The organism is Clostridium thermobutyricum DSM 4928 (genome assembly GCF_002050515.1).
Classification (GTDB): domain Bacteria; phylum Bacillota; class Clostridia; order Clostridiales; family Clostridiaceae; genus Clostridium; species Clostridium thermobutyricum.
In genome coordinates this window covers 173,015-219,989 of the sequence record NZ_LTAY01000048.1, presented here as the reverse complement: position 1 = coordinate 219,989, position 46,975 = coordinate 173,015, and the positions used below count along the sequence as shown (strand labels likewise).

The following is a 46,975-nucleotide window of genomic DNA, read 5'->3' as shown; positions in this document are numbered from 1 at the left end:
TAACTAACCCTATTACTAATATCCATCTAATTATTAGATTAAACATCTTATACAAATATTTAGTATCAAAATAGACAAAATATGATAATAGAAAACAAACTATCATAATTGAAAGATATATAACTCTCTTATTATTTTTTATAAATCCTAAAATACTAATTGGAAGTATGCTACAAATAAAAATAATATTTAAAATCATTCTATATTTATATGAATAAACTGAACAATCACTTACTAACAATATTACTATTAGAATACTTAAATATATATATTTATTATTTTTGCTTTCAACTAAATTCATCTTTGCTCCTTAGAAAGATTAATCTCTAAAATTTTTGATATTTCATCTTTACATCTATCTATATAATAGTATTCTTCAAATATCATATTTGAAATATTTTTCATTTTAATTTGAGAATAATCTCTAACTATTTCTTTTATTTTATTTATAAATTCTATATTTGTATTAGCCTTATATATACATTTATTTTCACCTTTATTAATAGCTTCATCATATCCAATTAATGATTCTTCTGTAGCTATTACTGGTAATCCCATAGATAAAGCCTCTGCTATTTTAACCTTCATTCCAGCACCTTCCAAAATAGGTGATATAAATACACTATTTTCAGGAATAATTTCTTCAACAGATTTAAAATTTGGATAAACAACTATGTTATCTTTACCATTATATGCTTTAATTGTCTCACTAGGCTTACTACCAGCTATTATCAATTGGAAATTATCATATTCTATGTTTTTCCATACATTTTTAATAAACCATTCAATTCCACTATAATTGGGATAGTACCATAGAGACCCTAGAAAAATAAAATTTAATTTTTTATTAGATTTTTTATTTAATTCTATTTTTTTTTCTAAACATATTGGTATTATATATTCTTTTTTTACCTTATATTCATATAATGTTTTAGCTCTTTTTTTGTCTCTTTCAGTAAGAAATATTATTGAATCACTGTAATCAAAAGCTTTTTTTTCATCTCTATATACAGATTTTCTCTCAATTAATTTTATTAATTTCTTTTTTATTCCTTTAAATTTTTCAACATAATTTTCGCAATAATCTAACTCTATATTGTCTAATTGAGTTATTATCTTAATATTAGGCCATTTATTTTTTAAATATTTTGCTATGAATCCTAATCTACTATTACTCAGTATTACAACATCCGGACTATATTCTATTATTTTATTTTTATTAAATTTCCAATCTATATACATATAATTTGAATGAAATGCTAATCTAGATAAAACATCATTTATTTTATTCTTTTTAGATAAAATATCAGTTTTTAAAGCTTCAGTTGGTGAATATACTTTAAGCTCTATCTCCTCAATACTTTTTAGAGATAAATATAATTTTTTTACATTTATTCCTCCTCCATTTATTGAGTTTATATCATTTGGAGTTATAAATAATACTTTCATTTTCTATCCTTTCATTCTAGTATTTTCTGCATATTTTTTAACGTGTTAGTCCATTGATATTTAGTTTCAATTGTTGTCTTTGCATTATTTGAAATTATTCTATTAAGTTCTTTGTCTTTAATTAAATTTATTGTATTTATAACAAAATCATTTATATCATCACATACAAATATATCTTTTCCACTTGTAACATATATTCCCTCTGCTCCTATACTATTAGTAACTATTGGAACCCCCATAGCCATTGTCTCTAATATCTTAGTTTTTATTCCAGACCCATATATTAAAGGAGCGATAGATACACTACAATCTTGTATATATTTTCTTATATCATCTACTTCCCCAGTTACTATTACATCTTCTTTATCCTTAAATCTTTCAAAATACTCTTCACTACATTTTCCAACAATTCTAAATTTACATTCTGGTATTTCTAATTTTATTTTAGGAAATATATTTTTTATAAAATGCTCAACTGCTGTTTGATTATGTGGAATATTCATATTACCTAAAAAGCATATAGTATTTTCTTTTTTCTCTTTAACTACATTTCTAGAATAATAATCAAAATCTACGCCTATAGTTATACATATACTTTTATTACTATTCGTTATTTTGTTAAATTCATTTGATTCTTTTGGGGAAACAAATATTATATTTTTAAAATTAATAGATATATCTTTCTCATATTTCTTTAATAAATTTCCCTCAAGAGTAAGTATGATTTTCTTCATAATATTTCTATCTACTAAATTCAAAAAAATTTTAGGTAATCTATTCTTATATTGACCAAAGATATTCACATCATCAACATTTTCTAATTGTCTAAAATATCTCTTAGATATTAAATCATCCATATCTAAAATTCTTTTTGCATTGCTTTCTTTTAGCCTTGAAACATATTCTGCAGTCCTTGCCATGTCACAAATTATAATATCTGGCTTAATCTCATCTACGATATTTTGAAAATTTTTTTGACTTTTCTTTGAATAGTAAATAGAAACTTGTAATGGCCACTTTCTTAAAATAAAACTCTGTAATATTATGTTTTTTAATTTTTCTAATTTATTAGGTTGACTAATTCTATACTGTTTTTTTATAAAGCTCATTTTATTATTTATTTTTTCAAAATCAGTAAATATAGCTAAATTAACTTCTGCACCAAATATTTCACATAACCCCTTACAATAATTATAAAGTACAACTTCACGTCCACCAGTTATTGGATATATTGGTCTTGTAACTAAAAATAATATTTTCTTATTATAAAATTTTCCTTCCATTATTTTTTTAAAGTACCTCTCTATAATCTTTTAAATTATCCATATAACTTTTATTTACTATAAATATTGCATTATCAGTTTCTAAAGTCATTGTATCTTCCATTCCTATCATTATAACTTTTTTATTAGCATTATTTATTGCCATATTAGATTTTGATTCAATAACTCGTACATCTCCTGAAACTATATTATCTTGATAATCTTTTTCTCTATATCGTTCTATTGCTCTCCAAGTTCCAATATCATCCCAATCAATATCACTAGGTATTACACATATTTCTTTTGATTTTTCTAATATTCCATAATCTACAGATATTGAATCTGTATTTTTATAATTAATATTTATTTCATTTTGCAGATTGCCTTCTTCTACATCTTTTAAAGTTTTTAAAGCTTCATAAGTTCCAGGAATATATTTTTCAATTTTATTTAAAATGTTTTCTGTAGTCCATAAAAACATTCCACCATTCCAAAGATAATTTCCATTTTTTAAATATTTTTTGGCTATATCTAAATTTGGTTTTTCAACAAACTTATCTACTCCTCTAACTTCACTTTTATGAATATTAATTTTTTTATTATTAAATTTTATATATCCATACCCAGTTTCTGGTCTATTAGGTTTCATACCTAAAGTTATTATTGAATTTTTATTTTCTTCTAGATATTCTTCTGCATCTAATAATATCTCTCTAAACCTATTTTCATTTTTTATTAAATGATCTGAAGGTAAAACAACCATTTTTGAATTTTTATAATATCTTTGTATTATAAAAGCTGATAAAGCAATACATGGTGCAGTATTTCTACCTTCTGGCTCAACTATTATGTTTCTCTCAGGTAAATCTGGTAATTGCTTTTTTACTAAATCTATATACTTTTCTCCAGTACATACAAATATATTTTCAATAGGAATTATTGGCCTTATTCTATCTACAGTCATTTGTATCATAGTTTTGTTACCTATAAGATTTAAAAATTGTTTTGGCTTTTCCTCAGTTGATAATGGCCAAAATCTAGTACCTTTTCCACCAGCCATAATTAATCCACATAACACAGTGTATCCCCTCCTCTAATGTGCATTTTCATCTCCAAATAATACAAAAAAAGTTTTTACTATTAGTAAAACATCAACTTTTATACATCTGTTATGAACATAATCAATATCTAATTTCATCCAATCTTCAAAATCAATATTATTTCTTCCATTAACTTGCCAATAACATGTTAAGCCTGGTTTAACCACTAATCTTTCTAGCATCCAAGGTTTAAATTCTTTAACTTCTTTAGGAAGAGATGGTCTTGGTCCTACTAAACTCATATCTCCTTTTATAATATTTATAAGTTGAGGTAACTCATCTATACTTGTTTTCCTTATAAATTTTCCTACTTTAGTTATTCTTGGATCATTTTTCATTTTAAACATAGGACCTGACATTTCATTTTTTTCTACTAGTTTTTCTTTTATTTCTTCTGCATTTATTACCATACTTCTAAACTTATACATTTTGAAAGTTTTACCATTTAAACCCACTCTATCTTGTGAAAATATTACTGATCCTTCTGATTCTATCTTTATAAGAATAATTACAATTAATATAATTGGACTTAAAATTGTAATTCCTAGTAATGATAAAACTATATCTGTTAATCTTTTGATAAAATTATAAATTGATTTTCCACTGTAATCTTCTTTAAATTTTATTTTTATTTCTTCACTCATTTTCTTCGCTCCTATGTTTATTTATTTTCTCTTTAAGAACGAAAATATCCCTTTTTTCTTTTTATCAAACTCTTTTCCACAAAATATTATTTCTTCATTTAAAAGTAGTTTTTTAGAATTTTTAAATACTTCTTCTTTAAAATTATTATTTATTTTTTTTATATTTCTTATAGAATCACTTATCTCAGTCTTTCTTGTTGTAATATTATGTCCATCTGAACCTATAAAACTATAAATATTATTTTTCAATAATTCTTTTGCAGATTCTTTTGCTTTTTCTCCATGTCTTCCTGTTATACTTCCCGCATTAAGTTGAAAAAGACATCCTTCATTAATAAAGTCATTTATTAACCTAGGATGTCTTTGAATGTAAGAATATCTTTCTGGATGGGCAATTATTGGAACTATTCCTTGTAATTTTAATTCATATAAAGTGTCTAGCACATCTCTTTCAAACTCTTTCATATTAAGTTCTATTAGAAGATATCTTCCTCCATTTATTGTTCCTATAACTCCTTCTTCTAAATCATCTAACAACCTATTGCTAAAATAAACTTCTTGTCCAAAATGTATATTTATATTTATATTTTCTTTTTGTAATTGACTTCTTAATGATAAGACTCTTTCTTTTACTGAATCATAACTTTCTTCTCCGTAACCAATACAATAATGTGGTGTTGCCACTATATCAGTTGTCCCGTCTTTTTCAGCAATTCTTAACATTTCTAAAGTCATGTCCATATCTTTAGAGCCATCATCAATTCCAGGTAAGACATGTGAATGTATATCTATCATTCAATCATCTCCTATCCATAATAGTAATAATATTTTTCTCTAGTTCCTTCTGCTCTATTTAATACTGTCCCTATTATTTTTCCACCTACTTTTTCAATTTCAGATTTAGTTTCTAATACAGCTTCTTTCTTTGAAAAGCCAGATCTTACAACTAAAACTACCCCATCTACAATTCTTGAAAGAATTTGTGCATCAGTTACAGCTTTAATTGGTGGACTATCTATTATTATTACATCATATTCTTTATCTAGTTTATCTAATAAATCTGACATAGCTTTTGAGCTCAACATCTCTGAAGGATTTGGTGGAACTACTCCTGCTGTAAGGATATCTAAATATTTATTATAATTTTGAATATGTTTATTTATATCTTCCTTACTTATAAGTACATTTGTTAAACCTGTCCTATTAGAAATATTAAATTCCTTATGAACATTAGAGCGTCTTAAATCACAATCTATAATAATTACTTTTTTTTCTTCTTGAGCAAACGCCAAAGCTATATTACTAGCTGTTGTGCTTTTCCCTTCTCCAGGAATAGAACTTGTAAAAAGTATTCTTTTCATATCTTTATCAAATGAAGAGTATTTTATATTTGTTCTTAATGTTCTATAGCTTTCAGCTGCTATTGATTTTGGGCTTTTTTCTATAATTAACATTATTTAAACATCCTCCTACTACTTCTATTTCTTCCGCTTCTTGTTGAAAGATTACTAGATTTAACTTCTTCTTCTGAATAATCTATTATTGTCCCAATAACAGGTAATCCAAGAGATTTTTCTAAATCCTCTTTATCTCTAAACGTATTATCCATAAATTCAAGTAATAGAGCTATTCCAATTCCAACTAAAATTCCTAATATAAGTGCTATTACTATATTTAATACTTTATTAGGACTTACTGGACTAGATGGATAATTTGCTCTTTCTATAACTTGTACATTTGAATTTGGTATAAGTTCCTTTGACTTCTTAATAAAAACTTTTGTTATACCTTCTATAATATTTACAGCTCTTTGTGGATCTGTATCTTTATAAGTTATATCTATTATTTGTGTGTTAGCCTTTGGTGTAACACTTAAATTTTTAATTACATTTTTCGCTTTAAGATTTATTCCCGCTTCATTCAATGCTGTTTGCACTAAATCATCTGTCATTATTACATCTGAATAAGTACTTAAAAGATTTTGATACATTTGAATTTCATTGTTATCATAGTTATGATTAATTTTACTTTCTGCTTTACCAACAAAAAGCTTTTCTTCAACTTGATATTTTGGTGTAATCACAAAAAAACTTAAAATTATTGAAACGATAACAAATACTGCTGTTATAATTCCAATTAATTTATACTTTCTTTTAATTACATCAAAAAATTCACTTAAGTTAATGTTTTCTTCCTGCAACTTGGCTCCTCCTCAAATTGTTCTTTTTAATCCGCTTAGAATTATAACACATTTTTCCTTTTTTTAAATATTATTAAACTTTAACCAAAATTATATTTTTTATTTACAAATCCTCTCAATCCCTTGTATAATTCCATTTTTACATATAATGCTATTATTTGGGATATTTATGTTAAATAGTTAATATATTAATATATTTTATAATATTTTATTACTTATTTTATTTTTTTTTATTTTTATATCACTCTATAATATCTTCTACTTAAATTTTGTGAAACTTTTCATACATATATGAAATTATTATTTTTATAACAAATCTAAATATATTTCCTTTATATTCTGCTAATTTTTTTTAAATTTATTAAAAAAACTATTAACGACTTCGTATTTTTTATATTTCTTTTCTATGAATTTATTGACCATTTTATTAATAATATATATACTTATCTAAGTGCTTAACTATTTTATGAGAGGGGAATTTATTATGTTTTGTACAAAATGCGGTAATGAGTTAGACAATGATGCTTTATTTTGCACTTCTTGTGGCAATAAAGTAAAAAAAGAAGAAGCTGAAGAAAGGGGACAAGCTTCTGAAAATACTATTAATGTATCAATATCAAGTGAAAAGGCTAAAGGCTTCTTTAAAACTATTTTTAAAGTTTTAAAAAGCCCAACATCTTATGTTCATGTATTAGAAGAAAATCTAAATAGTAAAAACAATTTAATTCTTGTAATCATATCTTTATTACTTATTCCAATAATAAATATTATTTCTTTAAAAACAGTAATTTCTAATGTATTAATTTCATTTGGACAATTAAGTTCAATTTTAGAAGGTAGAGCTATTAGTCATTTAGATTCTCTTACTTTCAAAAAAGAATTTGAAGTTATGTTTGATGCTATTGCTCCAACTGGGAAAATATTTATGTTTAATATTATTTTCTATATTTTATTATTCGCAATAATTTCAGGTATAGTTTTTATAGGAATTAAAACTTCTGGAAATAATTTAACTTTTGAAAATTTAATTAGAGTTTTAACACTTCCAGTTATTATACTTTTATTATCATCAATTTTATCTCCATTAACTTTATCAGTAACTATTACATTCTCTTTAATAGTATCATTAATTTTAAATGGAATATTTATTGTAACACTTTATAATGGATTTAAATCTTTAGCTCCAAACTTTGAGCTTTTACCTTATATTTATAGTATTGCTTTTGTAGTAGGATTTCTTCTTACTTACTATATATCATTTAAAATGCTATTATCAGATTTAATAACTACATTTACGAAATTTATGTAATAAATAAAAAGCTATCTAAAGTTATTATTCTTTAGATAGCTTTTATTTTATTTAAAATTTATTTTCTCTATTCCATTTTTTATTCCTTCTGCAATTGTACTAATATTTTCTTCTGAAGATAAAAATTTATCTTCTTCTGGATTAGATATAAATCCTAATTCTAATAAAACTACAGGAATTTTAGACCAATTAAATCCCGTTAAATCACTTCTATATTGAAGCCCTCTATTATTTAAGCCTGTCTTTTTTGTATATTCTTCAATTATATTTTTTCCGTATTCTATACTTTTCTCTGAAATTTCTTTAGTTATATAACCTCTTTGCTTTGGTACTAACATAGAAGCACCTTTTGCACTACTATTTGAAAAACTATCACAATGAATTCTTATCATTAAATTAGCATTTTCTTTGTTCCCAACTTCTGCTCTTTCAATGCTACTTAAAAGGGTTTCTGCATTATCTTTTGTTAATACAACAGTATATCCATCTCTTTCTAAAAGCTCTTTTAATTTTAAAGTTACATCCATAGCTATTTCATATTCATTCTTTTTTGAAATTAATCCTACTGAACCTGATGTATCTTTTAATTTCATTTCATCTGAATCTGGAGAAATCTTTTCTTTTTCAGTTCCTGGTTTTTTTGAATGTCCTGGATCTAATACTATTTTTATACCATTTTTATTTTTTGAACTTATCTCTTCATTTATAATATATTTATTTTCTTCTATGCTTTCTTTATTTTCTTCTAAATTATTTTTATCCTCTTCTAATTTATTTAATTTATCTTTTTCATCTTCAGTTTCTTTTGAAGAATTTTCATTTGATTCATTAACTAAATTATCATTTAAACTTTTATTTGTATTATTTGATGCTCCACATCCTACAAATATAAAACTACATAATATCAATGTAAAAACAAAGCTTAACCTTCTCATATTTTTCATTTATCTTTATTCTTTCTCAAGTTTTTGTATTAATTTAACATTTTCTTTTTCAAAATCATTTAACTCTGAATCAGACCCTTTAAAATAGCTATTGGGAGTATACCATTCTTTTTGGTTAAAATAACTTTTAAATGGCTCTTGATTAAATATATATCCATGTCTTGCATAAATTTCATTTCTTATTAAAGCCAACTCTTCCTTATTATATATAGATAATTCTTCTTTATTTAAATATCTTACATCACTATCAGAAATTAAATATAAATCTCCATCATTAAAATTAGTGTTTATGTCGCTATTTTCACTAATCACATCTTCAATATCATCTTCACTTAATCCAAGGGTTCCCTCTATATTGTTATACAATACACTTTCATATAAGTTATATCCATATGCACTAGCTTGTACTAATAATTCTTTTGATTGTTTATAGTTACCTTTTTTATACTCATCCTTTGCAAGATTTTCTAAGACTTCTCTTTTAAGTTCATCCTTTTGAGATTTTGATAAATTATCAATATTATCTATTTGTGAAAAATTAACTCTATCTGATTCAACTAGTTTTAATATGTCATCTTTAACCTTATCATATCTTTCTAAGCCTATTATTTTATCATAATATTTAATTTTTTCTTTTATATCAGAAGTTTTTTCGATTTCTTTAGTATATTTTGAATAGCAAATATCATCATAAAATGCATAAACAAGTCCTCCACTTGCTATTATAATAACTGCTATTATTCCAGCTATTAAGCCTTTTTTACTTTTCTTTTTTTCATCTTTAACTAAATTATTAGTATTATTTGAATTACCGTTAGTATTATTATTTTTAGTCTTCTTATTTTCAACAACTTTTATATCATTTAAAGCTTCTATATTCTCATATTTTTTTGAGTTTTCTACTTTTTTAATTTTTTCATCTTGATTATCCGTTTGTATATCTTTTATATTATTTTTGTTTGGAACTTCTAAATTATTTTTGTTTTTATCTAACTTTTCCGTACTTACTATATTTTTAGTTTCATTTACTGATTGTACTTTCTTAATTTCTAAACCACATTTTGAGCAAAACTTCTCTCCATCTTTTAATTTATTACCACATCTTTTGCAAAATGCCATATTCTCTTCCCCCTAATTATACTCATAAATCCTATCTAAACTTATATATTCTTTTATCATATAATTTTATTCTTAATCTAAATAATTGTTCTATCCATATTTAATGTCTTACAAAAAAACATTTTTAATATAACTTGATTTAAATAATTCTTTTTTAAATAAAATTAGTTATGTCGCATTATTTAAAAAAACTAAATTACTATATTCTTTCTATAATAAATTAAGGCTTTTTATTTTAAAGTAAAAAACTCATCACTTATCTTTCCATTTAAAGTTTCTGATAAATTATTTAACTCTTTTAATATTGCTTTCTTTTCTTCTCCTTTAGATGGAGTTGGTCTATAATCATTTCTATTTTTAACAGAGCTTATTGAAGCTGGAATTATTCTATATTCTGCTCCAACATTCTTATTATCTTCAAACTTAAATTTCATTTGAACCATAAAGGTTCTTTTATCTACTGGATTTGAATTTCCTCCAAAACTAAAGTTTCCTAAAGAATAAACTATCATCTTACCTTTATAATTTTCTATACTTTGCATAACATGTGGATGTGAACCTAATACCATGTCTGCTCCATTATCTATTGAAAACTTTGCAAGATTAACTTGAACATCATAAGGTTTATTCGCTCTTTCTATCCCCCAATGGAAATATGGAATTACTAAAAGTGCTCCTTTATCTCTCATCTCTTCTATATCTGCTTTTATTTTACTTTTTAATTCCTCTGTTTCCATCCATCCTTGATAACCTAAAAAAGCTACCTTTATTCCTTTTATTCCTTTTATTTCTTTTAATATTTTATACCCTTCTCCACAAAAATCTACATTTGCTTCCTTTAAAGTATTAACTGTATCTGTAAAACCTTTTTGTCCATAATCATATATATGATTATTTGAAATTGTAACACCTTCAATATTTCCTTCTTTTAATATATTTACAAATTCTTTTGGTCCCTTAAAATTAAATGTTATTCCTTCACCTTTATTTAACTTTTCATTTGATTCTGTAAAAGTCGTTTCTAAATTAACAATTGTATAATCATCTTTTTCAAAAATTTCTTTAACGTTTTTCATTAAAGTCCCATAATCATTACCTGAATTAGCTACTTCAGCATTTAAACTAGAAGAATAATTAAAATTTGTATCTGTTCCTAATGTACAATCTCCTGCTGCTGTTATTATAATTTCTTCTTTTTTTACCACTTTCTCTTCTTTTAACTTATCTTCTTTTTCTATTTCATTGCCGCTTACAAGAAGACTTTCATCTTTTTTATCTCCTGACACTATGTAAAAAATGCTTCCGCTAATCAAAACAAAAATAGAACTAAATAAAATTAATCTTAATCTTTTTTCTTTCTTTTTCTTTCTTCTTTTATTTTTCCCCATAATCTTCTCTCCCTATATGTATTTATAATACCAATGTTCATTTTACCATATAAAGTAATTAAAGAATATATTTATATATATTTCTTTTATACTTATTTTAAGTAATATATTGTAAAATATTGTTTTATTATAGTAAAATAAATTTGAGGATAAAGGGGGATTTTATGAGAAAAAAAAATAATTCAAAAAAATTGACTACTAAAAAAATTATTTTAAGTATTGTTTGTGTTTTACTAACTCTTATTTTAATTTTTGCTGGAGGGATATTTTATTTTCTTAATAAAGTAAACACTGTAAAAATAGACAAAGATAATTTAGGTGTTAATGCTGAAGTTGCTCAAAAATCTAAAGAAAATAAAATAACTAATATTGCTTTATTTGGAATTGATGCACCTGTTGGTCAAAATGGTCGTTCAGATGCAATAATGATTCTTTCAATTGATGAAAAAAATGGCAAACTTAAGCTTTCATCTATAATGAGAGATTCTTATGTTGATATTCTAGGGCGTGGAAAAGATAAAATAAATCACGCTTATGCTTTCGGTGGACCAGAACTTGCAATTCAAACTATAAATAATAACTTTGATTTAGATATAGATAAGTTTATGACTGTTAACTTTACTACACTTCCTCAAATAATTGATTCAATTGGTGGAGTAACTGTAAATATAACTCAAGCAGAAACTAAATATGTTCCTGGTGTTTCTGCTGGAACTCAAAAACTTAATGGAGCTCAAGCATTAGCTTATTCAAGAATTAGAAAAGATGGAGGAGATCAAATGAGAACTGAACGACAAAGAAATGTTATTAATTCTCTTTTTTCTACTATAGTAAAAACTTCTCCTTCTAAATATCCAACTCTTTTATCAGAGTTATTACCTTTAGTTAAAACTAATATATCATCAACTGAGTTTTTAGGACTTGGAAAAGATATTGTAGATACAGGTGCAACTAAACTTATTGAAAATAGATTTCCTTGTGATTTCCATAGACAAGGAAAAACTATAAAAGGTGTATCTTATCAAGTATTTGATTTATTCGAAGAAAAAGAAGAATTACATAAGTTTATTTTTGAGAACTAATATAAAATATTTTCTCAATATAAATAGTAATTTTCTAAAACTTATTAAAAATAAAATTTCTAACATAATCATTATTATGCTAGAAAATAAAAAATCCAACAAATTTTCTTGTTGGATTTTATTTTTTAAACAAATTATATTTTATGTCTATTAACCTTTAAGCCCATTCGCTTGTCTTTCCATATTCTCTATAACAACATCATGAATTTCTCCTAATGAAGCACAATATTCAAGAACCTTCCATGGAGTATTTGTGTGAAAATGTATTTTTATTAATTCTTCATCTCCAACTGCAAGTAAACAATCTCCTTCAATATTCTTTGTGATATATTCATTAATATCATCTTCTGAAAGATTTTCTCCTGCAATTAATAATTGTGTATCAAATATATATTCAAGCATAATTAATCTCCTTCTATAATTTTAATCTTATATTTTTTTAATTATATCACAAATTAAATGACTTTATTTTTAACTTATCTTTACCTTATTTTAAATTTATTATATTTATTTTCTGTATTATTAAATTAAAAAATAACCTTTTCTATAATGAAAAGGTCATTTTTTATTTAATTGCTAAGTACAAATAGAAGATTTTATTTTTTCAAAGGTAGCATCACCTATTCCACTTACATTTTTTATTTCTTCAATAGACTTAAAGCCACCATTTTCTTCTCTATATTTTATTATAGCTTCTGCTTTAGATTTTCCTATTCCACTTATCTTATTCAATTCATCTGAATCTGCAGTATTTATATTTATTAATTCATTTTCTGAACTATTATCTATATTACTTTTAATACTTGTATTATTAAATGCTTTCGCTTCCTTTAATTCATCTTTGTTCGGAATTAATATTGCTTCATTTTTCTTAAGCTCTTGTGCCCTATTTATAGTATCTAAAGTTCCTTTATCTGTTATTCCACCAGCTAATTTTATTAAATCTTCAACAATACTACCTTTATCCAATTCATAAACTCCTGGCTTTTTAATTTCACCTTTTATATCTACAAGTATTTTTTCTTCTTTTATTTCAATGTTTTCTTTAATTTCTTCATTGTTAGAAGTTTCTTCTTCAAAAATTGTATCATCAAAACTATTTCCTAATGTATCTTTTCCTTTAATCATATATGCACCTGTAAAACATATAAAAATAACTACTATCGAAATTATTCCAACAGTCTTTTTATTTTTTTGCATGAAATCTATTAGATTAAATTTATTATCCAATATTTTTTACCTCAACTTTTTCAAACATTTTTATGAAACTTCTAATACTATTTCTCCTTTATCGTTAAAACTATAATTTGAACCTTTAACAATTTCCATGCAAGTTTTTATTTCAGTTTTATCAGGTATATCCTTTGTTTCTGATAAATCAAAGTATTCTGTATAGTTTTTCCCACTCTCTTCTAAACTAGCTTTAGTTACTTCCGTTCCTAATTTTTTTGTTTCTCTTGAGTTAATTGTTTCCCAAGCAAAAACTACAGTTTTAGCTTGTGCCATAATACTCGCTTTCTTTGCATCATTTATGTATCCAGCTACTTTTGGAACAAAAAAAGTCATAAGCATCAGCATTATACAAACAACTGCTCCAGCTTCAATTAATGTAAATCCCTTTTTCTTTTTTCTCTTATTTATTTTCATAGATTCACCTCTTTATTGAATTATATTTAAAGTATGAACCTTGAAAATTTTAAATATACATTTTTTTCCTTATTTTTTAAATAAATTAATTGTAGTAAAATAAAAGAGTTGTTTCAGTTTTAACAACTCTCTTAAATATTTTTATATAATAACTATCTCATTCTGTCTTTAGAATAAAGCTTTAATAAATTTATTTATAAAATCACTTTTACACTGACATATGAAGAATTTGATAAATGGATTCCCCGTTTCTTTTAGGCATATCTTTATAAAAATAAAATTCTACATACTTCCATTTATCTGGGTTATAAATTATAACTTTACCTAAACATTCTTCATTTGGATATGTTAATTTTGGAGCCACAACTTTTACTTTATTTGAAAATTCATTTTCTATTTCTAATAAGTACTTAGCTTCTATAATATTTTCTTTTACATCTAATAAATAAGGAACACCTATATTTATATTTTGCCATCCAAAAGAATTTATTATATTATCATAAAAACCTTCAAATATGAATTTATTCATTCCTTCATTATTTTTCCATACATATAATGGAGCATATTGTTTTTTATTAGAATAATCAGCAATTAAATATGCTTTAAATAATAATTGGTCAAACCCATCTGTTTTATTTCCATTTTTAGTTACTCTATCCCTAATAATATCCATATCGTAATCATTAGGTAACGTAATTTTATATTGCATTCCTATCATATTAATACCTTCTTTCTCTTATATGAATATTATACGAAAAGCCTTTATTGATGTATAATGGTTAATATTCATATTTGATATTCTCTTTTGGAATATCAGAAGAAAGGAGTTTCAACCTATGGAATTTAATGATATAAAAATTTTCGTTACGGTTGCTAAAATGGAATCTATAACTAAAGCTTCAGAATATTTAGGATATGTACAATCACATATAAGCAAAAGAATTGATAAGCTTGAAAAAGAATTAAATTGCAAACTTTTTAAAAGAACTAATAGAGGCGTTATTTTACTTCCAAAAGGTGAAGAATTTTTATCATATTCCCAGAATATTATTAGTATTATGAATGAAGTAGAAGAACATTTTAAAATAAAACATGATTTTTTTAATATAGGAACAACTCAAACATTATCTCATAATTATTTATCTTCACTCTACTTGAAAAAAGAAAATCATATATTTATTAGAAATATAAAAGAGCTTATCCAAATGTATAATCAATCCTTTATAGATATATTAATACTAAATAGAAATATAGATAATTTAACTTCTAAATACACTCAAACAATTTCCGAAAAAATTTGTTGGATAAAATCTTCTTATAAAAAAGATAATAATTTTGATAAACCAATAATGATAAGTAAAGATATAGATTGTCCTTATCGTAAAAGAACTATTGAATACTTGAATAAATATAATAAAGAAAAAATCAATAATTTAATAGAAGTAGATAATCTAGATATATTAATAAAACTAGTTGAAAAAAATGAAGCAATTGCAATACTTCCTTATAAATCTATAAAGTTAAATAATAATCTCGCTCCTTTAAAATCATATAATTTAAAAGATATAGAAATTTATGTTTATAATAATACTAAATCAAATATGAATATTGATATACTGAATTTATTAGAAAATTAATGCCTTATATATTACATTTAAATTCATAAAAATATTAATAATAACCTATTTTTTTTAATTCTATATAAAATTAGACTGCTGCATTTTAAGAATACTCATGCTTTATAGTATTACACTTTTACATATAAAAACTATTTTTGAGTGTATCTTTTTGCAACAGTCTATTTATATTTAACCTTTTATTTTACTTCTTCTGAATTTGAAACTATTAAGTTTGCTTGTATTGTTGTTATTGGAAGTGAAAGTCTATTTTTATATGCTAAAAATTTTGGTTCCCATGTATGTGCATACTTTCCTTTAAAGTTTCTTAATCCTTCAAAAGAATATATTCCTTTTCCATACATATATAATTGGAATGCTATCTTTTCACTTAAAAATGAATATTTATATGTTCCTACATTTGAAAGTGGAGCTGACCCAAAATCAAAATATTTGTATCCATTTTCTTTTCCCCATTCCATAACTTTTACAAACATATAATCCATAACTCCTCTTGGATTATTTTTAGAAAATCTCATAAGATCTGAGCATAATTTTTTGTTTTCACCATAAGTTGGCATTATAGTTACAAAAGCTTTTAATATTCCTTCGTTATCTCTAACTAATCCTATAGGCCCTCTCTTTATATACTCTTCATTAAAAAATCCCATAGAAAATCCTTTTTCTTTTCTACCATTTAGCCAAATATCTGAAACTTCTTTTACTTCCATTAATACTTCATGGCTTATATTTTCTTCAATAACCTCAAAGGTATAACCAAGTTTATTTATTTTATTGCAACAAGTTCTAACCTTCTGCATCTTTTGACCAGCTATTGTAAAATCATCTAAATTAACTATTGCAGCTTCTCCAAGCTTCATAAATTCATATCCAAATTCATGAAGTATTTCAAACATGGATGCACTAACCTCAAAGAATATTGGGATATATCCATACATATCTGCAAAATCATAAAATTCCTCAATAAATTCTTTTATAGTATTCATATCTCCTAATGGATTTCCTAATACAAAAAGCTTATTTGAACTTACTGCATATTGAATCATTCCATCATATTTTTTAGATAAGTATATATATTTATCATTTAAATATATTAGATGTGTAAGAGATGTTCCATTGTATTTACTTAAAAACTCTTTTACCTCTTCTTCACACTCATCAAGCCTCATATGACGAATTTTATTCATATTTTTACCTAACACATACATTATTACTAAGAATAATATTCCAACTATAAGCCCTATAGTACTATAACTTATTAAATCTCTATACATTAAATTAAGTCTCTTAAATATAAATGGAAGTTTATAAATCTTAAATGGATAATTCATATAAATTCCTATTAAATAAATAACCCAAAATAATAATAACAAACCTGCATTTAATACTATATCTTCTGAACTTATAATAAAGCTTTTTCTATAAAACTCTTTTTTGCTTAATAAAATAATTATAAATACAATTAAAAGATAACCTGCTGCAATATAATTAAATGATTTTAATACTGTAAATATTGTTCCTATTAATAATATTATTAATGTCAAATAATATATGCTCTTTGCTCTAGTTTTTATAAGAGTTGCAAGTACAATTAATATGAACCCAACTACAATAACTAAAAACTTAGAAAAATGCATTTCGGTACTTGCACTTAAAAATCTAATTTCTTTTATTTTAAAAACTATATTAGGCACAGCAGTACTTATTAAAAGAGACACTCCTGATAAAAATACTAAAATCTTTAAACCTAAAAAGCTTAATTTTGAAAAAACTAAAGATATTATATTTTTTACTCTCTTATCTCGGTTAAACCATAATTCATGTAAAAATAATAATGCTGCTATAGCAAGAGGAATAATATAATAAACTAACCTATATAAAAACACACTTAAAAGACATAATTCCTTTGGAAGACCAAGTGAAGTAAGTCCTATAAGCATTGAAAGATCAAAAGCTCCAATAGCTCCTGGAAGCATACTTACCATTCCAAGAATCATAGCTATAACAAATACTGGGAAAAAAGCAGCAAAGCTAACTTTTACTCCTAAAATAACTACAATTGAATAAAATAATCCTATTGAAAATGCCCAATCTAAAAATGAAGCAATTACAATTCCAAATATATGCTTTCCTTCAACTACACTATTTTCTTTTTTACTTTTATAGGCTATATATGCTAATATTCCTGGTATATATAAAGTCAATAATATTGCACAAATATTACCTAAAGAAAATAAATCATTTCCTCTAAAATAAAATATTAAATATACTACTGATAAAATAGATAAACCTGATGGATTTAAAAGAGAAATCTTTGTTATTTCAGTTAACAATAGTTTTTTATTTTCATTTTCATCTTTGTAAAAATATGTTCTAAGGCTTATACCTGCTGCATCTCCAAGTCCTGCAACTATAGTAACAGCATTTACAATCCAACTATATTTTAATATTTTAATAATTGAAAGATTAAAATTCATTTTTCTTTTTATTAAAAAATCATATAAGCACATAGGTGCAAATGCAATTAATCCTAAAATAATTATTGCAACAAAACTTAAATCTGACATATCATGTATGCTTTTTTCTAACAATCTTAAATTAAAGTCTCCCATAAATCCTCTTATTCCAAGAATTAAAAGAATTAAAATAATAACTCCAAAAAGCACTTTAAATATCGATGTTATTTGTTTTTTCTTTAGTAAATTCATAATTCCACCTTTATTCATTATTTTTTGACTTACTTTTATTATACCTTATTATATATAAATTATCTTACAACTAAATTTCAAATTTCATATAAGTATTAATATTTAAATATTTTATGTAAATATAAAAAAATTACTCAAAGGTTAAATTCTTTGAGTAATTTTATAATAAATATTATTCTAATCTTTTTTATCTTCTTTAAAAATTCCTAGCTTCATTATATTATTAAGACCATTACTAGCACTTGCAATCATTATTGGAAGTATACATAGTAAATATCTTGGACAAGCTTCCCATAACATTAAGAATAAGAATATTCCAAATATACATATATTAAATAACATGGCTACATTCCTTTTATCCTTAAACATTCCAAGACTTCCTACTATAATCATTAATAACATAAATCCTTGACCTACTTGAGAGAAAAGTAAAAAGCCTGAATTTTCACTTCCTATTGTATATTTGTATAAAGTGCTTTTACTATGAAGTGAATCATATGAAAGTACATTCGCTGCAAAATATGTTCCGTCTCCCCATGTAAATTCATTTTTAAGAAGTAAATGATTCATTAATCCATCTACACCAAATGCATCTAATCTTTCTTTTATAACCTTTTTATTAAATGCCTCTATTTTTTGTTTATTAGGAACTAAACTTATACTTGCATCAAAATCTTCTTTATTCCAAGCTCCATATCCATTTAACCCCATCATTATCCAATGAGTATATGGAAGTCCTGCTTTATCTAAAGGTCTTGGAATATTTGCTTGACATATTCCTGTTATTAATGAATTTACAATTAAAAAGCTTACTCCTACAAAAGCGTATAATTTTATAATTTTCTTTATGTTTCTAAGTTCAAATATTACAAATATTAATAATGCAATAATACCAATTAAAATATTATTTTTAATTCCAACTCCAATAGCTCCTACTATTCCCATTAAAATTAGATATATCCACTTATTTTCTTTTAAATATTTTCTATATAAAAGATATACTATTGGCAAACATAACATTGTAAAAGTATCAGTATAAAATATTGGTGCATATGCATAAAGAGGTGTTAAAATTAGAAAAAAGAAGCTTGATACTGTTGCTGTTCTTAATCCATATATATTTTTTATTAAAAAATATGTAGCAATTACACTAATTAATATAAGAATTATATTTACTGCTATAGAACCATACAAGAAATTTATATTAAAAATATAAAATACTTTATATATCCAATATAAAACTAAAGCCATAAAAATATTATTTGGATACCAGTCATAATAATATGATGATAAATATTTTCCTCCATGTTGTACTTTATCCATTGCAGTATTATATACAGTACCAAAATCCCATTGTGGCTTTACAATTAATCCAAATCCAAATATAACTAACAATATAAAAAATATAATAATATTGATTATAGATATTATCTTTAAATATCGTTTATCAATTTTTTTAGTTATAAATGCTATTACAAGAAATACAAATAACTCTAATATAATCCCTACTGTAATAGCCCAAGTTGGAAATCCACCATTTGTAAATTGCCCACTTAGTTCTCTGTAATGTGGCTTTAAAACTACAATTGAAGATACAAATATAATTGAAATTATAAATACTATATTAAATATAGTTAATAATAATCCACTTAATTCAAATTTACTATTCTTCATTATTTCTTTTTAAAAATAAAATAAAATTAGCCTAATTAACTATTTTAAATTATTTTTAAAAACACCTCCAAACTTTATATTCAATTTTATTATATATACATCACTTAATTACTAATACTAAATTTTTAAATTAGAAAATTTTACTCTAAGCTTTTTTGGCCTAGAGTAAAACTAACTTAGAATTTATTTTATTACATCAACTTTTTCTTCTTTAAATATACCTAACTTCATCAGATTATTAATACCATTACTAGCACTTGCAAGCATTATTGGAAGTACACATAATAAATATCTTGGACAAGTCTCCCAAATCATTAAAAATACGAATACTCCAAAAATACAAATATTAAACATCATAGCATGATTTTTTCTATCTTTAAATAATCCTATTGACCCTATAATAATAAGTGCTAACATAAATAATTGAGTACCTTGTGAGAATAATAAGAAGTTGTAATTTTTATCTCCAACTACATATTGATACATACGTCCTCTATGTTTTGGTTCCATTTTAAGATAAAATGTCGCGTATTCTGTTCCATCTCCCCAAGTAAATTCATTCTTACGAATTAAGTGATTTACTAAGCCATCAAAACCATATGCATCTAATCTTTCTTTTATAACTTTTTCAGTAAAAATTTTAATATTTTCTTTGTTAGGTCCTGCTTTTAAACATGAAGTTACATCTTCTTGGTTCCATGACCCATCTCCTTTTAGCCCCATCATTATCCAATGAGTATAAGGGAATCCGGCTTGATCTAATTTTATTGGAATATTTGCTTGGCAAATTCCGTTTATTATAGATGTTATTATTAAAAAGCTAACTCCAATTCCAATATAAAATTTTAAAAGTTTCTTTATGTTTCTAAGTTCAAATATTGCAAATATAGCTAATGCAATTATCCCTATACAAATATTGTTTTTAATTCCAACTCCTATAGCACTTAAAACCCCTATTATAATTAGATATTTCCATTTTTCATATTTTAAATACTTTCTATATATTAGATATGCAACAGGTAAGAATATCATAGTTAAAGTATCTGTATAGAATATTGGTGCATATGCATATAATGGAGTTGCTATTAAAAATAAAAAGCTTGAAACTGTAGCTACTCTTAATCCATATATATCTTTTATTAAAAAATATGTTACTACAATACTTGCAAATATTAGAATTATATTTATAGTAATTGATCCATATAAATAGCTTATTGATAACATTCCAAACAGTTTATAAACCCATGACCAAATGGCAGTTACAAAAATATTATTTGGATACATTACATAATAATATTTTGGAAAATACGTAATTTTATTTTGTGCTTTTAAAATTGCGGTATGATATACCTCTCTAAAATCCCAAGTCGGTGTAACAGCTAATACAAATCCAAAAATAATTAGCAATAATAAAAATACACATATATTTATTATAGATAATATCTTTAAAGATTTTTTACTTAATTTTTTAGAAATAAAAATAAATACTAAAAATACTATAAGCTCTACTATTGCCATAATAATAATACTTATTTTATTTAATTCTTTATAATATGGCTTAATTACTCCACATGAAAGAGCAAAAGCTATTGAAACAATAAATATAGCATTAAATATAATAAGTAATATTGAGGCTATATCAATCTTACTTTTCTTGTTCATCTATTCCTCCAAAATTTATCTTATCTTTTATTAAATAAAGAGGTCTTCTCTTGCTCTCATCGTATATTCTTCCAATATATTCTCCTATAATTCCTAATGATATAAGTTGAACTCCTCCAAAGAATACCATAACACACATTAATGATGTCCAACCTAAACTAGTATGGAAGAAAATTTTACTTATTATTGCATATATAAATATTAAGAATGCAATTATTATTGCAAATATTCCAAATCCAGTCATAAGCTTTAATGGTTTTGAAGAGAAAGCTATGATTCCATCACTTGCAAACTTAATCATCTTAGATAAAGGATATTTTGTTTCTCCTGCAAATCTTTCATCACGTGTATATTCTATGTAAGTTTGATTAAATCCTATCCAACTAATCATTCCTCTTATAAATCTGTTATGCTCTGGCATTTGTCTAAATGCTTCTACAACTGATTTATCAATAAGTCTAAAGTCACCTGTGTCTTTTGGAATTTTTACATCAGACATTTTTCCTAAGAAACGATAAAAATATTTAGCTGTTATAAGTTTAAATTTACTTTCACCTTTTCTTTTACCTCTTTTTCCATAAACAACATCAAAGCCTTCCTTCCATTTTTCTAACATTTTAGGAATAAGCTCTGGTGGGTCTTGTAAATCCGCATCAATAATAACTACTGCATCTCCTGAACAATTAAATAATCCAGCAGTTACAGCTGATTGATGTCCAAAATTTCTTGCAAAATTTATAACTTTTACTTTTATATCTTCCCTTGCAATTTCCTTTAGTATATCTAAAGTCTTATCTGTACTTCCATCATTTATAAATATAAGCTCATAATCAATGTTTTCAATATTGTCCATAACACTTTTTAATCTGTTATAGCATTCTTGAGCAACTAATTCTTCAAAATACATAGGAACTACAACGCTAACTAAATCCCTTTTCAAAAGAATTCCTCCTCCAAAATTTTTCTTTTTTACACTTTATTTTAAGTCATAATTATGTATTATATATTAACAAATAAAAATTTACATATATATTTTTTACAAATATATACTTATAAATAAAAAAAACTAAAAATACTTTATTCTACATTTAACTAATATCCAAAATTCATATCTCATATACAGTTATATATTATAAAAGCTTTATCTAGACAAATTCTAGATAAAGCTTTTTTTATTTTTTAAATCTTATATACAAAGACTCTTCATCTTCATATACTTTACATTCAACTTTATAAACTTCCTTTATAAACTCTTTTGTTAATACTTCTTTTGGAGTCCCTTCTTTTATAATCTCTCCATTATTCATAACATAAATATAATCACAGTACATTGCTGCTAAGTTTAAATCATGAAGTGCAACTATAACACTTCCTTTTAATTCTTTTACTATATTTAATATTTGAATTTGATATTGAATATCTAAATGATTTGTTGGCTCATCTAAAATTAAAATATCTACCTCTTGAGCTAAAACTCTAGCTAATAATACTCTTTGCTTTTCTCCACCTGAAAGACTAAAAAAGCTTTTATCTTTTGAATCTAACATTCCTACTTTTTCTAAAGCTTTTAAAGCTATATCTAAATCTTCTTTAGAATCACTTTCAAGAAGCCCTTTATGTGGATTTCTTCCCATTAAAACCATTTGTAATACAGGAATATCAAAAGCTACATTATTAAATTGACCAAGCACTCCAACTCTTTTAGAAAATTCTTTAATGGAAATATCATTTAAATCTTTTCCATTAATTAAAACTTTTCCTGACTTTATTTTATTAGTTCTATATATACCTTTAAGTAATGTAGATTTTCCACTTCCATTTGGCCCAATTATTCCAACAAATTTTCCTTTTTCTAATTTTAGGCTAGCATTAGATACTATAGTTTTTTTATTTAATTCTATCGAAACGTCAATAGCTTCTATTTCCATAATCTATGCACCTCCAAAAGAATAGGATTTTTTAATTAAAATATACATGAAAAATGGTGCTCCTATAATTGAAGTTATAATTCCTATAGGAAGTTCCATAGAAGTTAATAAACTTCTTGCAACAATATCAGAAAGCATTAAGAAAATTCCACCTATAAGCATTGCACAAGGAGTATTTATCTTATGATTTGTTCCAACAAGACTTCTAGTAATGTGAGGTATAACAAGTCCAACAAATCCAATTATTCCACAAGATGCTACCATTATTCCTGTTAAAAAAGCAGTTAATAAAAGATAAATTTTTCTATATTTATTTAAGTCAACTCCAAGAGTTATAGCTGATTCATCTCCTAAAAGCATTATGTTTAATATTCTTGATTGAGTTAAGAAAAATCCTCCAATTAAAATTACACTTATTAAAGGAAGAGTTATATTTTTAAGTGTTGCTCCTGCTAAGCTTCCCATAGTCCAATCTGAAATACTTCTAACTGCCCCATTATCATTAGACATATATATCATAAGACTTGAAAAAGCAGTACAAATAAAATTAACTACAACTCCTGATAAAACAAGTTTTACAGGAGTCATTCTTCCTCCAATAGTTGATATTTTAAATACAACTATTGAAGAAAGTAATGCCCCAATAAAAGCTGCTACAGATATTGAAAGACTTATACTACTTGAAGAAAAATAAACAGAAAAAACTAAAACAGAAAAAGTTGCCCCTAAAGTTCCTCCTGAAGATATTCCTAAAATATAAGGGTCTGCTAGTGGATTTTGTACAGTAGCTTGCATAACAACTCCACAAAGAGCAAGTCCTATTCCAACAACTGCTCCTAAAATAACTCTTGGAAATCTTATTTGCCATATTATATCTACAGTAGACTGCTTGATATGAGGTGATAAACTTAAATTAAATAATTTATTTCCAAGTATTTCATAAATATCACGAAAAGATATTTTTAAAGAACCCATAGACATTGAAAATAAAGAGACTAATATAAGAATACCTATAAGTATAATAAATATTATTTTTCCTTTTAAATCTTTTAATATCATGCTATCACCTTTTATTTATATAAATTAGGATATAATTCTTTAGCAAAACGTTGAATTGTAGGAACTGTTCTTACTCCTCCAGCCCAAGTTTCTGTAAGTCCTGCTAAAATTATATCTTTATTTTTTACAGCAGTTACTGTTTGAAGAGCTTTATTATCTAAAAATACATTTTTAAGTGAATTATCTGAATCAGTTTGACCTTTTCCATAATGAATAAGAATAATTGCATCTGGATTATATTTAATAATATCTTCTGCACTTATACTACAAGGCTTAGTAATTGGATCAACTCCACCAGCTAAAGTTACCATATCTCCAACTAAATCTGTTGTAGCATATGCTCTATACATTCCATTTTCAGGTGCTTCAAGAATTAAAACTTTTTTCTTTTCCTTTAATGTATCAGTTTTATCTTGAATAGCTTTTAAATCTGCTTTTAAATTATCTACATAGTTAGTAGTTTCTTTTTGAATATTAAATATTTTTCCTAAGTTTTCTACATCTATAAAGAAATTATTCACAGTATATGGTCTAGCTACTTTAGCAGTATCTCTTTGAACATAACAATTTACTCCACGTTCATTCCATGATTCTATACTTCCTAAAGCCTTTGGTGCAAAAGCTGTGCTCCATCCAAAAATAAAATCTGGATTTACTCCTAAAGCTTGTTCTTTTGTTGGATATTTGTCAGAAAGAACTTTAAGCTTTGAATATTCATCTTTTAAACTAGGTAATATTGGATTATCAAGATATGCTGTCCCAACAATTTTATCTCCTAATCCAAGTTTTAATAAAAGTTCAGTTGCAGTTTGATTTGTTGTTATAACTCTTGAAGGTGCTTTATCAAAAGTTTCTTTTATAACTTTTCCATCATAACTATAAGTATCAATTGTTACAGGATATCCCTTTTCTTTAGTAACTGTTTCTGTTTGTGTTGTATTTTTTACATCTTTTTTATCTTTACATGCTACAAAAACTCCAATAATACAAGTTAAAATAACAACTAAAGATATAATCTTAATCCATTTGTTTTTCATTATTAAACTCCCTTAAACTCTTTAAAATAAAATTAATAAAAATAAAAAAACTCTTAACTATACACTAGTTAAAGAGTTCACTAAAAATGCCTTAATCTATTAAATTAAAGCTTCTTTAATTACACCTCCCTATACTCCGTAGTGATAATGTGTTTAAAAAATTTAGGCAGGTCTTCTGGCTTAAGAGTCATAGTATTTTCTAAACCTTCCCATCTTTAAGACAGTGGCATAATTATAGAAAAACTCATCTATTACAGCGGCGGGACCGCGTGGGATTTACACCCAAACTTCCCTTTTAATTTATAAGAAAATCTAATAAAAATTCTTATAAAACCTAAATTAGTCTAATTTTCATCCTTTAAAGCCTAACATTTAAAATAAATAGTGTCAACAAACTGGGTATTTATTTTTTTATATCATAATTTTAATTTACTATTTATTTTAAAGGTACTATTAATAAAATTATTTATAGGTATAAAAAGATGAGATTTTTAATTTGATAATCTCACCTTTTTATTAAAGCTATATTATTTTTATATAATTCTTTTAAACTAATACCTCATCTTCTATTAAAGATTTTAGTCCAGTGCATTGCCATCTCCAGAAATCTTCACACATTTTATCTATCTCGTATTTTGCTTCCCATCCTAGCTCTTCTTTTGCCAATTTAGGATCTGCATAACATGTCCCTATATCTCCTGATCTTCTTTCTACAATCTTATAATTTATTTTTTTATTAGCTGCTTTTTCAAATGCTTTTATAACTTGTAAAACTGAATATCCATTTCCTGTTCCAAGATTATAAATTTTTAATCCGCATTTTTCTTCTATTTTATTTAAAGCTTTAACATGTCCACTTGCTAAATCAACTACATGTATATAATCTCTTACTCCGGTTCCATCAATTGTCTTATAATCATCTCCAAAAACACTTATATATTCAAGCTCTCCAGCAGCCACTTTAGAAATATATGGCATAAGATTATTAGGAATTCCATTTGGCATCTCACCAATTAATCCACTTTTATGTGCTCCAACTGGATTAAAATATCTTAAAAGTACAACATTCCATGAGTTATCACTTTTATATACATCAGTTAAAATCTCTTCCATCATACTTTTAGTTTTTCCATAAGGATTCGTTGGTGTCATAAGAGGTGTTTTTTCAGATACAGGCATAACTTTTGCTTCTCCATATACAGTTGCAGAAGAACTAAAGATAATATTTTTAACGTCATATCTCTTCATAGCTCTAAGTAAATTCACAGTACCATTAATATTATTATTATAATATTCTAAAGGCATTTTAACAGAATCACCAACAGATTTATATGCTGCAAAATGAATTACAGTATCTATATTTTCCCCTTCAAAAATTTTATTTAAAATAGAGTTATCTAATATATCTCCTTCATAAAATTTTATTTTTTTCCCACTTAATATTTCAATTCTGTCTTTTATTCTTATATCACTATTAGATAAATTATCTAATATAACAACATTATAATCTTTTTCTAACAATTCAATAGTAGTATGACTTCCAATATAACCAATACCACCAGTAACTAAAATATTTCTCATAAATTTTCCCCCTAAAACTCAATACCCAAAATCATTTTAACATATTTTAGTAATAACTTTAATATTATGTTAAAATAAGACTTTTATTTTAATATAAAGATGTTATTTTTTAATATTAAATTTTAGTTTTATAAAGTCTACTTCTAAGTTGATTAATTATTTTTTAACTATTCTAATTTCTAAGCCTTCCATTCTTAATCCTTTGCCCATAGTTCCTGCCATAGCTCCGTTTTTAACCCAAGGTTGCCATGCATAATCTGCTCCATGTGCTCTATACTCTATATCATATAATTCTGAACCTGGTCCAGTAAGTTCAATCTTTATTGCTTCCATTCTTCTTCCTTCTCCAGTTGTTCCTGAAAGCTCTCCATTCTTTTTCCATTCTCTCCATCCATTATCATATGCAGAATGTGTTGAATATCTAATTCCCATTCCAGCTGGTGCATTTTTTAAATTTATTTTTATTCCTTCTAATCTTCTCCATTGACCAGTTGTTCCTGCTAATTGTCCATCTCTCTTAGATTTTTGCCAAGCATAATCTTGTCCATGTCCAGTATATTCAACTCCAATAGCATTGCTAGATTCAAGTTTTATTTCTATTGCTTCTATTCTTCTAGCTTCTCCCATAGTTCCTGCTGTTTCTCCATTTTTAACCCATGGCATCCATCCATAATCTGCAACATGAACTCTATATTTTATATCATAATTTTTAGCCATTTTTCCTGTTAATTTTATTTGGATAGCTTCCATTCTTCTTTCTTCTCCAGTTGTTCCTGAAAGCTCTCCATCAGATTTCCAGCTTCTCCATCCATTATCATATGCAGAATGAGTTCTATAAGTAATTCCTAAATCTTGTGGAGCATTTTCTAAATTTATTTTTATTCCTTCCATTCTTCTCCACTGACCAGTTGTTCCTGCTAATTGTCCATCATAAACTGGATTTTGCCAAGCATAGTCTTGTCCATGTGCTTGATATTTAACTTTTAAATCACTTTCAACTATTGGTCTAGTATTTGGCTCCTCTACTGGTGGTGTTGGTTGAGGCTCCACTGGTTTTTCTACAGGCTTTAATATTTCATTTTTTATATAATCAAAAGGATAATTTTTTCCTGGGCAATCAGTTGGATTAACATCCTTATGTTTTAAAATCGTATTTATATTATATTTTTCAGTTAAATATTTTCCTAAGTTTATTACACTTTTCTTTTGTGCTTCAGGCATATTTTCTACATCATATTTACCTTCTACTGCAATTCCAATACTCTCTGCATTAACTCCTTTTGCATGAGCTCCTACTGCATTTTCAGGTCTTCCTCTATAAACTTTACCATCTTTAGTTACATAAAAATGATATCCTATGCCTGTCCACCCATTACTTAAATGCCAATTGTGTATATCAGTAACTGGAATAGTACTTCCTGGTCTTGATGCTTCAATATGATGCATTACTAATTTTTTAGGTTTATTAGTTAAATCAAGTTCTCCATTCCAATTAAAATTAGTTTCTATTATATTAAGTGAATCATTTACTTTTACTGTTTTTTGTTCATTTGATGAATATAATTGAGGCCCATTTGAATATTTTTCTTTATTATTTAAAAAATCATCTAAAGATATTTTTAAACTTTCATCATCTAATTCATTTTGTGAAACATTTCCTTCAATCTTTTTAAATTCATTTGATTCTTCAGCCTTAGAATCTTCTTTATTAGAATTTTCATCATTTCTATCATCAACACTTTGTGATAATTCAGTTTTATTTGAAGTAGTATTATTTAAATTTAATCCAGTAGCAAAAACAGAAGTAGCATTAAAACTTAAAACACATCCAATACAAATTAAAATTTTTAATCTTTTCATATTATTTTCTCCAATCTTTTATTTAAAAAGTTAATAATAAATTTTATAAATTTCATTTTTCTCTCATCTTATGTTCATTATTGTAACATATTTTTAATTATTCTGTAAAATTTTTCACATTCTTTTTCTCATAAAATAAATCAAATTAACTATTTTTTCTAAAAATAATCCAAATTTACATATTAAAAAAATAAAAAAGATGTAGTAAAAAACTACATCCTATAAATTTTTTTCAATTATTCCTTATGAAATTTGTTAATTTTATTTTTAATAAATAATTTTTAAAATTTAATTTTTTCTATATTTTTTTATTAATATATTTTACAAATCTAATAGTTTTGCCCAAGTGTTTTTTCCAACTATACCATCTTTATTTAAACCTTTAGATTTTTGAAAATTAATAACTGCATTTTTAGTTCCAGCTCCAAATGAACCATCACTACCAAGTAATCCACATGAAAATCCTAAACTAATTAATCTATTTTGAAGTATTTTAACTATTTTTCCTGTACTTCCTTTTTTTAAAATAATACATTCAGCTAAAGTTTTAGGGCCAGCAATTCCATCAACTTCTAATTTAGCCCCATAATTTATATTTAATTCTTTTTGTAAATCAACTATCCAATTATTCTTTGGCTTTATTGGACTTGAAGGTGCATTTGGAATTGAAGATACATTTTTCCCTGCTAAACCTTCTGCTATCTTTTTACCTATCTCATCATATCCAATCTTTTTATAAAGCTCAACATCTTTAGTTGCTTCTACAAAACAAACTTCAATAATCATAGCTTTCATATTGGTTCTTTTAAGCTCACTAAGTTCACTTCTTTGTTTAACGCCTCTATTTTTAAATCCAAGACTTACTATTTTTTTTAATACAGAATTTGCTTCATAATTTGCCTTAGATGTATCATGAACAAGAACTTCGGTACCTATTTCTCCATCATAAGTAGTATAAGCTTTATTGAAATGTATGCTTATAAACATATCTACATTTGCATTATTAGCTTTATCTATCCCATAAGCTAAATCAGAACTTACAGTATTATGAGTATCTTTAGAAGTTACATCTAAAACTTCATGTCCTAATGCTCTTAAATATTTAATTACAGAATCTTTTACTTTTCTATCCTCTGTAGTTTCATCAATTATTCCTCTTGCCCCTGGAACACTAAAATTGTGTCCTCCTCTTACTGCAAACTTCATTATTATCACCTCGTAAATTTATTCTCTACTATACATATATTCAATACTGATATTTTTTGATAAGAAAATATATAAGTTTAATAATAAATTTCTCTTTTTATCTAAAATCACAAAGTAATAATATTTCTACTTATTAAAAATTTTAATTAATTTATCCTTAAATGATAAATAATTTATATTTAAATAAACTTTATCTATATTTTTTTATATAAAAATAGGGCTTGGAAATCCGGCGAAAGACAAACCAAGCCCTGTAGTAAGCACTTACGTACCAACTGCTCATTTAGAATATCATCATTAACTTTATAAGTCAAACATTTTATTTAATTTCCATATGTGTAACTTGTACAACTTTTCCATCAACTTCTCTTGGAAATTCATTTGTTTTAACAAAACCTAGACTTTCATATAATCTTTTAGCTAATAAATTTTCACTAAATAAATCTAAGCTTATTTTTTCTACATCTTTTATAGTCTTTTTTATTTCATTAATACCAAATGTAAGAAGTTTTTTACCAATTCCCTTTCCTGTAAAATTTCTCTTTATGTATAAAAGCGAAACTTCTGGAGAGTTTAAACATATAAAACCTGCAATTTCTCCATCAACATCTACAACAAAATTTCTTCCATTATTAAATTTTTTAAATTTAATATCATCTTTAGTAAAATCAATTATATTATTAATTCCACAAGTATTAACTTCTCTCATTCTTCCATCCATATATAACTCTTCAATTTCTTTAAAATCCTCATCTTTATAATCTCTTATAATCATAAAAACTCTCTCCTCTCATCTTTTGTTATAAAAATGCTATTAATTTAATTATATCTAAGAGAGGAAAAATATTATTTAAATTCTTATTACAGAAACCTTAAAAATAATTAATATTATTTTATATGAATTTTAATTAATTTATTTATGAATACCATTTAATTTGATATATCTCTTAATTGTTTTATAATATTTATATAATGCAACTATTTAACTTACAGAAAGGAGAGATAGTTTTATGAGCAATATTTATGAAGAAAGTTTTGGAAACATGGTATATAAAGCAAGAGTTTTAATGAGGCTTAAGCTTCAAAAAAAACTTAAAGACTATGATGTTACTGCTGAACAATGGAACGTTCTTAGCCATATTTATTCTAAAGAAGGTTTTAATCAAAAAGAGTTAGCTGAAAGATGCTTAAAAGATAGAGCTGCTCTTACTAGAATATTAGATTTATTAGAAAAAAAAGAACTTATAAAAAGAGAAAGCTCACCTATAGATAGAAGAGAATATCTTGTTTATTTAACTGAAAAAGGCAAGTCTACATATAACGAAATTTTACCAGTAATAAATGAAAATACAAAAGAAAATTTAGCTAATTTTTCAGAAGAAGAAATAGTTGATTTTAAAAATTTACTAAATAAATTACTAAATAATTTATCATAAAAGATAGATTAAATACACTTAAAGACAGCTTATTCCCTAAGTAAAGTATTTATTATTAAATGTTTTACTTAGGGATTTTTTTTATTCTTTTAAAAATATAATTTTTTATTTTAAACCTATATATATAGATTTTATTTTCACTTAAAATTTTATCTTTATATACCAGTTTAAAGATAAATATTCCCTTTATTAGAATTATTTTATTATAAAAAAATATAGAATTATATCAATAATTGATATATCAATTATTGATATATCATTTATAAAGTGGTATACTAATTCTTGTCGATTTTTTCGAAATTTATAAATTAATAGGAGGAATATTTATGACAAATAATTCAAATAAAAAAGCTAGAGCTAAATACATAACAATTTTTGCTACATTTTTAGCTTTTATGGGAATTGGAGTAGTTGATCCTTTATTACCAACTATCGCTAAAAGCATTGGAGCAAATTCATGGCAAATAGAAATGCTTTTTACAGCATACATATTTACAATGGCAATCATGATGATACCATCTGGAATTATATCAACTAAATTAGGTAATAAAAAAATGATGGTAATTGGACTTGCAATAGTAACTATATTCTCATTTTTATGTTCAGTTTCAGGTGGAATAAATGAACTTTCAATTTTCCGTGCTGGATGGGGACTTGGAAACGCATTTTTCTTTGCAACTGCAATGGTATTATTAATTTCTTTTAGTGACGAGCCAAGCAGTGCAATTGGAATGTATGAAGCTGCTATTGGTCTTGGAATGGCTGGAGGTCCTTTACTTGGAGGAATCTTAGGAAACTATTCTTGGAGATTACCATTTATGGCTACATGCTTATTTATACTTATTGCATTTTTACTTGTAACATTTTTAGTTTATGAACCAGAAAATAAAAAAGAAAGAAAAGTAGCTGGAATATCAGATTTAATAAAACTAATAAAATTAAAAAGATTTTTAAAAGTAGCAATTGGCGCTATGTGCTATTATTATGGATTCTTTGTAATACTAGCATATACTCCACTTGTTCTTAAAATCCCAACAATAGTTCTTGGACTTGTATTCTGTGGTTGGGGATTAATGCTTGCTTATGGTTCTGCAATTCTTTCACATACTTTAGAAAAGAAATATGAAGTTTCAAAAATATTACCATATAGCTTAATTATTTTTATAATTCTTATGTTAGGCCTTTTCTTTATAGATAACTTATATATAAGAATTGTAATTGTTATTATAAGTGGACTAGTTTCTGGATTAAACAATGCATTATTCACAACTTATGCAATGGCATCTTCTCCATATGGAAGAGATATAACATCTGGTGCTTATAACTTTGTAAGATGGCTTGGTGCAGCTATTGCTCCAATTTTATCAGGAATTATAAGTGGATTATGTAATAGTAGCACTCCATTTATTATTGCAAGTGTTATTATATTCTTAGGATTAATTTCAATTAAAATAAAAGTAAAAGATGTAGCTTAATTGCTACATCTTTTATTTTTATATACTTCATATTACAAACTATATTTTAATTTAATATCTTTTTTATTATAACCTTTACTAAATTATTTATAAAAAAAGATGCAACTAATGTTGCATCTTCTCATAAAATTTTATTCAAATATCTCTTTTTCATTTTTCTTTAAATTTGGAATTACATTAGTAACTTCAAGTAATATAATATTTAATGTTAACCAAACAGCACCTAAAGAATATCCAGCTAATACTGAGCTTAAATCATTTTTGAAAAATAAATTAGTTAATCCAGTTGCACAGCTTATAACTAAAAATATAATAACTATCGCCTTTTTAACAATATTATTATTTATATGTTTAATTAATATATATCCTGTAAAGCCATATATTATTATTACAGTAAAACATCTTCCATCTAATAGATTTCTCAATATCTCTATATTAGAGCTTAATATATTAACTATATAATTTAATATAAATTTTATAAAAAATCCTCCACATACTGTCAGTATAAGATATTTTATTTCCACACTTTTAAGAGTAGATTTATATAAAATAAACATTATTAAAAGTAATGGAATTAATATATACATAAAGTCAGAGGTTAATATATTTAAAAATTTAAATATAGAACTGAAAATAGGATATCTAATAAATATTTTCTCTATTAGATAATATGTAATTTCATTAAATAGAGCAAAATTATTATTTAAAAGACCTTGCACTATATTTATAAAAGCATCTATACAAACTATGCAAACTATAGTTGTTATTAATACAAATATTCTTAAGCTTTCAAGTGATTTAAATACATTGGCCAAAAATAATATAATTTTTGTTATAAACTCAAAAATCTTTTTCCTATATATTTTTATTATATAAAATAATAAAATTAATACAGTAATTAATATTGCACCTGTAACTAAATATTTTAATAAATATTTGTGAAATTGACTCCAATTACTTCCCAATGCATCTCCTATACATAAAAAAGTAAGTGACCAAAATCCAGCTCCTAAATATCCTCCTATAGCATACTTTTTAAAATTCATTGAAGACATTCCTGAAAAATATCCTATAACATGTTTTAATCCTGGAATAAAACATATAAATACAATTAAAGCCAAACCATATTTATTTAATAGATTTGAAACTTTTTCTATTTTATCTGGTCCAAAGTGAAATTTAGAACCATGTTTATAAAAAAAGGTTGAACCTAATTTGTTTCCTATTAAATATGAAGAAGTAAGACCTGAAATTACTCCAAAGGTTGCAGAGATAAATAAAAGTATAAAATTAAGTTTTCCTTTAAATACCAAAAATCCACAATAAACCATTAGAATTTCTCCAGGCAAAAAAGGTACACCCATTAACTCTACAGTTAATAATGCATATACCAATATATATCCATATTGAGGTATCAAATTTAAAATATAATTCATATTATCTACTTCCCTTATAAAAATTTATCTCTTGTTATATTATAAATCATTTCTTTATGATTATTATTAAATTAATATTATACTTTATTTATTATATATTTTTAATTTAAAAATTAAAACAACTAAAAAAATCGATAACTATTGCTATCGATTTTTTCATAGAATTTACAATTGTTTATGAGATTTGATAAATATATTTCTTTAGTAAATATACTGCTCTATCTCTTGTCATTTGTCCTTGTTCGCCAATATCTTTTCCATTTTTAGAATTTATCCATTCAACTTCTTGTTTTGTTAGATTTTTCATTTGACTTTCAGGTAAATTTGCTTTTAAATCTCCCCATACACTATTTAGAACATCATTCCAATCATTATAATAAGAAGTTTCTAATTTTGTAGTTTCTGGTCCTGGCCCTGGAGTTATTAAACCATATTTATTATGTCCATATTTATCTAGTAAATTTGATTCCATCTCTTGATATTTTCCAGATAAAGCCTTAAGACGTTTCTTATATGCTTCGTCATTATTATTGCTGTTATTATTTGAAGATGTATTATTATTATTTATTGATTTATTTGTTTGATTTGTATTTGTTTGATTATTTGATGATTCACTCTTTTGAGTATTTGATGATTTACTACTTTTATTATTTAATTGTGTAACATTTTTGCTATTTGATGATACATTTTTTTGATTACTATCTTCCTTAGAAGATGTACTATTTTGATTGCTAGTTTCCTTACTTGAATAATTTTTATTATCTTTTTCTGTTGTATTCTTATTTGTATTAACCTCATTAGTGTAATCTTGTGATTTATTTGAAGTATTATTTACTTCACTTTTACCTGCTTCATAAGAATATACACCATATCCTATAATGCAAATAACTATTACAACTATAACTGAAACAATTATTCCTCTCTTTTTTTTCATTTTTTCTATCCCCCTAAAAAAAGATGTAGTTATTCACCACACCTTTTTAATGTTAAAAGTTTAATTCCAGTTGCATTATAGCATATATAAAAAATCAGTATGCTATCTAATAATATGGATATTTTTATATTATATTGTTCATTTTAAATATGTTTTAGTCCAATATGAAATAAATAAAAATAATATTAAATCCAATCCATTATATATAAAAATTAACTATATTTTACACTTTATATATTTAATTATAGAAAATATTATCCCTTTTCAATTGGATTTCTTTCATCACTACTCCATCCAATCCATCCATCACTATATACCCCAATGTTTTCATATCCTAAAACTTTCGCATAAAAATAAACTTCACTTGCTCTCCATCCACTTCCACACATAAATACTAGCTTTTTACTTAAATCTATTTCTCTCCATAAATGTTCTATATCTTCCTTAGCTTTCATAGTTCCATCTATATTTCTATAATAATCTAAGCTATTTGCTCCAAAAAATCCTGCATAACCAAATTTTGCTTTAGGTATTCTTGCCGCTTTATCATGATAAGAATATCCTGATATTTCTCCTGTAAATTCTTCAAAGGTTCTATTATCTACTAATGTAAACTCTTCTTTTTCTAAGTTTTCTTTAACTTCCTCTGTAGTTATAATAATTTCTTTTTTATTAGGAATTTGAACTCCAAAGTCTAAATTATTTTTCTCTTCTTTTAATTCATAGTCTTCTGTTTTTAAATATTCTTCTATTGATATATTTTTTTCTTTACTTAATGGATAACCCATTTTTTCAAAATATTCTAAGCCACCATTTAAAACCATAACATTTTCTATTCCCATATATTCAAATATTAATGCAACCCTAAAAGCTGCCATTTGGTCCCATGCACTAATAACTACTTTATCTTTACAATGAAGTCCATATTTTTTAGAAACTTCCTCTAAAATTTCTTTATTTGCAATTCTCCAAAGTGGAGGTGGTTCAAGCTCATCAGTATCAATATATACACTATTTTTTATGTGTCCTTTTCTTGAAGTAGATTCTTCACTTCCAAAACCTACATGAAATATTTTTAAATCTTTATTTTCTATAATAAATTCTGGAGGTACTAAAAGATTATAATTTTTATAGTATTCAACTAAATCTTTATCATCTAAAGTTAATTCTCTCATATCAAAATAATCAAGTTTTTTTACTTCTTTAAACATTTCAAACCCTTTTATAAGTTCTTCATCTTTAGAATAACAAAGAATAACAGTGTTCTCGTCTTCTATTAATAAACTTTCTTTATCTATCCAATTAGCTGAAATATTTAAGGCTCCTTTTATATGTCCTTCTAATAATTCTCCATTTAATTTCCATCCATTAAAAGAATTGCTATCTCTTAAATCAATAATAGTACATTTTGAATTTTCTAATACTTTTCTTAATTCTTTTCTATCCATTCTTTAATCCTTCTATTTAAATTTGATACTTTTTAATTTTACTACACATAAAAATAAAAACTAATTTCAAAGCTTATTTTTACATTTTAGTACTATTTTTTAACTAAATATACATGTATTTTTATTTAATACAATTTCTTTTTTGTAAAATAAATTGATTTTTTATGTAATTCTAAATTTATTTTATTAAAATGGAGTAGGTATTTTTACACAAGGAGATTTTATAATGAATAAAAATAATAATTTAGCCCTACTTGGTAATGGTGCTGGATTAATTTCTGGTATCACTTGGGCAATGAACACAGTTTTAATAGGAATTGCACTTACTTTAAATCCGCTTGGAAGTCCTTATATGGCATTCTTTGCACCTTTTTTAAGCAATTTCTTAAATGATGTATTTGTTTGTTTTTGGACTTTTATAACATTAGTTATAAGAGGTAAGATAAAACAAATTATACCTAGCTTTTTTAGTAGAAATGGAGCAATATTAGTAATTGCAGGAATACTTGGAGGTCCTCTTGGAATGTTATTTTATATTCTAGGAGTTAAATATTCTGGAGCTGCTTATGCTTCAATAATTTCTTCAACATATCCTGTTTTAGGTGCTATAATTGCTAGAATATTTTTAAAAGAAAAACTTCCTATGAAAACTTATTTAGGACTTATATTAATAATTTTTGCTGTAATTTATATAGGTTATAAACCTGGAAGTCTTTCAATTCATCATCCTAACATGGCTCTTGGACTTGTTTTCTCATTCTTATCAGCTTTAGGATGGGGAATTCAAGGAGTATTTTTATCATGGGGTATGAAAAAAGAAACTATAGCTCAACATATGGCTCTTTTAATAACTGTTACTTCATCTTTAATTATAGATTTAGTAATAATACTTCCAGTTGTGGGAGCAATTAAATATGTTATTCCAGTTATATTCTCACACTCTGGAGCTGTTGCATTTTTAGCAGCTTCTATAGGAGCATTTTCAACTTGGATTTACTATGTATCAGTACACAAAATAGGTCCTTCAAGAGCCATGGGACTTAATATAACTTACGGTGTTTGGGCTGTTTTCTTACAAGTTATATTCATGCATAATCATTTAAATGCTAGATTATTAATAGCTAGTATAATAATTGTAATTGGAGTTTTATTAGGTTCTGCAAGAAAAAAAGAACTTGCTACTTCACTTGCATAAAAAAATTATATATAAAAAGAGCTACAAAGAATAAGTTAGAAAATTCTACTTACATGTAGCTCTTTTTATTTTAATATTATAATTATTTATTTTTATAAATATCTAAAATCATATTTTCAGAAATTCAAGTATTAGCATGCTCTCTTAATTATTCAATTAAATAATTTTTTCTCATTTCTCCCTTCCTATACTCACTTTATATTTAATAATATTCTTCTTTATTCCATGAATATCCTTTTATAAAATATGATAAATCTCTCTTATAATTTTTATCTTCAATTTTTTCTAAAGCTTTACCTCTTCTATATAAAGTTTTATTTGTACCTTTTTTATAATTAACATATTCTAAAAATTCTTTATCAATAAGCTTTTTAATTCTTTTTCTAATAGAATTTTTCAAATTTATTTTTAATATAGGATTATCTTCTATAATTAAATCTGTTCTTATCCAATAAAAATCTTTTCCATTTATAATACGCTTTCTTAAAATGCCTGAATCCATAAAATCAAGCATGTATCTTAATATATGCACATCTTTTATATCTAAACCACTTTTAATCAAAGCCTCTTGATAAAATCCTTCTATTTTCTTATACATATGCACCTCCATAAAATTATGCTATTTTTTGATATTCAGGATAAAAATCTAATTTTATAGTTCCTGTTTTACCATTTCTATTTTTTCCTACTATAAGTTCTAGCTTGTCCTCTTTTAATTTTTTATCATAATATTTTTCTCTATAAGTAAAAATAACAACATCTGCATCTTGTTCTATATTTCCACTATCTCTTAAATCTGATAGCATAGGTCTTTTGTCAATTCTTCCTTCTACTGCTCTTGATAATTGGCAAAGAAGAACAATATTTATATTAAGTTCTTTAGCAAGAAGCTTTAATCCTCTTGTTATTTCTCCAACTGCATTAGTTCTAGTATCTTTTAAATCAATATCCATAAGACCTAAATAATCTATTATAAGAACATCAAGTCCTTTTGTTTGTTTCATAGTTTTTGCTTTTGCACTTATAGATAAAAGAGATTGTTTGCTTCCAAAGTCTATAAAAGCATTTCCTCTTTTTATCAATTTTTGATATTCATCAATAAGAATCATAAATTGTTCTTCAGATAACTTTCCACTTTGAAGAAGTTTATTTTCTATATTTAATCTTGAAGAAAAAAGCCTCATAGAAATAGTTTCTTCTCCCATTTCTAGTTCATGTAAAAGAACTTTATAATTATTATCAGAAAGCCTATCTAAAAGATTTAAAGCAAAAACAGTTTTACCCATGCTAGGTCTTCCTGCTACAATAACAAGCTCGCCCTTTTTAAGTCCATTTAAATTTTCATCAAGAGATTTATATCCAGTTCTCATTCCTTGAATATCTCCACCATTTACATATCTCTTTTCAATTTCTTCTAAACCTTTAAACAAATATTCTTCTGGAGATAAAGTTTTATCATTAGACTTAAAGCTTTTTGAAAGGCCTTTATAAATTCCTTCCTTTATAATATCATTACTAAGTTCACCATTTTCTATAGCATTAACAGCTCTACAAAGTAAATTCTTTAAATATCTTTTTTCACTATATCCTTTTACAAGTCTTAAACAAGATTTTAAATCTACATTATATGATTTTTCAGCTACATTACTAAAGACCTGTAAACTAGAAATATAATTAACTCCTCCAATTTCTAAAACATCTTTTTTTCCAATTGCTTCAGTTAAATTAATTTCATTTATTCTTTTACCTTCTGCATAAATTTCTTTCATTTTACTAAAAAGAACCTTATGCTTCTTATCATAAAAATCAAATTCATTTATAACATCTATACATTTTGGAAAGTTACTATCATCAATTAAAATATTACCTAAAATCTCTTTTTCAGCATCTAAATTAAACATATCTATCATAAAATCACCTCTTAAAACTCATCAAAAGCTTCATAATCAGGAGTTAAAATTTCATGATTTTCTTTTTGATTTAAATATTCCTCAAAATTTTGTTTCTTAAAAAGAGTTGAAGGTCTTAAATATTTTTCATAAGGAGTTTTAGCCCACTCTTTATATTTTTTATCAATAACACACTTAAAGTCATTAATGCTAAAACCTTCATCAATAAGAGTAGTTATATAAGTTATAGTTCCATTACTACTACTTTTATAATTAGCACCAATCTTAAAATTCAAATAATCAACTACCTCTTTAATAGAATTTTCATCAATATTATCTAGTGAAACCTTATTTCTAGGTGGAAACTCTTTCTTATTAAATTTATTTCCTTTTAAATTTTTATTTTTTCTATCTTTAGAATAACCTCCATTAAAAATACAAAGCTCCTTAGTAAGATTTGTAATATTATAAAAAGTATACTTTCCACCACTAAAGTAAAGCTTGTATTTTAAATATCCCTTCTCAACTAAAACTTTAAGTCTTCTCCTTATAGAATCCTTAGTTTTTAAATCAATAACAGGATAAGTTTCCAAAATAGCACTCATCTTAACCCAATAAAAAACTTCCCCATCAATCTCTTTCTTTAAAAGCCATTTATCATTAATTCCATCAACAATAAACCTAAGTAAAACCAAATCTTTAAGCTCAAGATTATCCTCCATAGCCTTCTTTTGATCAAATCCTAAAATAATTTTTCTCATAAAATTCACTCCCCTAAATTATAATTTTTATAAAATAAATCTCTAAAACAATCCCCTAAAGCACATAAAAACAAAATACAAAGCTTACAACATAAGCAACAACTCAAAAAAACAATACAAATAGTTTAAAAATCACTAACCAAAGTGCTTTTAGGAGTGCTTCTAATAAATAAGTATTACGAGAAATGAATTTTGGATAAAAAAATTTAGATTTTTTTTGAAAAAATTTTTTATTATTTTTTTTAATTAATTATTTTTTATTTGATAGGGTAAAATTAGCGGAGAGTTATGATTGATTTAATTTTTTGAGAAAAAATTTTCATATAAATTATGTTTAATATATAAATATTATTCTATATTTTTATTAATTCATTATATTTATAAAAAAACAATTTCTAATTATAATATATTTTTTAATTTTAGATAGTAATATAAAAATAGTCTAAAAAAAACCATTTTCAAGTTACAATTTATTAATATTTTTAACTGATTAGCAATTTTATGGTATAATATCTTTGTTTATAAATTAAACATGGTATAAAAATTTTATGAGGTGATTTTTTGAATAAAAATTTAATTAGTGTTATTGTTCCTATGTATTTTGAGGAACTTGTAGCACAAGAATGTTATAACAGATTAAAATCTGTTATGGAATCTATTGATTCTTATGATTATGAAATTATTTTTATAAATGACGGGAGTACAGATAAAACTCTAGATATTCTAAAGGATATATCGAAAGAAAATGAAAAAGTTAAAGTTATAAACTTTGCTAGAAATTTTGGACATCAAGTAGCTGTTACTGCTGGACTTTTTAATTGTTCTGGTGATGCAGTAGTCATTATTGATGCAGATCTTCAAGATCCACCTGAACTTATTCCACAAATGATTGAAAAATGGAAAGAAGGTTATGAAGTTGTTTATGGAAAAAGAGGGAAAAGAAAAGGAGAAAGTAAATTTAAGCTTATAACTGCTAAATATTTTTATAGATTCCTTGCTAAAATGTCTGATATAAAAATTCCTAAAGATACTGGAGATTTTAGACTTATTGACAAATCAGTTGTAAAAGCATTTAGAGAAATGCCAGAACAAAATAGATTTATAAGAGGAATGATTAGTTGGATTGGATTTAATCAAACATATATAGAATACACTCGTGATGAAAGATTTGCTGGAGAAACAAAATATCCTTTATCTAAAATGCTTAAGTTTGCAAGCGATGGTATAATTTCATTTTCATCAAAACCATTAAAGCTTATGTCCGCATTTGGCTTTTTCTCTATATTTATTTCATTTTTAATTTTTGTATATGCTCTTATAAGTAAGTTTGTATTTAGTGCTAGTATTGGATGGACATCTCTTATTTCTGTTATGACTTTCTTTGGTGGAGTTCAAATACTTTCTTTAGGAATAATAGGAGAATATATAGGAAGAATTTATGATGAAAGCAAAAATAGACCATTATATATTATAAAGGATAAGGTAAATTTCAATGATGAAGAAAAGTAAATTAAAAAATACTTTACTAATAATATTTAATGTAATATTTTTATTAGTAATTAGTTTTTGTTTTCATTTTGCTCTTTTAAATCCTTTCAATCAAAAACTTAATAAAGGATTTGTATTTTTCTTGTTTTTACTTTTATGTTTAGGATTTTTATTTTTATGCTTTATTACTAAAAATTTAAGTAAAAGAAGTCTTTTAATAATATCAATTATTAATTTAATTATATTTATTTTGCTTCAAATATTTTTTGGATACTTTTTTGCAGTAAACCCTGGCTGGGATATGACTCCTATTTTTAATAGTTCTACAAATGTCGCTTCTAATGAATGGGAATTTTTCTCTTCTTATTTTTATGAGCTTTATCCAAATAATATTTTTATAACAGTTTTATGGATGAAATTTTATAAACTATGCTACTATTTTGGTTTTAATTTAATTCTTAGTTCAGTAGTCATAAATATAATAGTTGTTTTAATTAGTGTAATAATAACTTACATATTAATTAAAAAGGTATTTAATATAAGAGTTGCTACTATATCTTCTTTTTTATTTATCGTAATAACACCTTTTTACTCTTATACACCTATTTTTTATACTGATACTTTGACAATGATTTTTCTTCCACTAGCTTTCTTATTATTTTATATTTATATTAAAAGTAAAAATAAGAATATATTCTTACCAATATTTATTGGAATTATATTAGCTCTTGGAATAGGAATTAAAACAAATATAGCAATAGGTTTCATAGCTTTATCTATTTTTTCAATATTCATAATAGATAATTTAAAAGGATTTTTTAGATTTATATCACTTTTTATTATTTCTTTTATAGTTTCATCTATTTTGATAGCTTCTACTTGTCAAAAATATATTCCTGTCCCTTTAAAAGATGCAGGCCTTCCATCAACACATTGGATTATGATGGGACTTAAAGACAACGGTGGCTTTAATGGAGAAGATGTTGATTTAAGTAAAAATGCTGGTAAAACAAAAAAAGAAATTCAAGAATTTAATATAAAAACTATAAAAACCAGACTTGAAAATTATGGAATAGGTGGATATAATAAATTCTTATATAAAAAAATACAATATACTTGGGGAGATGGAACTTATTTCGCTCCTGAAAAATTATCTAGAAAGCCAATTAGGCCAAATTTTCTTCATACATACATTTATGGAGATAAAAATAACCTATTTACTTCTTTTTCAGAAGCTAGTCATTCATTACTATTATTTTTAATTTTAATTGGTTCAATAGGTTTATTTAAATCTAAAAATAAAATTGGCTTTCTTTTTAACATATGTATATTTGGAGTATTTTTATTCTTAATATTATGGGAAGCTCGTTCTAGATATTTAGTTTGTATATTACCTATATTAGTCTCTAGTAGTTCTATTGGAATAAATGAAATTTTAAAATTAAAGCCATTTTCAAATAATAAAAGAAGACTTGAAGCTAAATAATGCTTCAAGTCTTTTATTATTCTTTTCTTATTTTCATTCTATTTGATTTTATTGTTATATCTAAATTATGCTCATTATTAACAAATTGACCAAACTTGCTTGCACACCAAGCTTGCCTATTATAATTCTCTCCATCAACATCTATATTAATTTCAAAATTAAAGAACCCTTTTTGTATTTCTGTAAATGGTAATTTAAATATATAATCATATTTATTTTCATTTTTTTCAGTGCTTTTTACTAATTCTATATCTTTATATACATATTCAGTTTCATCATCTTTTAAAGTGATATTATCAATCTTATATTCTTTATTTAATGGCTCTAAAGAAACAAATCCTTTAAATATTATTTCTTCTTCTGTCATGTCTACATCTGTAAGACTTTGTTTTATCTCTACTAAATCTTTATATTTATGCTTATTTTCTATAATATCATCTATGGAAACTCCATTTAAAAAATGTTTATAAAGATTTGCTACTTCATCTATTTCTCCATAATCTATTAATTTTCCGTGATATAGCCATGCTCCCTTTGTACAGAAATTTCTCATTTGAGGAAGTGAGTGTGAAACAAAAAGAATTGTTTTTCCTTCATCTCTAAACTTATCCATTCTTCTTAAGCACTTTTCTCTAAACATTTCATCTCCAACTGATAATGCTTCATCTACAACTAATATGTCTGGATCTATATTTACTGCAATTGCAAAGCCAAGCCTTGCTTTCATTCCACTTGAATACATTCTTACAGGTTGATCTATGTAATCTCCAAGTTCTGAAAATTCTATTACTGATTCTAATATTTTAGAAACTTCACTTCTTATCATTCCCATAGAATAACCTTTTAAAAAAATATTTTCTCTTCCAGTAAGCTCTCCATCAAAACCAGCTGTTAACTCTAATAAAGCCGAAACTTTTCCATTAACTTCAATCTCACCTTCTGTTGGGTATACAACTCCCGTAACCATTTTTAATATTGTAGATTTACCAGAACCATTTTTCCCGAGTATTCCTATAACCTCTCCTCTTGGCAAATCTAATGTAAGATTATCTATTGCTCTAAAAGGTTTATACCTTTTTCCCCAAAGTAAATCTTTAAATCTATCTTTATCATTTTTATATAATTTATATTCTTTAGTAAGGTTTTTGAACCTAACTGCATAATCTTCCATAATAATCTCCTAACTTATAAAGACTTTTAGCTTTTCTTTATAAAACATCTGTAAATTCTTTATATGTTCTTTTATAAACTCTACTACCAATTAAAGCAAAAATTATTATTACAAATATCATATATATTGTATATGGACTTTCAAAAAACCATCTTTTATATAAGAATATATCTCTATATCCTTGAATAAAATATCCTATTGGATTTAGCTTTAAAATAATCCTTAAAAAGCTTGATTTTACATCATTTATATTCCATAAAATTGGTGATAACCAAAGTATTGCTTGTATAGCTGCTTTAACTAAATTTTCAAAATCTCTACTTATAACTGATAATGAAGCAAGTGTCCATGAAAGTGCTAAAAAGAATAAATACATCATTGGGATATATATTAAAAATTGAAGATAATATATATCTGGGAAATATCCAAATAACAAAAATACAACTGTAATAGCTCCAACTAACATTAATTGAACATATAATTTTGATAGTATTGTAAATGTTGGTATAGTTGAAATTGGAAATTTCATCTTAGTTACAAAATGCCTATAAGTTCTAATTGACATTGCTCCACCAACTATTGCATCACTTATAAAGAACCAAGGACAAAGCCCTGCAATAAGCCATAGAAAATAAGGGAAATTTCCCATTCTAGGATTATTTCTTATAATTGTAAATGCAAATAAATAAACTCCTATAGTAACCATAGGGCGAATAATTGCCCAAGCATAACCAAGGGCAGCCCCTTTATAAAATTTTACTAAATCAAACTTTGATATAAGTATTGTTTGCTTTAAATACTTAGCATTTTCTTTTATTATTTCTTTTAACATTAACCTTCCTCCAGTTTCTATTTGAAAATAGTTTCTACGAATCTTTTACTAGCTTGTCCATCACAATCATCAAAAAATTTATCTCTAAATTCTCTAACTTTCTTTAAATCAAACTCATTTTCATTAATTATTCGTATTATATCTTCATTTTTTTCTGCAATAACTCCTGGAACGAAGCTATCATAATCATAATAGAAGTCCCTTTCAGCTAAATATTCATTTTTATCATAAGCATACATTATTATTTTCTTTTCTAATAAAGAAGCTTCAAAAACAACAGATGAATAATCTGTTATTACAATTTCTGATGCTATAATTAAATCATTAATTTCAGTAGAACTATTCATATTTATAACTCTATTTTCTAATTCTTTTGGAATAACGACATCATTTAGCCCATTTTTTACACTTGGATGAAGTTTTAATATTAATACATAATCTTCATCTATTCCTTTTAAAAGTTGTACAGGATTTAATTCTAATTTAAAGTTTTGTCTTTGCTTAGTATTTCCTCTAAAAGTAGGTGCATATAAAATTATTTTTTTGCCTTTTATATTTGGATAATTTTCTTCTAAATCATTTTTCTTATATAATCTATATGCTTCATCTAAAAGTATATCTGTCCTTGGAACTCCTAAAGGTAATATATTTTTTTCTGATATATTAAACGCTTCTGCATATTTAGGAATTATATTCTTTGAACTAGTTATAACTTTTGTATAAGCTGAATGAGCTCTTTCTTCAAATTCTTTTGGATTTCCATCTCCTTTTCCTATAGAACTAAATCCAAATTTCTTGAAAGCTCCACATGCATGCCAAACTTGTATAACTTCAGCTTTTTTTCTAAATTTTAAACCATAAATTTGTCTATAATAATCATCTAAAATTATATATTTTGCTCTTGAAAAATCTAAGTACATATCTATAA

Annotated in this window: 43 protein-coding genes and 1 riboswitch (1 of these 44 only partly in view); of the genes, 8 read left to right on the top strand and 35 right to left on the bottom strand. The window is 24.8% G+C overall.

The window, feature by feature from the left end:
* From CLTHE_RS10115 to CLTHE_RS10080, 8 genes are all read right to left on the bottom strand, one after another.
* A partial coding sequence (locus CLTHE_RS10115) for a hypothetical protein (protein WP_143324065.1) occupies nt 1–301 on the bottom strand: 301 nt, incomplete at its 3' end.
* A complete protein-coding gene (locus CLTHE_RS10110; protein ID WP_080023226.1) occupies nt 298–1,449 on the bottom strand; it encodes a glycosyltransferase in 1,152 nt (383 codons plus the stop codon). The genes CLTHE_RS10110 and CLTHE_RS10115, both read right to left, overlap by 4 nt.
* A gap of 11 nt (nt 1,450–1,460) precedes the next feature.
* Nucleotides 1,461–2,732, bottom strand: a complete 1,272-nt coding sequence (locus CLTHE_RS10105; RefSeq protein WP_080023225.1) for a glycosyltransferase family 4 protein — start codon at nt 2,730–2,732, stop codon at nt 1,461–1,463.
* Nucleotides 2,733–2,739: 7 nt separating this feature from the next.
* Nucleotides 2,740–3,789, bottom strand: coding sequence for a mannose-1-phosphate guanylyltransferase (locus CLTHE_RS10100; RefSeq protein ID WP_080023224.1), 1,050 nt, complete (start codon nt 3,787–3,789; stop codon nt 2,740–2,742).
* 15 nt (nt 3,790–3,804) lie between these two features.
* Nucleotides 3,805–4,455, bottom strand: a complete 651-nt coding sequence (locus CLTHE_RS10095) for a sugar transferase (protein WP_080023223.1) — start codon at nt 4,453–4,455, stop codon at nt 3,805–3,807.
* Nucleotides 4,456–4,476: 21 nt separating this feature from the next.
* On the bottom strand, nt 4,477–5,250 hold the full coding sequence (locus CLTHE_RS10090) for a tyrosine-protein phosphatase (RefSeq protein ID WP_080023222.1): 774 nt from the start codon (nt 5,248–5,250) through the stop codon (nt 4,477–4,479).
* Between the two features lie 11 nt (nt 5,251–5,261).
* Nucleotides 5,262–5,909: a CpsD/CapB family tyrosine-protein kinase gene (locus CLTHE_RS10085; protein ID WP_080023221.1), complete on the bottom strand. Its 648-nt coding sequence runs from the start codon at nt 5,907–5,909 to the stop codon at nt 5,262–5,264.
* Nucleotides 5,909–6,655 (bottom strand): YveK family protein, encoded by a 747-nt coding sequence (locus CLTHE_RS10080; protein WP_080023220.1) that lies wholly within the window; start codon nt 6,653–6,655, stop codon nt 5,909–5,911. The genes CLTHE_RS10085 and CLTHE_RS10080 overlap by 1 nt, the downstream gene beginning before the upstream one ends.
* 484 nt (nt 6,656–7,139) lie before the next feature.
* Between CLTHE_RS10080 and CLTHE_RS10075 the strand changes: the two genes are divergently transcribed.
* Nucleotides 7,140–7,964: a zinc ribbon domain-containing protein gene (locus CLTHE_RS10075; protein WP_158082713.1), complete on the top strand. Its 825-nt coding sequence runs from the start codon at nt 7,140–7,142 to the stop codon at nt 7,962–7,964.
* A gap of 47 nt (nt 7,965–8,011) precedes the next feature.
* Here CLTHE_RS10075 and CLTHE_RS10070 read toward each other — a convergent pair whose 3' ends face one another.
* From CLTHE_RS10070 to CLTHE_RS10060, 3 genes are all read right to left on the bottom strand, one after another.
* Nucleotides 8,012–8,899: an N-acetylmuramoyl-L-alanine amidase family protein gene (locus CLTHE_RS10070; RefSeq protein WP_158082712.1), complete on the bottom strand. Its 888-nt coding sequence runs from the start codon at nt 8,897–8,899 to the stop codon at nt 8,012–8,014.
* Between the two features lie 15 nt (nt 8,900–8,914).
* Entirely contained in the window at nt 8,915–10,027 is a 1,113-nt protein-coding gene (locus tag CLTHE_RS10065; protein WP_080023233.1) for a YARHG domain-containing protein, read from the bottom strand.
* A 230-nt stretch (nt 10,028–10,257) separates the two neighbouring features.
* Nucleotides 10,258–11,415, bottom strand: coding sequence for a CapA family protein (locus CLTHE_RS10060; protein ID WP_080023217.1), 1,158 nt, complete (start codon nt 11,413–11,415; stop codon nt 10,258–10,260).
* 164 nt (nt 11,416–11,579) lie between these two features.
* Between CLTHE_RS10060 and CLTHE_RS10055 the strand changes: the two genes are divergently transcribed.
* Nucleotides 11,580–12,497, top strand: coding sequence for an LCP family protein (locus CLTHE_RS10055; RefSeq protein WP_080023216.1), 918 nt, complete (start codon nt 11,580–11,582; stop codon nt 12,495–12,497).
* A 150-nt stretch (nt 12,498–12,647) separates the two neighbouring features.
* Here the strand turns inward: CLTHE_RS10055 and CLTHE_RS10050 are convergent, their stop codons facing one another.
* The 4 genes from CLTHE_RS10050 to CLTHE_RS10035 form a co-directional block, all read right to left on the bottom strand.
* On the bottom strand, nt 12,648–12,899 hold the full coding sequence (locus tag CLTHE_RS10050; RefSeq protein ID WP_002596885.1) for a hypothetical protein: 252 nt from the start codon (nt 12,897–12,899) through the stop codon (nt 12,648–12,650).
* Nucleotides 12,900–13,073: 174 nt separating this feature from the next.
* On the bottom strand, nt 13,074–13,727 hold the full coding sequence (locus CLTHE_RS10045; protein WP_242945635.1) for a helix-hairpin-helix domain-containing protein: 654 nt from the start codon (nt 13,725–13,727) through the stop codon (nt 13,074–13,076).
* A 30-nt stretch (nt 13,728–13,757) separates the two neighbouring features.
* Nucleotides 13,758–14,144: a type II secretion system protein gene (locus tag CLTHE_RS10040; RefSeq protein WP_080023215.1), complete on the bottom strand. Its 387-nt coding sequence runs from the start codon at nt 14,142–14,144 to the stop codon at nt 13,758–13,760.
* 208 nt (nt 14,145–14,352) lie between these two features.
* A complete protein-coding gene (locus CLTHE_RS10035) occupies nt 14,353–14,862 on the bottom strand; it encodes a DUF4865 family protein (protein ID WP_080023214.1) in 510 nt (169 codons plus the stop codon).
* A 118-nt stretch (nt 14,863–14,980) separates the two neighbouring features.
* Here CLTHE_RS10035 and CLTHE_RS10030 point away from each other — a divergent pair, with 118 nt between their 5' ends.
* Nucleotides 14,981–15,781 (top strand): LysR family transcriptional regulator, encoded by an 801-nt coding sequence (locus CLTHE_RS10030; protein WP_080023213.1) that lies wholly within the window; start codon nt 14,981–14,983, stop codon nt 15,779–15,781.
* 179 nt (nt 15,782–15,960) lie between these two features.
* Here CLTHE_RS10030 and mprF read toward each other — a convergent pair whose 3' ends face one another.
* The 11 genes from mprF to CLTHE_RS09975 form a co-directional block, all read right to left on the bottom strand.
* Complete coding sequence (gene mprF, locus CLTHE_RS10025; RefSeq protein WP_158082711.1) at nt 15,961–18,489, bottom strand: bifunctional lysylphosphatidylglycerol flippase/synthetase MprF; 2,529 nt, start codon at nt 18,487–18,489, stop codon at nt 15,961–15,963.
* Nucleotides 18,490–18,666: 177 nt separating this feature from the next.
* The gene (locus tag CLTHE_RS10020) at nt 18,667–20,163 is read right to left on the bottom strand and encodes a glycosyltransferase family 39 protein (protein WP_080023211.1); all 1,497 of its coding nucleotides are present in this window, start codon (nt 20,161–20,163) and stop codon (nt 18,667–18,669) included.
* Between the two features lie 183 nt (nt 20,164–20,346).
* Entirely contained in the window at nt 20,347–21,825 is a 1,479-nt protein-coding gene (locus tag CLTHE_RS10015) for a glycosyltransferase family 39 protein (protein ID WP_080023210.1), read from the bottom strand.
* Nucleotides 21,809–22,765: a glycosyltransferase family 2 protein gene (locus CLTHE_RS10010; protein WP_080023209.1), complete on the bottom strand. Its 957-nt coding sequence runs from the start codon at nt 22,763–22,765 to the stop codon at nt 21,809–21,811. The genes CLTHE_RS10015 and CLTHE_RS10010 overlap by 17 nt, the downstream gene beginning before the upstream one ends.
* Before the next feature lie 232 nt (nt 22,766–22,997).
* Entirely contained in the window at nt 22,998–23,753 is a 756-nt protein-coding gene (locus CLTHE_RS10005; RefSeq protein WP_080023208.1) for an ABC transporter ATP-binding protein, read from the bottom strand.
* Nucleotides 23,754–23,756: 3 nt separating this feature from the next.
* Nucleotides 23,757–24,812, bottom strand: coding sequence for a FecCD family ABC transporter permease (locus tag CLTHE_RS10000; protein WP_080023207.1), 1,056 nt, complete (start codon nt 24,810–24,812; stop codon nt 23,757–23,759).
* An 11-nt stretch (nt 24,813–24,823) separates the two neighbouring features.
* Nucleotides 24,824–25,849 carry an ABC transporter substrate-binding protein gene (locus CLTHE_RS09995; protein ID WP_080023206.1) on the bottom strand — a complete coding sequence of 342 codons (1,026 nt, stop codon included), beginning with the start codon at nt 25,847–25,849 and terminating at the stop codon, nt 24,824–24,826.
* Between the two features lie 148 nt (nt 25,850–25,997).
* A riboswitch (cobalamin riboswitch) is annotated at nt 25,998–26,202 on the bottom strand.
* 193 nt (nt 26,203–26,395) lie between these two features.
* Complete coding sequence (gene galE, locus CLTHE_RS09990; RefSeq protein WP_080023205.1) at nt 26,396–27,430, bottom strand: UDP-glucose 4-epimerase GalE; 1,035 nt, start codon at nt 27,428–27,430, stop codon at nt 26,396–26,398.
* A gap of 156 nt (nt 27,431–27,586) precedes the next feature.
* Complete coding sequence (locus tag CLTHE_RS09985) at nt 27,587–29,290, bottom strand: N-acetylmuramoyl-L-alanine amidase (RefSeq protein ID WP_080023204.1); 1,704 nt, start codon at nt 29,288–29,290, stop codon at nt 27,587–27,589.
* 321 nt (nt 29,291–29,611) lie between these two features.
* Nucleotides 29,612–30,496: an N-acetylmuramoyl-L-alanine amidase gene (locus CLTHE_RS16740; RefSeq protein ID WP_158082710.1), complete on the bottom strand. Its 885-nt coding sequence runs from the start codon at nt 30,494–30,496 to the stop codon at nt 29,612–29,614.
* 319 nt (nt 30,497–30,815) lie between these two features.
* Nucleotides 30,816–31,271 (bottom strand): GNAT family N-acetyltransferase, encoded by a 456-nt coding sequence (locus CLTHE_RS09975; protein WP_080023203.1) that lies wholly within the window; start codon nt 31,269–31,271, stop codon nt 30,816–30,818.
* Between the two features lie 235 nt (nt 31,272–31,506).
* Between CLTHE_RS09975 and CLTHE_RS09970 the strand changes: the two genes are divergently transcribed.
* Nucleotides 31,507–31,932 carry a MarR family winged helix-turn-helix transcriptional regulator gene (locus CLTHE_RS09970; protein ID WP_080023202.1) on the top strand — a complete coding sequence of 142 codons (426 nt, stop codon included), beginning with the start codon at nt 31,507–31,509 and terminating at the stop codon, nt 31,930–31,932.
* Nucleotides 31,933–32,258: 326 nt separating this feature from the next.
* On the top strand, nt 32,259–33,407 hold the full coding sequence (locus tag CLTHE_RS09965; RefSeq protein ID WP_080023201.1) for an MFS transporter: 1,149 nt from the start codon (nt 32,259–32,261) through the stop codon (nt 33,405–33,407).
* A gap of 131 nt (nt 33,408–33,538) precedes the next feature.
* On the opposite strand, the gene CLTHE_RS09960 is transcribed toward CLTHE_RS09965, so the two are convergent.
* From CLTHE_RS09960 to CLTHE_RS09950, 3 genes are all read right to left on the bottom strand, one after another.
* A complete protein-coding gene (locus tag CLTHE_RS09960; protein WP_080023200.1) occupies nt 33,539–34,843 on the bottom strand; it encodes a VTT domain-containing protein in 1,305 nt (434 codons plus the stop codon).
* A 175-nt stretch (nt 34,844–35,018) separates the two neighbouring features.
* Nucleotides 35,019–35,777, bottom strand: coding sequence for a hypothetical protein (locus CLTHE_RS09955; RefSeq protein WP_080023199.1), 759 nt, complete (start codon nt 35,775–35,777; stop codon nt 35,019–35,021).
* A 254-nt stretch (nt 35,778–36,031) separates the two neighbouring features.
* On the bottom strand, nt 36,032–37,225 hold the full coding sequence (locus CLTHE_RS09950) for a rhodanese-like domain-containing protein (protein WP_080023198.1): 1,194 nt from the start codon (nt 37,223–37,225) through the stop codon (nt 36,032–36,034).
* 226 nt (nt 37,226–37,451) lie between these two features.
* Here CLTHE_RS09950 and CLTHE_RS09945 point away from each other — a divergent pair, with 226 nt between their 5' ends.
* The gene (locus CLTHE_RS09945; RefSeq protein WP_080023197.1) at nt 37,452–38,420 is read left to right on the top strand and encodes a DMT family transporter; all 969 of its coding nucleotides are present in this window, start codon (nt 37,452–37,454) and stop codon (nt 38,418–38,420) included.
* 202 nt (nt 38,421–38,622) lie between these two features.
* Here the strand turns inward: CLTHE_RS09945 and CLTHE_RS09940 are convergent, their stop codons facing one another.
* Genes CLTHE_RS09940 through CLTHE_RS09930 form a run of 3 tightly spaced genes read right to left on the bottom strand, consistent with a single transcriptional unit; the run spans nt 38,623 to nt 41,070 of the window.
* Nucleotides 38,623–39,018, bottom strand: coding sequence for a hypothetical protein (locus tag CLTHE_RS09940; protein WP_080023196.1), 396 nt, complete (start codon nt 39,016–39,018; stop codon nt 38,623–38,625).
* Between the two features lie 16 nt (nt 39,019–39,034).
* Nucleotides 39,035–40,330, bottom strand: coding sequence for a replicative DNA helicase (locus tag CLTHE_RS09935; RefSeq protein WP_080023195.1), 1,296 nt, complete (start codon nt 40,328–40,330; stop codon nt 39,035–39,037).
* An 11-nt stretch (nt 40,331–40,341) separates the two neighbouring features.
* A complete protein-coding gene (locus CLTHE_RS09930; RefSeq protein ID WP_080023194.1) occupies nt 40,342–41,070 on the bottom strand; it encodes a conserved phage C-terminal domain-containing protein in 729 nt (242 codons plus the stop codon).
* 561 nt (nt 41,071–41,631) lie between these two features.
* Between CLTHE_RS09930 and CLTHE_RS09925 the strand changes: the two genes are divergently transcribed.
* Both CLTHE_RS09925 and CLTHE_RS09920 read left to right on the top strand, forming a co-directional pair.
* Nucleotides 41,632–42,579, top strand: coding sequence for a glycosyltransferase family 2 protein (locus tag CLTHE_RS09925; RefSeq protein ID WP_080023193.1), 948 nt, complete (start codon nt 41,632–41,634; stop codon nt 42,577–42,579).
* Nucleotides 42,563–44,044, top strand: a complete 1,482-nt coding sequence (locus CLTHE_RS09920) for a glycosyltransferase family 39 protein (protein WP_080023192.1) — start codon at nt 42,563–42,565, stop codon at nt 44,042–44,044. Before CLTHE_RS09925 ends, CLTHE_RS09920 begins: the two co-directional genes overlap by 17 nt.
* A gap of 16 nt (nt 44,045–44,060) precedes the next feature.
* Here CLTHE_RS09920 and CLTHE_RS09915 read toward each other — a convergent pair whose 3' ends face one another.
* The 3 genes in view from CLTHE_RS09915 to CLTHE_RS09905 are tightly spaced (at most 37 nt apart) and all read right to left on the bottom strand, a layout consistent with a single transcriptional unit that may run on beyond the window.
* On the bottom strand, nt 44,061–45,215 hold the full coding sequence (locus tag CLTHE_RS09915; protein ID WP_080023191.1) for an ABC transporter ATP-binding protein: 1,155 nt from the start codon (nt 45,213–45,215) through the stop codon (nt 44,061–44,063).
* 37 nt (nt 45,216–45,252) lie between these two features.
* Nucleotides 45,253–46,047, bottom strand: coding sequence for an ABC transporter permease (locus CLTHE_RS09910; protein WP_080023190.1), 795 nt, complete (start codon nt 46,045–46,047; stop codon nt 45,253–45,255).
* Nucleotides 46,048–46,064: 17 nt separating this feature from the next.
* Nucleotides 46,065–46,975 carry the final stretch of a bifunctional glycosyltransferase/CDP-glycerol:glycerophosphate glycerophosphotransferase gene (locus CLTHE_RS09905; protein ID WP_158082709.1) on the bottom strand. It continues 1,354 nt past the right edge of the window, so 911 of the gene's 2,265 nt are visible here — the last part of the coding sequence; the start codon falls outside the window, past its right edge; its stop codon occupies nt 46,065–46,067.

Excerpts from the sequence above, each read along its gene's own strand:
- CLTHE_RS09965 (WP_080023201.1), top strand. The coding sequence starts at position 32,259 with ATGACAAATAATTCAAATAAAAAAGCTAGAGCTAAATACATAACAATT.
- CLTHE_RS09985 (WP_080023204.1), bottom strand. The coding sequence starts at position 29,290 with ATGAAAAGATTAAAAATTTTAATTTGTATTGGATGTGTTTTAAGTTTT.
- CLTHE_RS09955 (WP_080023199.1), bottom strand. The coding sequence starts at position 35,777 with ATGAAAAAAAAGAGAGGAATAATTGTTTCAGTTATAGTTGTAATAGTT.
- CLTHE_RS10095 (WP_080023223.1), bottom strand. The coding sequence starts at position 4,455 with ATGAGTGAAGAAATAAAAATAAAATTTAAAGAAGATTACAGTGGAAAA.
- CLTHE_RS10050 (WP_002596885.1), bottom strand. The coding sequence starts at position 12,899 with ATGCTTGAATATATATTTGATACACAATTATTAATTGCAGGAGAAAAT.
- galE (WP_080023205.1), bottom strand. The coding sequence starts at position 27,430 with ATGAGAAATATTTTAGTTACTGGTGGTATTGGTTATATTGGAAGTCAT.
- CLTHE_RS10020 (WP_080023211.1), bottom strand. The coding sequence starts at position 20,163 with ATGAAGAATAGTAAATTTGAATTAAGTGGATTATTATTAACTATATTT.
- CLTHE_RS09935 (WP_080023195.1), bottom strand. The coding sequence starts at position 40,330 with ATGATAGATATGTTTAATTTAGATGCTGAAAAAGAGATTTTAGGTAAT.
- CLTHE_RS09945 (WP_080023197.1), top strand. The coding sequence starts at position 37,452 with ATGAATAAAAATAATAATTTAGCCCTACTTGGTAATGGTGCTGGATTA.
- CLTHE_RS10055 (WP_080023216.1), top strand. The coding sequence starts at position 11,580 with ATGAGAAAAAAAAATAATTCAAAAAAATTGACTACTAAAAAAATTATT.
- CLTHE_RS09910 (WP_080023190.1), bottom strand. The coding sequence starts at position 46,047 with ATGTTAAAAGAAATAATAAAAGAAAATGCTAAGTATTTAAAGCAAACA.
- CLTHE_RS10005 (WP_080023208.1), bottom strand. The coding sequence starts at position 23,753 with ATGGAAATAGAAGCTATTGACGTTTCGATAGAATTAAATAAAAAAACT.
- CLTHE_RS10110 (WP_080023226.1), bottom strand. The coding sequence starts at position 1,449 with ATGAAAGTATTATTTATAACTCCAAATGATATAAACTCAATAAATGGA.
- CLTHE_RS10040 (WP_080023215.1), bottom strand. The coding sequence starts at position 14,144 with ATGAAAATAAATAAGAGAAAAAAGAAAAAGGGATTTACATTAATTGAA.
- CLTHE_RS10085 (WP_080023221.1), bottom strand. The coding sequence starts at position 5,909 with ATGTTAATTATAGAAAAAAGCCCAAAATCAATAGCAGCTGAAAGCTAT.
- CLTHE_RS09915 (WP_080023191.1), bottom strand. The coding sequence starts at position 45,215 with ATGGAAGATTATGCAGTTAGGTTCAAAAACCTTACTAAAGAATATAAA.
- CLTHE_RS09995 (WP_080023206.1), bottom strand. The coding sequence starts at position 25,849 with ATGAAAAACAAATGGATTAAGATTATATCTTTAGTTGTTATTTTAACT.
- CLTHE_RS09920 (WP_080023192.1), top strand. The coding sequence starts at position 42,563 with ATGATGAAGAAAAGTAAATTAAAAAATACTTTACTAATAATATTTAAT.
- CLTHE_RS10065 (WP_080023233.1), bottom strand. The coding sequence starts at position 10,027 with ATGGCATTTTGCAAAAGATGTGGTAATAAATTAAAAGATGGAGAGAAG.
- CLTHE_RS09950 (WP_080023198.1), bottom strand. The coding sequence starts at position 37,225 with ATGGATAGAAAAGAATTAAGAAAAGTATTAGAAAATTCAAAATGTACT.
- CLTHE_RS10075 (WP_158082713.1), top strand. The coding sequence starts at position 7,140 with ATGTTTTGTACAAAATGCGGTAATGAGTTAGACAATGATGCTTTATTT.
- CLTHE_RS10015 (WP_080023210.1), bottom strand. The coding sequence starts at position 21,825 with ATGAACAAGAAAAGTAAGATTGATATAGCCTCAATATTACTTATTATA.
- CLTHE_RS09940 (WP_080023196.1), bottom strand. The coding sequence starts at position 39,018 with ATGTATAAGAAAATAGAAGGATTTTATCAAGAGGCTTTGATTAAAAGT.
- CLTHE_RS09970 (WP_080023202.1), top strand. The coding sequence starts at position 31,507 with ATGAGCAATATTTATGAAGAAAGTTTTGGAAACATGGTATATAAAGCA.
- CLTHE_RS10030 (WP_080023213.1), top strand. The coding sequence starts at position 14,981 with ATGGAATTTAATGATATAAAAATTTTCGTTACGGTTGCTAAAATGGAA.
- CLTHE_RS09960 (WP_080023200.1), bottom strand. The coding sequence starts at position 34,843 with ATGAATTATATTTTAAATTTGATACCTCAATATGGATATATATTGGTA.
- CLTHE_RS10105 (WP_080023225.1), bottom strand. The coding sequence starts at position 2,732 with ATGGAAGGAAAATTTTATAATAAGAAAATATTATTTTTAGTTACAAGA.
- CLTHE_RS10090 (WP_080023222.1), bottom strand. The coding sequence starts at position 5,250 with ATGATAGATATACATTCACATGTCTTACCTGGAATTGATGATGGCTCT.
- CLTHE_RS10070 (WP_158082712.1), bottom strand. The coding sequence starts at position 8,899 with ATGAGAAGGTTAAGCTTTGTTTTTACATTGATATTATGTAGTTTTATA.
- CLTHE_RS10000 (WP_080023207.1), bottom strand. The coding sequence starts at position 24,812 with ATGATATTAAAAGATTTAAAAGGAAAAATAATATTTATTATACTTATA.
- CLTHE_RS16740 (WP_158082710.1), bottom strand. The coding sequence starts at position 30,496 with ATGAAGTTTGCAGTAAGAGGAGGACACAATTTTAGTGTTCCAGGGGCA.
- mprF (WP_158082711.1), bottom strand. The coding sequence starts at position 18,489 with ATGAATTTACTAAAGAAAAAACAAATAACATCGATATTTAAAGTGCTT.
- CLTHE_RS10035 (WP_080023214.1), bottom strand. The coding sequence starts at position 14,862 with ATGATAGGAATGCAATATAAAATTACGTTACCTAATGATTACGATATG.
- CLTHE_RS10060 (WP_080023217.1), bottom strand. The coding sequence starts at position 11,415 with ATGGGGAAAAATAAAAGAAGAAAGAAAAAGAAAGAAAAAAGATTAAGA.
- CLTHE_RS09975 (WP_080023203.1), bottom strand. The coding sequence starts at position 31,271 with ATGATTATAAGAGATTATAAAGATGAGGATTTTAAAGAAATTGAAGAG.
- CLTHE_RS09930 (WP_080023194.1), bottom strand. The coding sequence starts at position 41,070 with ATGAGAAAAATTATTTTAGGATTTGATCAAAAGAAGGCTATGGAGGAT.